The sequence below is a fragment of the Marinomonas polaris DSM 16579 genome (assembly GCF_900129155.1).
Lineage (GTDB): Bacteria > Pseudomonadota > Gammaproteobacteria > Pseudomonadales > Marinomonadaceae > Marinomonas > Marinomonas polaris.
The window spans coordinates 403,701-461,371 of sequence record NZ_FQVF01000002.1 but is presented as its reverse complement, the minus strand read 5'-3'; the positions used below and the strand labels follow the sequence as shown (position 1 = coordinate 461,371).

52 protein-coding genes and 2 tRNA genes (2 of these 54 cut by a window edge) are annotated in these 57,671 nt (G+C 41.7%); 21 read left to right on the top strand and 33 right to left on the bottom strand.

Annotated elements, in window-relative coordinates:
* Together BUA59_RS02015 and BUA59_RS02010 are read left to right on the top strand one after the other, a co-directional pair.
* Nucleotides 1–66: the 3' portion of a BatD family protein gene (locus BUA59_RS02015; protein ID WP_072838034.1), read on the top strand. 1,770 nt of this gene lie to the left of the window's left edge; 66 of the gene's 1,836 nt are visible here — the last part of the coding sequence; its start codon lies off the left edge, out of view; its stop codon occupies nucleotides 64–66.
* 27 nt (nucleotides 67–93) lie between these two features.
* Nucleotides 94–1,020, top strand: a complete 927-nt coding sequence (locus BUA59_RS02010; RefSeq protein WP_084122090.1) for a Dyp-type peroxidase — start codon at nucleotides 94–96, stop codon at nucleotides 1,018–1,020.
* Nucleotides 1,021–1,099: 79 nt separating this feature from the next.
* Here the strand turns inward: BUA59_RS02010 and BUA59_RS02005 are convergent, their stop codons facing one another.
* From BUA59_RS02005 to BUA59_RS01970, 8 genes are all read right to left on the bottom strand, one after another.
* Nucleotides 1,100–2,923 (bottom strand): SurA N-terminal domain-containing protein, encoded by a 1,824-nt coding sequence (locus BUA59_RS02005; RefSeq protein ID WP_072838032.1) that lies wholly within the window; start codon nucleotides 2,921–2,923, stop codon nucleotides 1,100–1,102.
* A gap of 76 nt (nucleotides 2,924–2,999) precedes the next feature.
* Nucleotides 3,000–3,076: transfer RNA gene (locus tag BUA59_RS02000), tRNA-Asp, on the bottom strand.
* A 7-nt stretch (nucleotides 3,077–3,083) separates the two neighbouring features.
* Complete coding sequence (locus BUA59_RS01995) at nucleotides 3,084–3,356, bottom strand: HU family DNA-binding protein (RefSeq protein ID WP_012069435.1); 273 nt, start codon at nucleotides 3,354–3,356, stop codon at nucleotides 3,084–3,086.
* Nucleotides 3,357–3,482: 126 nt separating this feature from the next.
* The gene (gene lon / locus BUA59_RS01990) at nucleotides 3,483–5,876 is read right to left on the bottom strand and encodes an endopeptidase La (RefSeq protein ID WP_072838031.1); all 2,394 of its coding nucleotides are present in this window, start codon (nucleotides 5,874–5,876) and stop codon (nucleotides 3,483–3,485) included.
* A gap of 214 nt (nucleotides 5,877–6,090) precedes the next feature.
* Complete coding sequence (gene clpX, locus BUA59_RS01985; protein WP_072838030.1) at nucleotides 6,091–7,371, bottom strand: ATP-dependent protease ATP-binding subunit ClpX; 1,281 nt, start codon at nucleotides 7,369–7,371, stop codon at nucleotides 6,091–6,093.
* A 16-nt stretch (nucleotides 7,372–7,387) separates the two neighbouring features.
* On the bottom strand, nucleotides 7,388–8,020 hold the full coding sequence (clpP, locus tag BUA59_RS01980) for an ATP-dependent Clp endopeptidase proteolytic subunit ClpP (protein ID WP_072838029.1): 633 nt from the start codon (nucleotides 8,018–8,020) through the stop codon (nucleotides 7,388–7,390).
* A gap of 74 nt (nucleotides 8,021–8,094) precedes the next feature.
* Nucleotides 8,095–9,420, bottom strand: coding sequence for a trigger factor (tig, locus tag BUA59_RS01975; protein ID WP_072838028.1), 1,326 nt, complete (start codon nucleotides 9,418–9,420; stop codon nucleotides 8,095–8,097).
* 119 nt (nucleotides 9,421–9,539) lie between these two features.
* A tRNA-Arg gene (locus BUA59_RS01970) sits at nucleotides 9,540–9,616 on the bottom strand.
* A 330-nt stretch (nucleotides 9,617–9,946) separates the two neighbouring features.
* Between BUA59_RS01970 and BUA59_RS01965 the strand changes: the two genes are divergently transcribed.
* Both BUA59_RS01965 and BUA59_RS01960 read left to right on the top strand, forming a co-directional pair.
* Nucleotides 9,947–10,807, top strand: coding sequence for a YihY family inner membrane protein (locus BUA59_RS01965; protein WP_072838088.1), 861 nt, complete (start codon nucleotides 9,947–9,949; stop codon nucleotides 10,805–10,807).
* Nucleotides 10,808–10,844: 37 nt separating this feature from the next.
* The gene (locus tag BUA59_RS01960; RefSeq protein ID WP_072838027.1) at nucleotides 10,845–11,396 is read left to right on the top strand and encodes a hypoxanthine-guanine phosphoribosyltransferase; all 552 of its coding nucleotides are present in this window, start codon (nucleotides 10,845–10,847) and stop codon (nucleotides 11,394–11,396) included.
* Nucleotides 11,397–11,459: 63 nt separating this feature from the next.
* Here the strand turns inward: BUA59_RS01960 and sthA are convergent, their stop codons facing one another.
* From sthA to BUA59_RS01915, 9 genes are all read right to left on the bottom strand, one after another.
* The gene (sthA, locus tag BUA59_RS01955) at nucleotides 11,460–12,854 is read right to left on the bottom strand and encodes a Si-specific NAD(P)(+) transhydrogenase (RefSeq protein ID WP_072838026.1); all 1,395 of its coding nucleotides are present in this window, start codon (nucleotides 12,852–12,854) and stop codon (nucleotides 11,460–11,462) included.
* Nucleotides 12,855–12,875: 21 nt separating this feature from the next.
* Nucleotides 12,876–13,109, bottom strand: coding sequence for a (Na+)-NQR maturation NqrM (gene nqrM / locus BUA59_RS01950; RefSeq protein WP_072838025.1), 234 nt, complete (start codon nucleotides 13,107–13,109; stop codon nucleotides 12,876–12,878).
* A 38-nt stretch (nucleotides 13,110–13,147) separates the two neighbouring features.
* Nucleotides 13,148–14,161 carry an FAD:protein FMN transferase gene (locus BUA59_RS01945; protein ID WP_072838024.1) on the bottom strand — a complete coding sequence of 338 codons (1,014 nt, stop codon included), beginning with the start codon at nucleotides 14,159–14,161 and terminating at the stop codon, nucleotides 13,148–13,150.
* 63 nt (nucleotides 14,162–14,224) lie between these two features.
* Nucleotides 14,225–15,451, bottom strand: coding sequence for an NADH:ubiquinone reductase (Na(+)-transporting) subunit F (nqrF, locus tag BUA59_RS01940; protein WP_072838023.1), 1,227 nt, complete (start codon nucleotides 15,449–15,451; stop codon nucleotides 14,225–14,227).
* Between the two features lie 42 nt (nucleotides 15,452–15,493).
* On the bottom strand, nucleotides 15,494–16,102 hold the full coding sequence (nqrE, locus tag BUA59_RS01935; RefSeq protein WP_072838022.1) for an NADH:ubiquinone reductase (Na(+)-transporting) subunit E: 609 nt from the start codon (nucleotides 16,100–16,102) through the stop codon (nucleotides 15,494–15,496).
* A complete protein-coding gene (locus BUA59_RS01930; protein ID WP_072838021.1) occupies nucleotides 16,103–16,765 on the bottom strand; it encodes an NADH:ubiquinone reductase (Na(+)-transporting) subunit D in 663 nt (220 codons plus the stop codon).
* Nucleotides 16,765–17,565, bottom strand: a complete 801-nt coding sequence (locus BUA59_RS01925; protein ID WP_072838020.1) for a Na(+)-translocating NADH-quinone reductase subunit C — start codon at nucleotides 17,563–17,565, stop codon at nucleotides 16,765–16,767. The genes BUA59_RS01930 and BUA59_RS01925 overlap by 1 nt, the downstream gene beginning before the upstream one ends.
* Nucleotides 17,558–18,754 carry an NADH:ubiquinone reductase (Na(+)-transporting) subunit B gene (locus BUA59_RS01920; protein ID WP_072838019.1) on the bottom strand — a complete coding sequence of 399 codons (1,197 nt, stop codon included), beginning with the start codon at nucleotides 18,752–18,754 and terminating at the stop codon, nucleotides 17,558–17,560. Before BUA59_RS01920 ends, BUA59_RS01925 begins: the two co-directional genes overlap by 8 nt.
* A 3-nt stretch (nucleotides 18,755–18,757) precedes the next feature.
* Nucleotides 18,758–20,095, bottom strand: a complete 1,338-nt coding sequence (locus BUA59_RS01915; RefSeq protein ID WP_072838018.1) for a Na(+)-translocating NADH-quinone reductase subunit A — start codon at nucleotides 20,093–20,095, stop codon at nucleotides 18,758–18,760.
* Between the two features lie 442 nt (nucleotides 20,096–20,537).
* Here BUA59_RS01915 and folX point away from each other — a divergent pair, with 442 nt between their 5' ends.
* From folX to BUA59_RS01900, 3 genes are read left to right on the top strand one after another with little or no spacing between them, the layout of a single operon-like run.
* A complete protein-coding gene (gene folX, locus BUA59_RS01910; protein WP_072838017.1) occupies nucleotides 20,538–20,906 on the top strand; it encodes a dihydroneopterin triphosphate 2'-epimerase in 369 nt (122 codons plus the stop codon).
* Between the two features lie 7 nt (nucleotides 20,907–20,913).
* Entirely contained in the window at nucleotides 20,914–24,327 is a 3,414-nt protein-coding gene (gene mfd / locus BUA59_RS01905) for a transcription-repair coupling factor (RefSeq protein WP_072838016.1), read from the top strand.
* Nucleotides 24,324–25,094, top strand: coding sequence for a CsiV family protein (locus tag BUA59_RS01900; protein WP_072838015.1), 771 nt, complete (start codon nucleotides 24,324–24,326; stop codon nucleotides 25,092–25,094). The genes mfd and BUA59_RS01900 overlap by 4 nt, the downstream gene beginning before the upstream one ends.
* Nucleotides 25,095–25,217: 123 nt before the next feature.
* Here the strand turns inward: BUA59_RS01900 and sohB are convergent, their stop codons facing one another.
* Nucleotides 25,218–26,261 carry a protease SohB gene (sohB, locus tag BUA59_RS01895; protein WP_100635490.1) on the bottom strand — a complete coding sequence of 348 codons (1,044 nt, stop codon included), beginning with the start codon at nucleotides 26,259–26,261 and terminating at the stop codon, nucleotides 25,218–25,220.
* A 176-nt stretch (nucleotides 26,262–26,437) separates the two neighbouring features.
* Between sohB and nhaB the strand changes: the two genes are divergently transcribed.
* Nucleotides 26,438–27,940, top strand: a complete 1,503-nt coding sequence (gene nhaB / locus BUA59_RS01890; protein WP_072838014.1) for a sodium/proton antiporter NhaB — start codon at nucleotides 26,438–26,440, stop codon at nucleotides 27,938–27,940.
* A gap of 94 nt (nucleotides 27,941–28,034) precedes the next feature.
* On the opposite strand, the gene dnaQ is transcribed toward nhaB, so the two are convergent.
* Genes dnaQ through BUA59_RS01875 form a run of 3 tightly spaced genes read right to left on the bottom strand, consistent with a single transcriptional unit; the run spans nucleotide 28,035 to nucleotide 29,925 of the window.
* The gene (dnaQ, locus tag BUA59_RS01885) at nucleotides 28,035–28,748 is read right to left on the bottom strand and encodes a DNA polymerase III subunit epsilon (RefSeq protein WP_072838013.1); all 714 of its coding nucleotides are present in this window, start codon (nucleotides 28,746–28,748) and stop codon (nucleotides 28,035–28,037) included.
* Nucleotides 28,745–29,188, bottom strand: coding sequence for a ribonuclease HI (gene rnhA / locus BUA59_RS01880; RefSeq protein WP_232617181.1), 444 nt, complete (start codon nucleotides 29,186–29,188; stop codon nucleotides 28,745–28,747). The genes dnaQ and rnhA overlap by 4 nt, the downstream gene beginning before the upstream one ends.
* Nucleotides 29,185–29,925, bottom strand: a complete 741-nt coding sequence (locus BUA59_RS01875; RefSeq protein ID WP_072838011.1) for a class I SAM-dependent methyltransferase — start codon at nucleotides 29,923–29,925, stop codon at nucleotides 29,185–29,187. Before BUA59_RS01875 ends, rnhA begins: the two co-directional genes overlap by 4 nt.
* Nucleotides 29,926–30,024: 99 nt before the next feature.
* Here BUA59_RS01875 and gloB point away from each other — a divergent pair, with 99 nt between their 5' ends.
* On the top strand, nucleotides 30,025–30,798 hold the full coding sequence (gloB, locus tag BUA59_RS01870; protein ID WP_072838010.1) for a hydroxyacylglutathione hydrolase: 774 nt from the start codon (nucleotides 30,025–30,027) through the stop codon (nucleotides 30,796–30,798).
* Between the two features lie 54 nt (nucleotides 30,799–30,852).
* Complete coding sequence (locus tag BUA59_RS01865) at nucleotides 30,853–32,499, top strand: lytic transglycosylase (RefSeq protein ID WP_072838009.1); 1,647 nt, start codon at nucleotides 30,853–30,855, stop codon at nucleotides 32,497–32,499.
* Between the two features lie 86 nt (nucleotides 32,500–32,585).
* Here BUA59_RS01865 and ppnP read toward each other — a convergent pair whose 3' ends face one another.
* From ppnP to BUA59_RS01845, 4 genes are all read right to left on the bottom strand, one after another.
* A complete protein-coding gene (ppnP, locus tag BUA59_RS01860) occupies nucleotides 32,586–32,876 on the bottom strand; it encodes a pyrimidine/purine nucleoside phosphorylase (RefSeq protein ID WP_072838008.1) in 291 nt (96 codons plus the stop codon).
* A 49-nt stretch (nucleotides 32,877–32,925) separates the two neighbouring features.
* Complete coding sequence (gene gcvA, locus BUA59_RS01855) at nucleotides 32,926–33,861, bottom strand: transcriptional regulator GcvA (protein ID WP_084122087.1); 936 nt, start codon at nucleotides 33,859–33,861, stop codon at nucleotides 32,926–32,928.
* 159 nt (nucleotides 33,862–34,020) lie between these two features.
* Nucleotides 34,021–35,367, bottom strand: a complete 1,347-nt coding sequence (locus tag BUA59_RS01850) for a DEAD/DEAH box helicase (protein WP_072838007.1) — start codon at nucleotides 35,365–35,367, stop codon at nucleotides 34,021–34,023.
* A gap of 86 nt (nucleotides 35,368–35,453) precedes the next feature.
* Nucleotides 35,454–35,999: a DUF1285 domain-containing protein gene (locus BUA59_RS01845; protein WP_072838006.1), complete on the bottom strand. Its 546-nt coding sequence runs from the start codon at nucleotides 35,997–35,999 to the stop codon at nucleotides 35,454–35,456.
* Nucleotides 36,000–36,162: 163 nt separating this feature from the next.
* Here BUA59_RS01845 and BUA59_RS01840 point away from each other — a divergent pair, with 163 nt between their 5' ends.
* On the top strand, nucleotides 36,163–37,122 hold the full coding sequence (locus tag BUA59_RS01840) for a methylenetetrahydrofolate reductase (protein WP_072838005.1): 960 nt from the start codon (nucleotides 36,163–36,165) through the stop codon (nucleotides 37,120–37,122).
* Nucleotides 37,123–37,140: 18 nt separating this feature from the next.
* Here BUA59_RS01840 and BUA59_RS01835 read toward each other — a convergent pair whose 3' ends face one another.
* Nucleotides 37,141–38,151: a glycosyltransferase family 9 protein gene (locus BUA59_RS01835; RefSeq protein WP_072838004.1), complete on the bottom strand. Its 1,011-nt coding sequence runs from the start codon at nucleotides 38,149–38,151 to the stop codon at nucleotides 37,141–37,143.
* Between the two features lie 107 nt (nucleotides 38,152–38,258).
* On the opposite strand from BUA59_RS01835, the gene BUA59_RS01830 reads away from it, so the two are divergent.
* Together BUA59_RS01830 and BUA59_RS01825 are read left to right on the top strand one after the other, a co-directional pair.
* Nucleotides 38,259–38,969, top strand: coding sequence for a 3-deoxy-D-manno-octulosonic acid kinase (locus BUA59_RS01830; protein ID WP_072838003.1), 711 nt, complete (start codon nucleotides 38,259–38,261; stop codon nucleotides 38,967–38,969).
* The gene (locus tag BUA59_RS01825; protein ID WP_072838002.1) at nucleotides 38,962–39,888 is read left to right on the top strand and encodes a lysophospholipid acyltransferase family protein; all 927 of its coding nucleotides are present in this window, start codon (nucleotides 38,962–38,964) and stop codon (nucleotides 39,886–39,888) included. The genes BUA59_RS01830 and BUA59_RS01825 overlap by 8 nt, the downstream gene beginning before the upstream one ends.
* An 87-nt stretch (nucleotides 39,889–39,975) precedes the next feature.
* Here the strand turns inward: BUA59_RS01825 and BUA59_RS01820 are convergent, their stop codons facing one another.
* From BUA59_RS01820 to BUA59_RS01795, 6 genes are all read right to left on the bottom strand, one after another.
* Nucleotides 39,976–40,959 (bottom strand): LLM class flavin-dependent oxidoreductase, encoded by a 984-nt coding sequence (locus tag BUA59_RS01820; RefSeq protein ID WP_232728795.1) that lies wholly within the window; start codon nucleotides 40,957–40,959, stop codon nucleotides 39,976–39,978.
* 211 nt (nucleotides 40,960–41,170) lie between these two features.
* Nucleotides 41,171–43,540 carry a fatty acid cis/trans isomerase gene (locus tag BUA59_RS01815; RefSeq protein ID WP_072838000.1) on the bottom strand — a complete coding sequence of 790 codons (2,370 nt, stop codon included), beginning with the start codon at nucleotides 43,538–43,540 and terminating at the stop codon, nucleotides 41,171–41,173.
* A gap of 211 nt (nucleotides 43,541–43,751) precedes the next feature.
* Nucleotides 43,752–44,351, bottom strand: a complete 600-nt coding sequence (locus BUA59_RS01810; protein ID WP_072837999.1) for a hypothetical protein — start codon at nucleotides 44,349–44,351, stop codon at nucleotides 43,752–43,754.
* 87 nt (nucleotides 44,352–44,438) lie between these two features.
* Entirely contained in the window at nucleotides 44,439–44,819 is a 381-nt protein-coding gene (locus BUA59_RS01805; RefSeq protein ID WP_072837998.1) for a YacL family protein, read from the bottom strand.
* Between the two features lie 11 nt (nucleotides 44,820–44,830).
* Nucleotides 44,831–45,859 carry a ribosome biogenesis GTPase YlqF gene (gene ylqF, locus BUA59_RS01800; RefSeq protein WP_072837997.1) on the bottom strand — a complete coding sequence of 343 codons (1,029 nt, stop codon included), beginning with the start codon at nucleotides 45,857–45,859 and terminating at the stop codon, nucleotides 44,831–44,833.
* Between the two features lie 279 nt (nucleotides 45,860–46,138).
* Nucleotides 46,139–46,738 carry an acyl carrier protein phosphodiesterase gene (locus BUA59_RS01795; protein WP_072837996.1) on the bottom strand — a complete coding sequence of 200 codons (600 nt, stop codon included), beginning with the start codon at nucleotides 46,736–46,738 and terminating at the stop codon, nucleotides 46,139–46,141.
* Nucleotides 46,739–46,927: 189 nt separating this feature from the next.
* On the opposite strand from BUA59_RS01795, the gene BUA59_RS01790 reads away from it, so the two are divergent.
* The 6 genes from BUA59_RS01790 (at nucleotide 46,928) to BUA59_RS01765 (ending at nucleotide 53,502) form a co-directional block, all read left to right on the top strand.
* Nucleotides 46,928–48,457, top strand: a complete 1,530-nt coding sequence (locus BUA59_RS01790; RefSeq protein WP_072837995.1) for an ABC transporter substrate-binding protein — start codon at nucleotides 46,928–46,930, stop codon at nucleotides 48,455–48,457.
* 75 nt (nucleotides 48,458–48,532) lie between these two features.
* Complete coding sequence (locus BUA59_RS01785; protein ID WP_072837994.1) at nucleotides 48,533–49,513, top strand: ABC transporter permease; 981 nt, start codon at nucleotides 48,533–48,535, stop codon at nucleotides 49,511–49,513.
* The gene (locus BUA59_RS01780; RefSeq protein WP_072837993.1) at nucleotides 49,510–50,448 is read left to right on the top strand and encodes an ABC transporter permease; all 939 of its coding nucleotides are present in this window, start codon (nucleotides 49,510–49,512) and stop codon (nucleotides 50,446–50,448) included. The genes BUA59_RS01785 and BUA59_RS01780 overlap by 4 nt, the downstream gene beginning before the upstream one ends.
* A 57-nt stretch (nucleotides 50,449–50,505) precedes the next feature.
* A complete protein-coding gene (locus BUA59_RS01775; RefSeq protein WP_012069392.1) occupies nucleotides 50,506–51,504 on the top strand; it encodes an ABC transporter ATP-binding protein in 999 nt (332 codons plus the stop codon).
* A complete protein-coding gene (locus BUA59_RS01770) occupies nucleotides 51,504–52,514 on the top strand; it encodes an ABC transporter ATP-binding protein (RefSeq protein ID WP_012069391.1) in 1,011 nt (336 codons plus the stop codon). Before BUA59_RS01775 ends, BUA59_RS01770 begins: the two co-directional genes overlap by 1 nt.
* A 52-nt stretch (nucleotides 52,515–52,566) precedes the next feature.
* Nucleotides 52,567–53,502, top strand: coding sequence for a LysR family transcriptional regulator (locus BUA59_RS01765; RefSeq protein ID WP_072837992.1), 936 nt, complete (start codon nucleotides 52,567–52,569; stop codon nucleotides 53,500–53,502).
* 61 nt (nucleotides 53,503–53,563) lie between these two features.
* Here the strand turns inward: BUA59_RS01765 and BUA59_RS01760 are convergent, their stop codons facing one another.
* A complete protein-coding gene (locus BUA59_RS01760; RefSeq protein WP_175550735.1) occupies nucleotides 53,564–55,876 on the bottom strand; it encodes a bifunctional diguanylate cyclase/phosphodiesterase in 2,313 nt (770 codons plus the stop codon).
* 198 nt (nucleotides 55,877–56,074) lie between these two features.
* Here BUA59_RS01760 and dbpA point away from each other — a divergent pair, with 198 nt between their 5' ends.
* A complete protein-coding gene (gene dbpA, locus BUA59_RS01755; protein ID WP_072837990.1) occupies nucleotides 56,075–57,457 on the top strand; it encodes an ATP-dependent RNA helicase DbpA in 1,383 nt (460 codons plus the stop codon).
* Nucleotides 57,454–57,671 carry the 5' portion of a VanZ family protein gene (locus BUA59_RS01750; protein WP_072837989.1) on the top strand. Its footprint extends 145 nt past the window's final position, so only the first 218 of its 363 coding nucleotides appear in the window; its start codon is at nucleotides 57,454–57,456; its stop codon lies beyond the right edge, outside the window. The genes dbpA and BUA59_RS01750 overlap by 4 nt, the downstream gene beginning before the upstream one ends.

Genomic DNA, 57,671 nt, shown 5'->3' with positions numbered 1-57,671 from the left:
TACACAAGCGGACAAGCTAAACCTTCGCAGGCTAGTCAGCTAAAAACACTTTATCCAAACTTTTAATGAATGCTATTGCAAAAAAGGACCAACATGATGACACCATTTCAAACAGGCATTATTGCCGAAGCCTCAAGTGACGCCCTTTTTATTACATTCAATGTAAATAGATCAGAAATCAACACCCTTAAAAACGCCTTAGCAGCCGCTCCTGCGCTTATTGAAGAACTCCAAGCACAATTCCCAGCAGCAGAGCTACACGCTGCTATAGGCCTTAGCGATCTAATTTGGGATAAACTAGACACTACGCGCCCACAACTTCTTGCCACTTTCCCTCATATCACCGGCAAAGATATTGAATTCACACCAACAGATGTTGATCTTGTTCTTCATATACGCTCATCTCGCCATGATTCAACATACCAGTTAGCTAGCGTTCTTTTTAAAGCCTTTGGAAATAGCGTCACGTTAGTCGACGAAGTCAGTTGCTTTAAGTATTTAGATAATCGTGATTTGACTGGTTTTGTGGATGGCACTGAAAACCCAGCTGGCGAACAACGCAAGGCAGTGGCTCTAGTCGGCGATGAAGACCCAAGGTTTGAACATGGCTCATACTTCAATTTAATGCGTTTCATTCATGACTTAGAAAAATGGGAAAAAGAAGATATAAAAACTCAAGAAGATATATTTGGACGAACTAAGCACACAAACCAAGAATACCCTTCAGCAGAAAAATCCGTTCACGCTCATACCAAGCGCACCTCACTAAAAGATGAAAATGGCAACTCGATGGAAATCTTGCGCCACAGCATGCCATTCGCCTCTTTAACGGAAAAAGGTCTTATGTTTGCTAGCTACAGCAAGACGCCAGTGATTTTTAATCTCATGCTGGAAAGCATGGTGAAAGGTGACGAGAACGGCAACACAGACCACCTAATGAAGTACACTCGCGCCACAACAGGACAAGCATTCTTTATACCTTCAAACCAATGGTTAATGTCTCTTTCTAACAGCAAGTAAAAAAATTCACCCATTAGAAATTTCAAGCAAATAAAAAAGCCACTCAAATTTGAGTGGCTTTTTTTGCAAAAACTGTTGTTTATCTTTCTATTTTTGCTTTATTTTTTAGGTAGTCTTGTTGACCTTGAGTGCTAAGAGTCGCTTGAGTCTGATTCAAGTAACGCTCATAAGCTAGCTTCTGATCATCAGGAACCGTCGCATTACCAGCATCAACCTTATTTAAGCGAATCAAAGCCAAATCACCATTAGACAAACCTTTTACTTCAATAACAGGCTTGCCATCTGGATGAGGCAAAGAGAAAGCCAATGATGTCATTTCATCTTGACCACGCTTAGCATCTTTTACAGAAGTCCACTTGGTATTGCTTGCACTCTTCGCTTTTTCAGCTTTAGCGCGCAGTGACTCTACCGCTTTGTTTTGCACCACGATAGAAGCAACCTGCTCTTTGGTTTCTTCATAAGACTGGAAAGCTTCTGGCTTGTGATCATTTAAATGCAGCACAACCACCTGATCATCGCTCAGCTCAACCAAGTTGCTGTTCTGACCATCTTCTAAAACAGGCGCGCCAAACGCAGCAGCAATAACTGCAGGATTACTAGTGACCTCATCAGAGCCGCCATCACGACCAAAATACGCACTTTGAAGTACATCAACACCGTATTCTTTTGCAATAGCGTCTAACTTATCACTCGCATAAGCCAAATCAGTAATATCTTCATGAGCCGTCAGCAAAGCATCTCTTGCTTTGTCTTCACGTAACTTTTGCTGCAACTCTTCTTTTTTGGAAGCAAAGCTTGGTACATCAGGTTTTGAAATATCATCCAGTTTGATTAGATGGTATCCATACTGACCTTTAACCGATTTAACTTCGCCTTTTTTCATAGAGAAAAGCGTATCGTCAAAAGCAGAACCCATAATGCCTTTTTCGACATAACCCAAATTACCGCCATCTTTATTCGAACCAATATCATCTGAATATTTAGCAGCCAAATCAGCAAACTTAGCACCTGCTTTAAGTTTAGCCTCTACTTCTTCAAGACGTTTTTTAGCTTCGTCATCGCTACGATCAGATGTTTCAATAAGGATATGTGACGCTGATCTTTCTTCTTGCGCCAAAACAGAAATAGAAGCCTGATAAGCATCTTGCAACTCAGCATCTGTAATTTTTACTTTACCGTAAAAATCAGAGCTCGAAATCACAACATAATTTACCTTAACTTGCTCTGGCGTTTTGAAGTTTTCTTTATTTGCTTCGTAATACGCTTTTAGCTCATCGTCTGACACACTAGTATTTTCTGACTCATCAGCCAAAGAAAAAGACACATAATCGTATGTTCTTTCTTGAGACTGTAGTTTAGAAACACTGTCTACTTGATAAGGCAAAACAAACTCTGAGCCAGCAATAGCATTACGAGGCTGCTGGATCAAAACATCTTGTTTAATACGCTCTTTAAAGGCCAACGGAGTGAAACCAAGAGAACGAATAAAGTTAAGATATTTATTTTGATCAAATTGACCATTCGTTTGGAACTGTTCAGCTTGCAGCAAATAAGTATTTACTTGAGCATCTGAAACCCCCAAACCCAAGCCTTTTGCCTGATTAGCTAATACAACACGCTGAACCAACTCATCTAAAGCACGACGCTGCAATAAGTTATCTTCCAGTAATGCAGGATTAACTTGCCCACCCATCATTGAAATTAATTGACGGCGTTGAGTTTCAGCACCTTGCAGCATTTGCGTACGGGTAATATCTACACCATCCACTTCTGCTACGGTATCTGACGAATTAAAGCTAGTAACCAAGGCGTCTACGCCAAATAGAGCAAAAGTCACAACGATAAAACCAACTATGATCTTTACCACAATGCCTTGTGACTTATCTCTGATATCCTGGAGCATTACTGCCTCCAAATGAGTTAATTAAATGACAAATAAAAAAGGTGTATTCCGCTTGGAATACACCTTTTGTGTCTAATGGCGGAACAGACGGGACTCGAACCCGCGACCCCCTGCGTGACAGGCAGGTATTCTAACCAACTGAACTACTGCTCCAAAAACATTAGTTTACAGCGTCTTTAAGACCTTTACCGGCTTTAAAGCCAGGAACCTTCGCTGCTTTAATTTGGATTTCCTCACCAGTTTGAGGATTACGGCCTGTACGCGCCGCACGTTCTTTAACTGCAAAAGTACCAAAACCAACTAGTGTAACCTGGTCACCTTTTGCCAAAGCAGCTTCAATTGCTTTCAAAGTAGCATCAAGTGCATTGCTAGCAGAAGCTTTAGATAAATCAGCAGACGCTGCAATAGCATCAATCAATTCAGATTTGTTCACGTTGTACCCCTTCAGTATTTTCTTGGTTCCTTAGTGTTTTTTCGGCGCAGTATAAATGACTACCGACAAGGCCGAGCCAGCAGTTATACAAGCCCAGCCTATCCCCTGTCAACACAGGTTATGCCTTTAATGATGACTTACAGTTTCTTGTTCATCAACAGTTTTTTCACTTGAAGGCAATGTTTCTACCTTTTTTGGTGAAGGAATGTACTCCAAAGCAATATCAAGCACTTCATCAATCCATTTGACAGGGATGACTTCAATGTCTGCCTTGATATTATCAGGAATTTCCTTTAGATCACGAGCATTTTCTTGAGGAATAATCACAGTTTTTATTCCTCCCCTGTGAGCCGCCAGAAGCTTCTCTTTCAGCCCACCTATGGGTAACACTTCCCCACGTAGCGTAATCTCACCAGTCATGGCCACAGAGGCCTTAACAGGTATCTTAGTTAACACAGATACGATGGCTGTACACATAGCAACACCAGCACTTGGACCATCCTTAGGCGTGGCACCTTCTGGAACATGCAAATGAAGGTCTGTTTTTTCATGGAAATCTTCATCAATACCAAGACCAGTTGCTCGACTTCTAACCACTGTCAAAGCCGCTTGAATGGATTCCTGCATAACATCACCAAGTGAACCAGTCTTAACATGACGACCTTTACCCGGTACACCAGCCGCCTCAATGGTCAATAATTCACCACCTACAGACGTCCAAGCCAAACCTGTCACCTGACCGATTTGATTTTTTTCTTCCGCTTTTCCATAACTAAATTTATGCACACCGGAAAAATCTTCCAAATTAGCACTTATTACTTCAACCGCTTTTGATTCTTTATTACTACTTAACGCCTGTTTTTTGACAACACGACGGCAAATTTTACTTAGCTCGCGCTCTAAACCACGAACACCAGCCTCTTTTGTGTAGTAACGAATCACATCCATCAAGGCATCATCTGTCACCTTAATTTCACTTTCTTTAAGGCCTGACAACTTGATTTGCTTAGGTAGTAAATAGCGTTTTGCGATATTCAACTTCTCATCTTCGGTGTAACCCGGAATCCGAATAACTTCCATACGATCCAGAAGTGGGCCAGGAATATTCATACTATTTGATGTACAAATAAACATCACATCAGATAGATCAAAATCAACTTCAAGGTAATGATCATTGAAAGTATGATTTTGTTCTGGATCAAGCACTTCCAAAAGCGCAGAAGCTGGATCACCACGTTGATCCATCCCCATCTTGTCAATTTCATCCAACAAAAACAGCGGATTCTTAACTTTCACTTTCGCCAATTTTTGCAACAACTTACCTGGCATAGAACCGATATAAGTACGACGATGTCCTCGTATCTCAGCTTCGTCACGAACACCACCAAGCGCCATACGTACGTACTGACGATTAACCGCTTTCGCAATCGATTGACCCAGCGAGGTTTTACCTACACCTGGAGGCCCAACCAAACAAAGTACAGGACCTTTTACTTTTTTCACTCGCTGCTGCACAGCAAGAAATTCTAGAATGCGCTCTTTGACATCCTGAAGACCATAATGATCTTGGTTCAACACTTTTTCAGCGTAAGCTAAATCATTACGAACTTTACTGCGTTTTTTCCAAGGTAAAGATGTTAGCCAATCGATATAGCCTCGAACCACTGCAGCCTCTGCTGACATAGGTGACATCATGCGCAGCTTTTTCAACTCACCTTCGGCTTTTTCTTTTGCCTCATCGGACATTCCAACTTCAGCAATTTTTTCTTGCAGCTGATCTAATTCATTACTGCCATCTTCCATATCTCCAAGCTCTTTCTGAATGGCCTTCATTTGCTCATTCAAATAGTACTCACGCTGACTTTTTTCCATTTGCTTTTTAACACGGCTTCGAATACTTTTTTCAAGATGAGCAATATCAAGCTCGCCATCCATCAGGCCAATCAAATATTCTCCACGACCCGTTAAAGAGTCTATTTCCAATACTTTTTGCTTATCTTCAAGCTTGAGGCTCATATGGCCCGTAATATTATCGATAAGCTTGGCAAGATCATCGATAGACTTTAAAGAAGCGACCACCTCTGCAGGAATACGTTTACTTCCCGCTACGTATTCGTCTAGCTGCTTAAGCAAAGCATTACGAATAACACCATGCTCTGTTTGATCCTCTTCTTGTAGATCAAGCTCAACGATGCGGCCTAAGACAAAACCATCCGCCTCTTCTATTTTTTCGAGACGAGCACGCTTGCTACCTTCAACAAGAACCTTAACTGTTCCATCAGGTAGCCGCAGCAATTGCATTACTTTCGCCGTCGTACCAATAGAATAAAGATCCTCTAAAACTGGATCATCTTTAGAGGCATCCTGCTGAGCAACAAGAAATACATGTTTATCATTTTCCATAGCAGACTCTAGCGCTGCTATGGATTTAGCGCGACCAACAAATAACGGCAACACCATATGGGGATACACGACCACATCACGAAGTGGCAACATTGGCAGTAGCAAAGAATCTGTCATATTTTTTTCCAATCCGGGCACATAAAGAAAAGCGCACTTTTATATTTCAACATTGATTAGGAAAGAGATAGGGGCGAAGCCCGAAATTACAAGCACTATCACCATTTGAATTTAGCCTACACAACACTTTAAAGCGAAATATCATAAAAAAAGCCGAATTCAAGCAATAAAACTTAAACTCGGCTTTTTTATTTAATCATCAAACTTTAAAGAATTATGCGTTTTTAGCCAACTCTTCTTTTTCCAACACCATCAAAGGTGCAGTCTCTCCACGAATTGAAGTGGCATCCATAACAACTTTTACCACATCATTACGAGTAGGAAGCTCATACATGCTATCCAATAGAGCTGACTCTAAAATACTACGCAAGCCACGAGCACCAGTTTTACGCTCCAAGGCCAATTTAGCAGCCTCACGCAAAGACTCAGGTGTAAATTCCAGCTCAACACCTTCTAACTCAAACAAATGCTGATACTGTTTAACAAGCGCATTTTTAGGCTGACTTAAGATCGTCATCAACGCCTCTTCATCCAATTCTGAAAGTGTCGCCACAACAGGCAAACGACCAACAAACTCTGGAATCAAACCGAATTTAACTAAATCTTCTGTCTCTACACGGTGAACCGCTTCAGAAAAGGATCTACCCTCTTCTTTACTTTTCACGGTTGCAGAAAAACCAATACTACTTTTTTCTGTTCTATCACTGATAACACGCTCTAAACCTGCGAACGCACCACCACAAATAAACAAAATATTGGATGTATCGACTTGCAAAAACTCTTGCTGAGGATGCTTACGACCACCTTGCGGAGGAACAGAAGCAACAGTACCTTCAATTAGTTTTAGCAAAGCCTGCTGAACACCTTCGCCAGACACATCACGTGTAATAGAAGGGTTATCAGACTTTCTTGAAATTTTGTCTATTTCATCTATATAAACAATACCACGCTGTGCTTTTTCTACATCGTAATCACAGTTCTGCAATAGCTTCTGAATGATGTTTTCAACATCTTCACCAACATATCCTGCTTCCGTCAATGTAGTCGCATCAGCAATAGTAAAAGGCACATCTAGAACACGAGCAAGAGTCTGTGCAAGAAGCGTTTTACCACTACCTGTTGGACCAATTAGCAAGATGTTACTCTTACCTAGTTCAATACTAGTGTCCGATTTTCCCTGATGACGCAAACGCTTATAATGATTATAAACTGCCACCGCCAAAACACGCTTAGCTTTGTCTTGGCCAATAACATAATCATCAAGCGCCGCACTTAGTTTAGATGGCGTTGGCAACTCATCTGCAGACTCACCATCCTCAGTAATCTGAGATAGCTCCTGCGTAATGATGTTATTGCAAAGATCGACACACTCATTACAAATATAGACTGAAGGCCCTGCAATAAGTTTTTTTACTTCGTCTTGGCTCTTTCCACAAAAAGAGCAATACAATAACCGATCGGAGTGGTCGCCACGGCTAAATTTATCATCCGACATTTATTCCACCCTTTTCTTAAACTATTCGTTTCTGCAAGATATCATCAATCAAACCGTAGTCTTTTGCTGTTTGTGGATTCATGAAGTTATCACGGTCCGTATCAATAGCAACTTGCTCAATTGGCTTACCAGTATGAAAAGAAATAATTTCATTCAATTTATGTTTGATACTTAAAATTTCACGTGTATGAATCTCAATATCAGAGGCTTGCCCCTGATAACCACCTAAAGGCTGATGAATCATAACGCGCGAATTTGGCAAACAATAACGTTTACCAGCAGCACCAGCTGTTAACAACAAAGCACCCATACTCGCTGCCTGACCAATACACATTGTACTAACATCTGGCTTAATGAATTGCATCGTATCATAAATAGACATGCCAGCAGTAACAGAGCCACCCGGAGAGTTAATATACAAATGAATGTCTTTATCCGGATTTTCTGACTCTAAAAACAATAACTGCGCTACAACCAAGTTGGCCATGTGATCTTCAACTTGACCAACCAAAAAGATCACTCGCTCCTTAAGTAAGCGCGAGTAAATATCAAATGACCTTTCTCCACGAGCGGTCTGCTCAATAACCATTGGGACAAGACCATTACTTGTGATTGCAACAGGACCGGTAGTCGGGTTCATCAAATTCATATCGCATTCCTTAAAACAAAAAAGTCGACATAGCAAACGCTATGTCGACCTTATTAAAAAAGATAAGACTTGTCTTATGCTTCTTCCCCAGCCTCTTCAGCTTGGGCATTTGGCTTGATAGCGTCTTCATATCCCAGAGTTACTTCAGTAACCTGAGCAGATTCTAACAGTTTATCAACAACTTGCTCTTCAAGTACAGCAGATTGAACTTGAGCTAGTTGTTCTTTGTTCTTTAAGTAGAAATCAATAACTTGTTGTGGCTCTTGGTAAGCTTGAGCCATGTCTTCTAAGAAAGAACGAACACGGTCGTTATCAACTTTCATGTCATCTTTCTTGATAACTTCAGAAATCAACAAACCTAGCTTAGCGCGTTTTTTCGCTTCTTCTTGGAACAATTCAGCAGGTAACTGAGATGCATCAAAACCTTGACCGCCAAACTGCTGAGCAGCTTGTTTGCGAAGTGCGTCAACTTCTTGATCAACAAGAGCTGAAGGAACTTCCACCTCATTGATTGAAGACAAACCTTCAAACAAAGCGTTTTTAAGTTTTGACTTAATTGCTTGATTTAGCTCACGCTCCATATTCTTACGCACTTCTGCACGTAAAGCAGCAACAGTCGCTTCTTCTAGACCAAACTTCTCAACAAAAGCATCATTTAGCTCTGGAAGGATTTGTTCAGCAACTTCAGAAACAGTAATTTTGAAAGTAGCTTCTTTACCTTTCAAGTTTTCAGCTTGGTAATCTTCTGGAAAAGTCACTGCAATAGAGCGCTCTTCGCCAGCTTTAGCACCTAGGATACCAGATTCAAAACCTGGGATCATAGTATTAGAACCCAAAACTAATTTATGACCTTCAGCAGCGCCGCCGTCGAAAGCCTCATCACCTAGATAACCAACAAAATCGATTGTTACTTGATCGCCGTCCGCAGATGCGCGCTCAACAGCAGACCATTCAGAATTTTGCTTACGCAAAGTTTCCAACATTACATCAACGTCTGCATCAGTTACTTCAGATACAACGCGATCAACTTTAATCGTAGCGTTATCAGCCAAGGTAACTTCTGGATAAACTTCTACTTTAACAACAAACTCAAGATCAGCGCCTTCGGCAAAGTTCTTAGGTTCAATTGAAGGCATGCCTGCAGGCTGAATAGATTCTTTTTGAATCGCTTCAACGTAAGCATCACGCATAATTTGTTCTACAGCATCAAGACGAATACCTTGACCGTAACGTTTTTTAACAACACTAACAGGCACTTTACCTTTACGAAAACCATCTATACGAATTGTTTTCGCTGTTTTAGCCACTTCAGAATTTACTTTTTCGTCAACACGAGCAGCTGGAACACTAATTGTTAGAACGCGCTCAATTGGAGACGTTGTCTCTACAGAAACTTGCATAAAACTTCCTCTCGGGAACCTGCTTTAATTTGTTGGCAATCTCGTTATTAACAAGACATCTATTCAATTACAGCCAACAAAACCTAAATAATAATTTAATTAAAGTAATGGACTGAAAATGGTGCTCCGTACTGGATTCGAACCAGTGACCTACCGCTTAGAAGGCGGTTGCTCTATCCAACTGAGCTAACGGAACAAAGATCATTACATTTCATTTGGTGGGCTATTATAGGGATGGAATAGCAATCGTCAACCAATAGACATAAAAAAGCCCAGTAAAACTGGGCTAAAAATGACTATTTGAAGCTATGGAACCGAGAATAGTTAAAATTCACTACTCCGCAGCACAAATATCACAAAAGGAACGAGATAAATAATACAAGCAGCCACCCTAAAAAACAAGGCACATGCGCCAAAAGGAGCCACGTTGCACCGTGTTTGTGCAATGTGCATTAAAAAGAAGTTTTTAATAAAATATTTAAGCCTATGTTATTGTAGTAGCCAACTTAAACAGAGCTTGATCACCATGCCAGAACGTCTAATTTATTTTTTTCTTGTCTTCAAACGTTATGGATACTTAACAATAACAAGATTCAAACATAGCAACCTTTCACAAAAAGCAGCACAACTAACTCTATCGAGCCTACTAGCCGCTGTCCCTATCATAACTATTATTGTTGGAATACTAAGCTTCACGCCAGCATTAGAAGCAATGCAAGCACAACTATTCCAACTCATTGAACAGCATCTAGCACCCGGCTCTAGTGACATAATGATGCCTTATTTAATTAAGTTTTCTGCGCAGACTAAAAATCTTCCAGCGGCAGGACTTGTTGCTCTTGTTTTAACCGCACTATTACTACTAAATAGCTTTGAAAGTAGCGTCCAATCCATCTGGGAAATCAAAAAGGCCAGAAAAATTAGAGAGCGGTTACTAATATACTGGGCCATACTAACCTTAGGCCCAATCATTTTTGCAACATCACTAAGCCTATACGGCACGCTTATATCAATGCAAATACAAGGTACACAAACAAATGCATGGTTTGACAATCTATTAGAACTTGGCGGCATTACATTGTATTTCTTAATGTTATTGACACTGAATTATTTAACACCAAATGCTGAAGTTTCATTAAAGTGGGCTTCAATATCTGCTCTTGCAGGTAGCATCGGCCTCTTCATCTTAAATACGATATTCAGCTCATTTGCACAATTTTTCAGCAGCTACCAAGTAGTTTATGGCGCGTTCGCAGCCATCCCTATCTTTCTTATCTGGCTGCAAAGCTCATGGTTAGTAGTGCTCGCATCGATTTGCCTTTGCGCCACACTGCACAACATAAAAAACACAACTCTGCAGAAAAACTTAGCATCCGGTCAGGATTAATGTAAAATCCCGCAAATTTTCCACAACAGGGCTTACCATGACGAATACAATCAACGACCTAAACAAAATTTTAGATGAGGCGGATTGCTTAGTTGACGAAGCAAAACTTAACGAAGCCCTTGATAAGATGGCAACACAAATAACGGCAGACCTAGCAGAAAAGCTCCCTCTTGTTCTTTGTGTTATGAATGGCGGATTAATTCCAACAGCCGCTTTGATAGAACGCTTAAACTTTCCATTAGAACTCGACTACATTCATGCCACTCGATACGGAATGGAAACAGAAGGTGCCTCACTTAATTGGCTAAGCTACCCACAAACGAGCCTTAAAAACAGACACATCCTAGTTGTAGACGATATTTTTGATCAAGGACACACCTTACAAGCGATTGCTAAATGGCTAGAAGACCAAGAAACAAGCGGCGTATACACTGCGACCGTTATTAATAAATTACACGACCGCAAAACAAACATGACTCCAGATTATGTCGGAACAGATGTTGCTGACAGGTTTTTATTCGGCTACGGAATGGATTACAAAGGCTTCTTCAGAAACCTAAAAGGCATCTACGCTATTAAAGACAGTTAATTCAACATCAAATGGCAGACAAAAAAATACCCACTTCAATGAAGTGGGTATTTTTATAACAAACTAAAACACTCGATTAAAACCATTGAGCGCCGCAACTCGATAGGCTTCTGCCATAGTTGGGTAGTTAAAAGTCGTATTCAAAAAATACTTCAAAGTATTCTGTTTACCTGGCTGCTTCATAATCGCTTGGCCAATGTGAACAATCTCTGACGCTTGGTCACCGAAACAGTGAATCCCCAGCAACTCTAGCGACTCACGGTGAAACAAAATCTTCAGCATCCCAACCGCCTCACCTGTAATTTGCGCGCGAGCTGTGTTCTTAAAGAAAGCGCGACCTACTTCGTAAGGCACTTTTTCAGCCGTCAATTCAGCCTCCGTTTTGCCCACTGAGCTTATTTCAGGAATTGTATAGATACCTGTCGGCACTTCACTAATGAACTCACCACCAGGAGAACCAAACATATTAGCTGCAGCAGCACGACCTTGATCATACGCCGCACTAGCTAAACTTGGCCAACCGATAACATCACCTGCAGCATAGACGTTCTCAACCTGCGTTTGATAGGTATCATTTACTGCTAATTGCCCGCGACTATTAACCTCTAAGTTAATTGACTCTAGACCCAAGTTATCGGTATTACCGGATCGACCATTACAGAACAACAAAGCATCTGCGCGTAATTTTTTACCTGACGCCATATGCATCACAACGCCACGCTCTGTTGTTTCAACAGAATCATACGTTTCATTATGACGAATCAAAACACCACCATCACGCAAGTGATAACTCAACGCATCTGTAATCTCATCATCAAGAAAGCTCAATAATTTTTTGGCTGGATTGATTAGTTCAACACGCACACCTAAACCACAAAAAATAGACGCATACTCACAACCAATTACACCCGCACCATAGATAATCAAAGAACGCGGAGTATGACTCAAACTTAAGATAGTATCGGAACAATAAATACGAGGATGCGAAAAATCGATATTGGCTGGACGGTATGGACGTGAACCCGTTGCAATTACGACTTTCTTTGCCTCTAAAAGTTCTGGCCCTTTCTCATAGGTATTTACTTCTATCGTATTCGCATCTTTGAACTTACCTCTACCAAAGTAAATATCAATTCGGTTACGAGCATAATATTCTGTACGCCCCATAACCTGCTTATCAATTACTCGATTCGCACGATCCAAAACTTTTGGAAATGAAAACCAACGAGGCTCACCGATATCACGGAACATTGGGTTAGTATTGAAGGCAATAATTTCCTTAACAGCGTGACGCAATGCCTTTGATGGAATGGTCCCTAAATGCGTACAACTTCCGCCTACTTGCGAACTCGCCTCAATAACAGCCACTCTTTTGCCAGCCTTCGCAGCACTCATTGCAGCACCTTCTCCGGCAGGACCCGTGCCTAACACCACCACATCATAATGTCTCGTCGTCATAATACCCTCTTCACTGTTCAATTATTTAGATGCGTCGTAAAACGTGTCATCAGAGACTGTTGCCGCCATACCTTTTTTCGTTTCTTTCTCGCACTTACCCTTGTCTCCACCACAAATATCGCAGGCAACTTCCATTCCTAAAGCGCTCATGCCACCACAAGAACCAGAAATAGGTTTTCTACCCATCAACACACCGACAGACATAGCAGTAACCAATAAAAGCATAAGGACAAATGCCAAAATAATCGTCAACATATGATTTCTCCTAAAAAATAAAAATATATAAAGTTCAATTACTCTAAATAAGATTTAAAAGCATCAGATGGATGCTCTTCAAAACCAAAATCTGTTTTCACCAACAAATAAGCCGCAATACCATTTTGTTGAGCAAACTCAAAACCCTTTTCAGGACCAAGCACAGTAATTGCTGTAGCAAGACCATCAGCCATTGTTGTCGTTTTATCTACTACAGTAACAGAAACTAGCCTGTGCGTAATTGGCCGCCCCGTAACAGGGTTAATAGTATGAGAGTAACGCACACCATTTTTTTCAAAATAATTTCTGTAATCTCCAGATGTAGCAACAGCAAAATCAGTCACAGATATAATACGCTCTGCAATATCATGCCCACCTGCAGGACTTTCGATCGCTATTTTCCAAGGAGTTCCATCGGGCTTTAAACCTTTGGATATTATTTCACCTCCCACTTCAACCAAATAGCTCTCTATCCCTCTATCTTGAAGCACTCGTGCCACTACATCAACGCCATACCCCTTAGCAATAGAGGACAAATCTACATAGATGTCTTTTTCTTTGGTCAAACGACGGCCATCAAGCTTTAAATAGTGATAACCCACTCGCGACTTCGCCTCATCAATCAATTCTTGACTAGGCACTTTATCTTCACGCTTCCCTGGTCCGAACCCCCATAGGTTAACCAAAGGCCCGATAGTAACATCGTATTCACCGCCACTCATTTCACTAATAAGCAACGCCTTATCGATAACATAAGCCATATCTTCACTAACATTAGCAGATTGGCCTTCAGGCAGCTTGTTAAAAAGCGAAAGCTCTGAATTAGGATCGTAAGTCGACATGAGTTTATTAACTCTAACCAGCGCAGCATCAACATCATCCTTCAAATCCGAAGAATTATTAACGTCTTTTGTAGTAAAAAACTTCACTGTATAGGTTGTGCCCATTGTAGGGCCAGAGAAACTAGCTAATTCAGGAGTGAAAACAGAAAGACGGTACACGACCGCAATAGCGATAAGCAGGAAGGCTGAAAATAGTATTTTTTTACGCATATAAGGTCTTTTTAGTCGCCAATAAAATAAAGACCCACCTAAAGGTGGGTCTTTATTCAGGTGCTAGCCACCGAAATCATCAAGTAGGATGTTTTCTTTTTCTACACCTAGATCTTCTAACATCTTAATTACAGATGCGTTCATCATTGGAGGTCCACACATGTAGAACTCACAATCTTCTGGAGCAGGATGGTCTTTTAGATAACTTTCATAAAGAACGTTATGAATAAAGCCAGTTTTACCTTCCCAGTTATCTTCAGGCTGAGGATCAGAAAGCGCCAAATGCCATTCGAAGTTGTCATTCTCTTCTTGAAGCTTATCGTATTCCTCAGAATAGAAGGCTTCACGTACGCTACGAGCACCGTACCAGAATGAAATCTTACGTTTCGAATTCAAACGCTTAAGCTGATCAAAGATATGTGAACGCATTGGCGCCATACCAGCACCACCACCAACAAACACCATTTCAGCATCAGTATCTTTGGCAAAGAACTCACCAAATGGACCGTATACTTTTATCTTATCGCCAGGCTTAAGACTGAACACATAAGAAGACATCTGACCTGGCGGTAAATCATCTTTACCTGGAGGCGGTGAAGCAATACGGATATTAAACTTCACAATGCCTTTTTCTTCAGGATAGTTCGCCATTGAGTAAGCACGAATAACGGTTTCATCTACCTTGGATACGAACTTCCAAAGGTTAAATTTATCCCAGTCACCACGGTACTCTTCTTCAATATCAAAATCTTTGTAATACACAGTATGCGCTGGCGCTTCAAGCTGAACATAACCACCCGCACGGAAATCAACGTTTTCGCCTTCAGGCAATTTTAACGTCAACTCTTTAATGAAGGTCGCTAAGTTAGGGTTTGACTCAACAGTACATTCCCACGCTTTAACACCAAACACTTCTTCAGGTACCTCTACATCCATATCTTGCTTCACAGAAACTTGACAAGATAAGCGATAACCTTCTTTTTCATCACGACGAGTAAAGTGAGACTGCTCAGTAGAAAGCATAGAGCCACCACCACTTGTCACCTTACATTTACACTGCGCACAAGTACCACCACCGCCACAAGCAGATGATAGAAAAATGCCACTGTTCGCCAAAGTTTGTAGCAACTTACCACCAGCAGGTGCAGTTACTTCCTTTTCACCATTGATGCGAATTGTAACGTCCCCAGTACTTACCAAGCGCGCACGAGCAGCAAGGATAATTGCCACTAACGCAAGCACGATAGCTGTGAACATCACCACACCTAGAATAATTTCTAAGTTGACCATGTTAGTTAAACCTTATTCTTGGTTGTCTAAATGGGCAGCCAATTAAAGCTGCACACCAGAAAATGACATAAAACCTAAGCTCATTAGACCAACAGTAATAAACGTGATACCAAGACCACGAAGACCTGCAGGAACATCTGAATACTTAAGCTTCTCCCGAATACCAGCTAGCGCAGCAATTGCTAACGCCCAACCAACACCAGCACCTACACCGTAAACAAGACTTTCACTAAAGTTATAGTCACGCTCAACCATGAACAAAGAAGCACCCATGATGGCACAGTTCACTGTGATAAGTGGTAAGAATACACCCAACGCGTTGTATAACGCAGGCATGTATTTATCTAAAGCCATTTCCAAAATTTGAACGACAGCAGCGATAACACCAATGTAGCTCAACAAACCTAGGAAGCTAAGATCAACACCAGGCAAGCCTGCCCACTCTAGTGCACCATCGATCAATAGATTCTGGTACAACAAGTTGTTAAGTGGAACAGTAATCGCCAACACAACAACAACGGCAATACCCAAACCTATCGCTGTTTCTACTTTTTTGGACAAAGCCAGAAAAGTACACATACCAAGGAAAAAAGCCAACGCCATGTTTTCAACGAAAACAGCCTTAACAAATAGACTTATTAAATGTTCCATTTATAGCGCCTCCTGAGAACGAGAATTCGCTGCGATCTTAAACTCAGGCTCTTCTACTTGCTCTTTCTTATAAGAGCGCAAAGCCCAAATAACCAAGCCAATAACAAAGAACGCACTTGGTGGAAGCAACATCAAACCATTAGGTTGGTACCAACCACCATTCTGTACAGTGGCAAAGATCTCAAAACCAAATAATTTACCGGCGCCTAGCAATTCACGGAAAAAAGCAACAACGATCAACATCGCGCTGTAGCCCAAACCGTTACCAATACCATCGACAAAGCTCATCACAGGACCATTCTTCATCGCAAACGCTTCTGCACGCCCCATTACGATACAGTTCGTAATAATAAGACCAACGAATACAGAAAGCTGCTTACTAATCTCAAAAGCAAACGCTTTCAAAATCTGATCCACCACAATTACCAACGAAGCAATGATAATCATCTGAACAATGATACGAATACTGTTTGGAATATGGTTACGAATAATCGCAATAAAGAAGCTCGAAAAAGCCGTTACTAAGGTCAAGGCTATTGCCATAACCAAACTAACCTTCAGACTACTTGTTACAGCCAATGCAGAACAAATACCCAAAATTTGCAAAGCAATTGGGTTATTAGCAAGAATTGGCCCAAAAAGGACTTTTTTCACATCAGACATTATTGAACTCCTTCGCTACGCAGTTGCGATAAGAATGGTCCAAAACCTTCTTGACCTAACCAGTATTGAACAAGATGAGTAACACCACGACTTGTTAGTGTTGCACCAGATAAACCATCTACTTTATAAGCAGCTTTAGGGTCTGAACTATCAACACCACCTTTTACAAGATGGATAACAGCTTCGCCTTGCTCATTGTAAATTTCTTTACCTTTCCACAACGCTTTCCAATTAGGATTGTCTACTTCACCACCCAATCCAGGTGTTTCGCCTTGGTCATAGAAACCAAAACCAATCACTGTATTAAAGTCATTTTTCAAAGCCATAAAACCATACATAGTTGACCATAAACCATAGCCATGTACAGGAAGAATGATTCGATCAATGCTATCACCAGACTTCACAAGATAAACAACTGAGAAGTTTGAGCGACGCTTAATTCCAGCTGGATCTTGTTCACCTTTAAGGGCAATAGATAGCTTAGGATCTTTCGCGGCAGACTTTTGGTCAAAGGTAGCAGCTTTAATACCTGCTGCTTGCAGCTCTTCCTGCGTTGCAAATTTACCAGTTTGTAAATTAACAACACGAGATTCAACCGATTCGAAAATCTCATCAACCGACTTACCGGATTCAAGCATGCCAGCTGCAGATAAAATATTACGTTTACGGTCTAAATCTTTATTGGTGTTCTGAATAGGCTTAAGGCCTACCGCTGCCGCTGCAACAAAAATAGAACAAACCAAACACAAAGATAAAGCAACTATAATGGTCTTTTTAATACTATCGTTACTACTAGCCATTGCGTGCAATCCTCCGTTTAATGTTCGCCTGAACAACAAAGTGATCAATAAATGGAGCAAACAAATTCGCGAATAGAATTGCTAACATCATACCCTCTGGGTATGCAGGGTTAACAACACGAATCAGTACAACCATCAAACCAATCAGAGCGCCATAGAACCACTTACCACGATTCGTCATTGATGCAGATACTGGATCAGTCGCCATGTACATCATACCGAAGGCAAAACCACCTAAAACAAGATGCCAGTACCAAGGTGTAGCGAACATAGGATTAGTGTCAGAACCAATTACGTTAAACAACGCAGAGGTTAGTACCATACCCAGCATAACGCCAGCGACGATTCGCCAAGCAGCAATTCGCATTACTAACAATGCACAACCACCAATTAGGATCGCTAAAGTAGAAGTCTCGCCCATTGAACCTTGAATAAAGCCAAAGAATGCATCAGACCAAGCAACAGTTAAACCAGCAACGCCATCAGCTGAAAGCTGACTTAGTGCTGTTGCACCAGAGAACCCATCAACCGCTGTCCAAACCGCATCACCAGACATAGAAGCTGGATAAGCAAAGAATAGGAAAGCACGACCAGCCAATGCAGGGTTCAGGAAGTTTTTACCTGTACCACCAAACACTTCTTTCGCCAACACAACACCAAAACTAATCCCTAAGGCAACTTGCCATAAAGGAACGGTTGCAGGTAATGACAACGCAAAAAGAATGGAAGTAACAAAGAAGCCTTCGTTTATCTCATGCTTACGCACAGAAGAAAACAATACTTCCCAAAAACCACCCACAACAAAGGTAACAAGATAAACAGGCAAAAAGTACATTGCACCGTAAATCATATTGCCCCAAATGCTTGAGGCATTATAGCTAGTCAGACTACCAATAATGGCATGACGCCAAGAGTCAGCAGGCGCTACTCCCATTGCTTCCATAGCAGTATTGGCTTGCAAACCAATGTTATACATACCAAAGAACATAGCTGGGAATGTACACATCCACACCAAAATCATGATGCGCTTCATATCCACAGCATCACGAACATGAGAGCCATTTTTGGTCACAGAACTTGGGCGGTAAAAAATAGTATCTACAGCTTCGTAAAGCGCGTACCACTTTTCGTATTTTCCACCTGAGTGAAACTCAGGTTCCATTTTATCGAGTACTTTTCTAAGCCCCATGAATTAACCCTCTTTCTCTATTAGAGTTAGGCAATCCCGAAGGATCGGGCCATATTCGAACTTACCTGAGCAACTGTAAGTACACAAAGCCAAATCTTCATCATCCAACTCAAGTGCACCAAGCTTTTGAGCTTGCTCCGTATCATTCACAACCAACGCACGTAGCAATTGTGTTGGCAAAATATCAAGCGGCATAACGCGCTCAAAATTACCAAGAGGCAACATGGTACGATCACTACCATTTGTCGTCGTTGTCATATCAAATGATTTCTTACCAGTAAGCTTAGACAAGAACACATTCATAATAGAATGTTTTTCTACACCAGCACGAAGATAATGCATCATTTGACGCTCACGACCTTCAAGCAATACAGATACTTGATTGTGGTAGCGCCCCAAGAAAGCAAAAGGCCCAAAAGCGTTACGACCAGAAAGAACAGAACCAGAGATAACTCGGTTATCACCTTCTGCTAATTCACCTGCCAACAGATCATCTAAGCTTGCACCAACTTGAGTACGAACTAAGCGAGGCTTTTTAACCTGTGGGCCAGCCACAGCGATAACCCGCTCAACACTAAGCTCACCAGTAACAAAAAGTTTGCCGATAGCAACAACATCTTGGTAATTAATAGACCAAACTGTTTTCTTGTCGCTGACTGGATCAAGGAAATGAATGTGCGTACCAGCTAGACCAGCAGGGTGCACACCAGAGAACTCTTCAACTGTCACATCAGACGTTGTAGGAATTTTCGCACCAGGCGCTTTACATAGAAAAACCTTACCTTCAGTCAAACGAGTTAACACGGTAAGACCATCTGCAAATGCTTCCGCCTGATCAGCAAGCACGACTTCAGGAGAAGCAGCCAACGGATTAGTATCAATTGCGGTAACAAAAATGGAATTCGGCACTGAAGCAATTTCAGGCACTTTCGAGAACGGACGCGTACGGAATGATGTCCACAATCCAGAATTCACCAGATTATCTACAACCTTACTACGTTCTAAAGATTTTAGTTCAGAGCCAGAATAAGCAGCGAAGGTTTCGGACTCATTACCTTCAACACTAATAACAAGCGACTGAAATACACGTCGTGCGCCACGGTTAATAGCAGCTACAGTTCCAGAAGCAGGAGAAGTATAGTTAACACCCTCCGTTTTCTTGTCTGTAAAGACAACCTGACCTTTTTTGACTTTGTCCCCTTCCTTGACAAGCATGGTGGGTTTCATTCCATGAAAGTCTGGACCAATCACAGCAACTGTTTTAGCAGCAGCAGCCGTCTCAATCACTTGATTGGGAGCACCTGAGATCGGTAGATCTAGGCCTTTTGTAATTTTATACATATGTTCTGCCCAACAATAAATTGAACACAAAAAGCGTAATGCGTAATGTTCACACCCCCCTCCGGGAAAACATGCATGAACGAACAACTAACCTTAAGGTAATTGTAAAACGCAAACTCACTTCACCAAAAAACCGACGTATTATAAAGATCATTCCCCCCATTGACCAGCTCATGAGGCGGTCTTTAAGCACCAACTTTTACTTAAAAGTACTACTTCATCCTTATTCCATGATGTAAAGCCGTAAAAAATACTTTTTTTTGTTATTTTATTACACGCTTCGACGCAACATTGCCAATCAACGCCAGTTAGATTAATTAAAATGGAGCAAGGCAATCCAAACAGTGCAATCCAACGTACTTTAGTTAGTTGCCATACATGATTGAAAACGACACAATATCGCCTAATAAATGAATAGGCTCAAAAACACGGAAGCACAACTATGATCAAACCAGAAGCTCAAATTCATATTAAAAATTTACGTCTAAGAACCTATATTGGATTCAATGAGTCTGAAAAACAAAACAAACAAGATGTTGTTATTAACGCTTGGATACATTACCCAGCCTCTCAAGCCTATGACACAGATAATGTTGAAAATGCGGTAAACTACCGAACTATCTGTAAAGAAATGATAGCCCACACCGAAAGCAATCGCTTTCTTTTACTCGAAAAGCTAACCGCAGACTTGCTGGAACTTTGCATGACGTCAAATAATGTTACCTTTGCAAAAGTTGAAGTTGCAAAACCACACGCATTACGTTTTGCAGACTCTGTATCCTTGACGCTATCCGCCACTAGAGAACAATAAGCCCAACATGTCAGAAACCGTATCAATAACACTAAAGCCAGGCTTCAAGAATTTAATTAGTGGCCTAGACGGCAGCAGAAAAGCATTACAACTGCTAGCAATAGCCTCTCAACATAAACAGCCAACTCTTTACATGGCCAATACTGTTGCCGAATTAAATGAGCTTGAAGATGAAATACAGTTTCTAAATCAAAACAAAAGAGAAATATTGAGATTTAGCGACTGGGAAACATTGCCATATGATGCCTTTTCACCGCACCAAGACATCATTTCTCAGCGTTTGGAAACACTGGCCAAACTTTCCGAAACGAAAAACCCGATCGTACTAACAACGGTTGCTTCTTGCCTAACACGACTTTGCCCAAAACAGCATCTTGATGCTCAACGTTTTCATTTAGAAGAAGGGCTGGAGCTACCTCTTGAACAGCTATCAAGAAAACTAACAAACGCGGGCTACTTAAACGTCGAAAATGTCCACGAACATGGCGAATACGCCATTCGTGGCGCCTTGATGGATGTCTACCCGATGGGCGCAGAAAACCCCATTAGGATTGACTGGTTTGACAATGAGATTGAGTCCATTCGATGGTTCGACCCTGAAACACAACGCAGCATAAGCAAAGTTTCAGAAATCAAAATGCTTCCAGCAAAAGAATTCCCAACCACATCACAGGGCATTCAGCAGTTTCGCCAAGCTTTTAGAGAACGCTTTGAGACAAACCCGCTTTCAAGCCCGATTTACCAAGATATTTCCAGCGGCCTGATTCCGGCAGGCATAGAATACTATTTACCTTTGTTCTTTGAACAAACCGCCAGTATATTTGATTATCTACCTGACAATACTCTCATCATTCGCTCAGACAACTTTAATGATCAGTTTGCCAGCATTCAACTTGATTTCCGTAGTCGCCACGAATCACTTAATTACAACATCGAGCGCCCTATTTTAAAGCCCGATGAAATTTGTCTACGAGAAGATGAGCTTTTTGCACAACTTAATCGATATACAAACATCATTTTTTCGACAGCGGGAGATCACCCAGCATATAAAGCCCTTGATGTTGTTAAAATTGATTCGAAAGCAGCGCGCCCCCTTGGCAAACTACAAGACTTCCTCGCAAAAACAACAGCTAGAGTTCTTATCGTCGCAGAGTCTGCGGGCCGCCGAGAAGCACTGCTTGATCTGCTAAAAAAATACGACATTAAACCTAAGCAAGTGGACGGCTGGGCAGCTTTCACCAAATCAACAAAGGCGCTCGCCATCACCGAAGGTAATATTGGTCGCGGTTTCATCATTAATGATGAGCTAGCCCTAATTCCTGAAAGTGAAATATTAGGCGAGCGCGTTTCTCAGCATCGTCGACGCAATAAACAAAGCAATATTAGTGAAGACGCGATCATCCGCAATCTCACCGAACTGAGATTAAATGCTCCTGTTGTCCACATCGATCACGGCGTCGGTCGCTACCTTGGACTAACTAATTTAGAAATAGATGGACAAGAGACAGAACTCCTAACGCTAGGCTATGCCAATGACGCAAAACTTTATGTCCCTGTTTCATCATTACAATTAATTTCTCGTTACACAGGCGCAGATGAAGATACCGCACCACTGCATAAACTTGGTACTGACAAATGGAGTGTCGCCAAACAAAAAGCAGCAGAAAAAGCTCGCGACACAGCGGCAGAACTACTAGAAATATACGCACAACGCGAGGCACGAGTTGGTTATGCTTTCGCTAAGCCAGATGATCAATACGAATTATTCTCTGCAGGCTTCCCGTTTGAAGAAACACCCGATCAGCAAATGGCAATCGATGCAGTCATGGCCGATATGTCGACTAAAAAGCCAATGGATCGCTTGGTCTGTGGCGATGTGGGATTTGGCAAAACAGAAGTCGCCATGCGAGCAGCCTTCCTAGCCGTTCAAGACGGAAAACAAGTGGCCGTTCTTGTCCCAACCACACTACTCGCTCAACAGCACTATGAAAATTTTTGCGACCGTTTTGCTGACTGGCCAGTAGAGATCGAACTATTATCTCGTTTTCGCTCAGGCAAACAATCCAATACATCAATCGATCGACTAGAGTCCGGCAAAGCAGACATTGTTGTTGGCACCCATAAACTCATCCAGAGTGATGTTAAGTTTGCTAATTTGGGACTGGTTATTATCGATGAAGAGCATCGTTTTGGCGTGAAGCAAAAAGAGCAATTTAAAGCCCTACGAGCAGAAGTTGATATATTAACCTTAACCGCCACACCAATTCCTCGAACACTAAACATGTCTTTGTCTGGTATTCGTGATTTATCAATTATTGCCACACCGCCAGCCAAACGCTTATCTGTAAAAACCTTTGTAAAACAAAAAGACGAGCATCAAATAAAAGAAGCTATTTTGCGCGAGCTGCATCGTGGCGGGCAGGTTTATTACCTACACAATGAAGTACAAACTATCCAAAAAGCGGCGGAAGAGTTGGAGGAATTAATCCCAGAAGCTCGCGTTATTGTTGGTCACGGTCAGATGCGCGAAAGAGAGCTGGAACAAGTCATGTCTGACTTTTACCACAAAAGAGCCAACGTGCTCGTCTGCTCTACCATTATAGAAACTGGCATCGACATACCAAACGCCAACACGATTATCATTGAGCGAGCCGATAAATTTGGTTTAGCACAACTACACCAATTGCGAGGCCGTGTTGGTCGATCTCACCATCAGGCTTATGCATATTTACTGACTCCAAATGATCGTAAAGTCACAGGCGATGCAGAAAAACGCCTTGAAGCCATCATGCTTGCTGACAAACTTGGCGCAGGATTCACGTTAGCAACTCACGATTTAGAAATCCGTGGCACCGGCGAACTATTAGGCGACGGTCAAAGTGGACACATTGAACACGTTGGTTTCTCGCTATTTATGGACATGCTAGACAGAGCAGTAAAATCCCTCAAAAATGGTGAGTCTCCCGATATAGATATTACGTCTTCTGCGCAAACCGAAGTAAACTTGCGAGTACCCGCACTCATTCCAGAAGATTATTTAGGTGATGTACATTCACGGTTGATTCTGTATAAACGTATTGCCAGCGCAAAAAGCAGCGACGAACTAAAAGATCTTCAAGTGGAAATGATTGACCGCTTTGGACTACTGCCTGACGCAACAAAAAACTTATTCCGTCAAACAGAACTAAAACTTAAAGCGGAAAGCCTTGGTATTAATAAAATTGAAGCCAATGCAAAAGAAGGTAAAATCTTCTTTAACAGCAAAACACCAGTCGACCCGATGAAGCTTATTCGACTCATCCAAACGAAACCCGATACCTACAAACTGGTTGGCTCTGATACGTTGAAATTTTTAGCTCCAATGAATAGCGCGGAAGAGCGCTTCCAACAAACGACAATGACTTTGGAATTATTACATTGAAATCCCTGATTGCTATTTTTCTATCCCTAAACCTACTCAGCACTCAAATTTTTGCTGCTGATGAGCAAATCAACCCCGATACAGCTAGAGCCTATGAAGGCTACATGGTGACATTCCAATGGCCAGACGCTCTAACTAGCGAGCAAGTAAATTACAAAAGCATTCTTTCGACAGACAACCTTATTCGCCTAACAGGTGATGAAAAAAGCACCGACAACAACAATGCGCAATCCACACCTTTCGGAAACGTCGAAGCAAGGTTAGGTAAAAACGTCACAATATTAGCCAACAAAAAATGGACTCTCATTTTCAGATACCCAGGAGACACCATCAGGAAATCCTTCTATAGTGAACAAGAGAAAGATGGCTACCCAGAACTAACTGGCAACATCGCCATTAAACTTGGGCGTTACTTAGAGTCAGACATCCAATATAAACACTATCTGTTTGACAGTTTCACTCAACCTGATCCCATTCAAAACAGCGAACATGATGGAAGCTCATCAATATTTTCACAGACAAAAAACCAACCTGATTTCAAAGAGTTCGAGCCTGCATTGGTATTGAAGCTAAATCAAAGTAATAAAACAGCCAGCAAAAAAGTAAACTATCTAGACCATCCCACGATTGGCACATTAATATATTTCGAGCCAATTGAGTTAGAAGACGCAATAGAGAAAATTGCTACACAATCAGTAGCACCCGAAACAGGGAAAAGCCTAACTTACGATTCTCTGCAAAGCACAAACGAACTAACAAACAGGTAGAACAGCAAACACAAAAAAAAGAGTGGCATGCATCGCATACCACTCTTTTTTCAATTCTTTTTTAAAAGCTTTCTTTTTTATGACACTCTTTTTTATGACAAAGTAGCTTTTCAAGATTACTAATTAATAACCACGAGACTGCGTTATTTTTCCAACCCAGGATACAGCCTTTTGTTCCAAAGCCGAAAAGAATGACAGACCAAGACGTTCAGCCATACCTTTTGGTTGCTTATAAGTCACTTGTATTACGTCTGCATTTTCATAATGAGAAACCAAATAAGCATCACTGGTCATCACCACATCAATCAACTTATTCTCTATGGCTTCAGACCCATACCAAGTGTCACCAGTAGCAATATCTTCGATATCCAATTGCGGGCGCTGGCTAGACACAAAGCGTTTAAACAAACCGTGTGTGTCTTCTAAATCTTGTTTAAATTTTTCACGTCCTTCATCGGTATTTACACCCAACATAGTTAAGGTGCGCTTATATTTCCCTGCGGTATGCAGCTCAACATCAATCAAACTCTTATCAAGCAATCTATGTACGTTAGGAACTTGCGCAACCACACCAATCGAACCAAGAATCGCAAACGGTGCTGCAATAATTTTATCGGCGACACACGCCATCATGTAACCACCACTGGCAGCAACTTTATCTACACAAATTGTTAATGGGATATTTGCTTCCCGAATACGCTGCAACTGAGAAGCAGCCAAACCATACCCATGCACTACACCGCCACCACTTTCCAGACGAACAACCACTTCATCCTGCGGTTTAGCAACGCTTAAAATTGCCGTAATTTCTTCTCGCATCGTTTCAACTGCAGAAGCTTTTATATCACCATCAAAATCCAAGACATAAAGACGCTTTTTAGCAACTTCCTCGGTTTCCTTAGGCGCTTTTTTCAACGCTTTTTTTTCTAACTTTTCTTTTTTCTTTTTTTCTTTTGCCAAACTCTTTAGAACTTTTTTATCCAACAATTGATGATCTAGCTCAGCTTTCATAGCATCATAGCTTTCATTTAACTTAGTAACAGACAAACTACCTGGCTGCGATTTGCGCTTTCCACTAGATAAAGCCGCTAAAAGAAAACCTATAACCAAGGCAACACTTACTAATTTTAATAAAAAACCCACGTAATCAGTTAAAAATTCCAACATCTCTTCCTCTAAATAATCATAACTTCTTGAGATAGTGGGGCTATTTTTATAAATAGCAATATCTATAACTCATTAATCACTATAGATACTGTTTTCTTTATCCCTTATTATCGTCTAACTTAAAAACATCGTAATACCTTGCCAACAAGTTAATGCTTTCCCGAAAGGAGCAATAAATGAAAACCTCTTTATCACATGCGCTTGGCAACAATTTCCTTGGGGCATCCCCCCTCTGGTACAAACAAGCAGTGATCGCATTTCTTATCATCAACCCTATTGCCGTGATTACGTTAGGACCTTTTATTACTGGTTGGTTGTTTATCATTGAATTCATATTCACCCTTGCTATGGCTCTGAAATGTTACCCCCTTCAACCAGGTGGGTTAATTGCTATTCAGGCAGTCCTACTAGGACTGACCAGCTCAGATGGTGTTTATCATGAAGTAAATAAAAATTTCGATGTGATTTTACTGCTTATGTTTATGGTCGCTGGCATATACTTTATGAAAGATATGCTGCTGTTTATTTTTAACAAGCTATTAGTCAGAGTAAAATCTAAAATAGTCATTTCATTAATTTTTAGTTTTTCTGCGGCCCTACTTTCCGCCTTTTTGGACGCTTTAACTGTCACTGCCGTTCTGATAAGTGTTGGAGTTGGGTTTTATTCGGTTTACCACAAAGCAGCTTCTGGCCAAAGTTCTAATAAAAACCACGACCATGCAAAAGACGACTCTATCCTGCCGATAAATACCGAAGATCTAAATGAGTTTCGCTCGTTTTTACGAGATTTGTTAATGCATGGCGCTGTAGGTACCGCTCTTGGTGGTGTATCGACACTGGTTGGCGAACCACAAAACTTATTAATCGCCAAAGTAGCAGGCTGGGATTTTATTGAGTTCTTTCTCTATGTCGCTCCTGTATCAATGCCCGTTTTAGCCTGTGGTTTATTAACCGTCGTAATACTAGAAAAAACAGCGTGGTTTGACTATGGCGCACAATTACCTGATACAGTACGAGACATTCTAAATAATTTCGAAAAAGAAGAGAGCCAAAAACAAACCAACAAACATAAAGCTAAATTAATCATTCAAGGCATTGTTGCTATTGTACTCATCTTATCTTTGGCATTCCATATTGCTGAAGTTGGTTTAGTTGGGCTTATGGTTATTGTTCTACTAACTGCGTTCAACGGCATTACTGATGAGCACCAAATAGGCCACGCATTTGAAGAAGCTCTACCTTTTACAGCATTACTAGTTGTGTTTTTCACCATTGTGTCTGTGATACATGAGCAACACCTATTCCAGCCAATTATTGATATTGTGCTGCATATGCCAACAGACTCTCAGCCCATTATGTTCTTTATTGCTAACGGTATTTTATCCGCAATCAGCGATAACGTATTTGTTGCAACCGTTTATATTAGTGAAGTAAAAGCAGCGCTTGATGCAGGCACCATTACCCGCGAACATTTTAATACGCTTGCAGTTGCTATCAACACGGGCACAAACCTGCCAAGTGTAGCAACACCAAATGGACAAGCTGCATTTTTATTCTTGCTAACTTCTGCGATCGCCCCTCTGTTGCGCCTGTCTTACGGCAAGATGGTTTGGATGGCCTTACCTTATACAGTTGTACTTAGCGTTGTCGGCGGGCTTTGTGTCACCTACTTCTTATAAGACACGACTACTCAATACACATAAAAATGCCCTCTTCTAGGAGGGCATTTTTTTGCTTATTACTTTATAAATTCGTCGTATTCATATTGCTAAACTAATGTTTAATCCGCCACAACGACTGACCTGATTTTTTATCAATCAAATCCAAGCGCTCCTCATGGACTTTTAGTTCATCTTCACTCGCCCTAATAACCTTCAATGCTGGACGATCTTTAGAGAATCGGCGGATTTCTTCAACCCCACCTTCCTCTTTGGACTCTGAATCAGAGTTATTAGCCAAGCCAAGGCTGGTCTGCCCACCCGTCATCAACAAATAAACGTCAGCAAGAATTTCTGAGTCTAAAAGAGCGCCGTGCAATTCACGGTGTGAGTTATCAATACCATAACGTCTACACAAAATATCTAGGTTATTCTTCTGCCCTGGATGCTTTTTACGGGCATAAACCAAACTATCAAAAACACCACAAACCTCTGCCGTTTTCGGATAACCGCCAATACGGGCAAACTCATGATCCATAAAGCCAATATCAAAAGGCGCGTTGTGAATAATTAGTTCGGCGCCTTTTATAAAATCGAAAAACTCTTGGGCAATTTCATGGAAACGTGGTTTATCTGCCAGAAACTCATTACTGATTCCGTGAACCCGAAAGGCTTCTTCTTCCACTTCTCTATCAGGATTGATGTAAACATGAAAATGTCGCTTAGTTAGCTTACGACCAATCATCTCCACGCAACCAATCTCAATAATACGATGGCCTTGCTTTGGATCAATACCCGTTGTTTCCGTATCAAGCACTACCTGTCTCATGATGCAGCCCTTAATTCATCAATACCTTTATTCGCCAATTGGTCAGCAATTTCGTTACCTTCTATGCCAGCGTGGCCTTTCACCCACTTCCAAGTGACTTCATGATGCTGACACTGCTCATCTAAAGCTTGCCAGAGGTCTTTATTTTTTACAGGCTGCTTAGATGCCGTCATCCAACCTTTTCGCTTCCAACCTGCTAACCACTCAGTAATCCCCTTCTGTACATAAGAGGAATCGGTATAAAGTGTTACTGAGCATTTTTCTTTCAACGCTCGAAGGCCTTCTATAGCCCCCATAAGCTCCATTCGATTGTTGGTTGTATCATGCTCCCCACCGCATAAGTGCTTCTCATGCTCTCCAAAAGTAAGCCAAGCTCCCCAACCACCGATGCCAGGATTACCCTTACAAGCACCATCTGTGTACATTATTACCTTCTTCACTCTTTCATCTCTTTTGCTGTTGGCTTTGATAATGGCGGCACTCTAACTCGAGCCCCTGACCAACGAGGTTTTAATGGAATAAAACGCCTTACTTGTTTGGTTGCAGTCATCACATACACACCACTAAATGGCAGCTTGAGAGGCCTAAACATTTTATCAATCCAGGCAAAGCGCGACCGCCACTTACTACTCTGAAGCGGCGGTTCATAAAAAACAAAACGTTTTGATTCTAATGTTAAGCCAGCTACTTTTAGCCAGTCTTCTAAACGCTGATGAGCAATAAAATGCCCACACCAAGGCGCTTTAACTTTCTTAGAAAATAGGCGACGACACCCCCACAAGCTCCAAGGGTTAAAGCCAATAATAACTAGCTTCCCACTTGGTAATAAAGTTCTTGCAGCCTCCCTTAGGTCGTCATGGGGTGTGGCAGAAATATCTAACGTATGATGAAAAACATGCACATCCACACCATCCGCCTCGAAAGGTAGCTCACTTGCTCTAGCGACAATAGTATTACCAGGAGCACCAAACTCTAAAACGGGCGCAATTAAAATACTTTCGCGTAAACGGTGATTCTTCAGAGAAAAATCTCTAAGAGGCGACTGACTCACTAAATAGTAACCTACTGCAGAATCAAGCTCAGAGGTTATCTCACTCAACTCTAATTGCAACAGGCTATCGCCTAGGTTACTTTTGTACCAATTTTGAAAAAATTGTCTTGATTGATCATCCAACATACAATGAATTCTCTATTTAAAACGGTATGACTGTGTCTTTTTATTATTTTTCTTGGCGCGTCATATAAAACACAATAACCCTTTAAAAGTAGACACTTTATGACTATCTTTCCGCTTCCCGCCTTTAATGACAATTATATCTGGATAATCCAAGATAAAGATAGTTCGGGTATTTGGGCTGTGGACCCAGGTAAAGCAGATGTTGTTTTGAACTACTGCCGCGAATACAAAAAGACCTTAACAGGCATTTTAATTACTCACCACCATAAAGATCACACAGGCGGAGTCGCTGAACTAAAACAGCGCTCAAATTGCCCTGTGCATGGACCTGAGCATCTTACAGAACTCGTCACTCATCCTGTCGATGATAATGACCAAGTTCAAATCTTTTCAAAAATATTTACTGTCATAGCAACACCAGGGCACACTCTTGATCATTTGTGTTATTTTTCAAAACAAGAAACGCCCATTTTGTTTAGCGGCGACACTCTATTTAGAGGTGGATGTGGTCGCATAATGGAAGGCACACCTGAACAAATGCTAACGGCTATGACAAAGATCTCAGACTTGCCAGATGATACGCTAATTTATGGCACTCACGAATACACTCTAGCCAACTATCGCTTTGCACTTTCTGTAGAGCCCAATAACAAAGACCTAATAGAAAGCAATAATACGTGTAAAAAACTACGCGCAGAAGAAAAGCCAACCTTGCCAACAAAACTCAGCTTAGAGAAAAAAACTAACCCATTCTTAAGAAGCCATATAGAGGCCATTAAAGTTCAAGCAGCACAACAACTTAACGAAATTCCAGCAGAGAATTCTATTGCTGCATTCAGCCAAGTGAGACGCGCCAAAGATAGTTTTAGTTGACCTATTGCGCTACAACCTTAAAATGTCGAAACTTTACTCAATTTTGTGACCTACATGATATATAAATTTTTATGGGTTTGCCTCGCCAGCCTAGCACTAAGTGCATGCCAAACCGCTTCGAAAATAGAAAGGAACAATACATCCTCAGACCTAATAGAATCGGCGGAAGATACTGATATTGTTGAAGCAGATACCGAACAATTAGGCTTCATTGACACAGTCCCACCAGTTGACTCTGCAACTGAAGACACAGCTCCCACAGAAGAGCCCCTTATAGCGACCAGCAAGCCAAAAGCACCAGAAGATATCTGGGAAAGAGTCCGCACAGGATTTCAATTAGACCTAGACATAGACAGACCACGACTGTCTTCTCAGTTACGCTGGTTTAGCTCTCACCCTTCGTACCTCGACAGAGTATCAAAACGCGGTGAACGCTACTTATATTACATTGTCGACGAGCTAGAAAAAGCAGGAATACCAACTGAAATCGCGTTATTACCCATCGTCGAAAGTGGCTTTGATCCTTTTGGTTACAGCCATGGCCGCGCCTCTGGCCCTTGGCAGTTCATCCCCTCTACTGGACAAATGTATGGACTAGACCAAACATGGTGGTATGACGGTCGCCGAGACATTATTGGCTCAACACAAGCAGCTATTGCTTACTTAACTCGACTGCATAAAATGTTCGATGGCGATTGGCTTCACGCGCTGGCATCTTATAACTCTGGAGAAGGGACAGTACTAAGAGCCATCAGAAAAAACAAAAAAGCTGGCAAACCGACGGATTTTTGGTCTTTAGATCTCCCTAAAGAAACTCGAGCTTACGTTCCGAAGTTGATTGCCCTAGCAAAAATCATCAAAAATCCTGAAAAATATAATTACTCAACCTACTTCATTCCTAACAAACCATATTTCGATGTCGTCAATATCGGCGGACAACTCGATCTAGCCCAAGCAGCGGAAATGGCTAATGTGAGCATTGATGAAGTCTATTTACTAAACCCAGGCTTCAACCAGTGGGCAACTTCACCAGATGGGCCGCACAGATTACTTATGCCCGTCTCTAAAGCAAAACAATTTAGAACAAAACTAGCAGAGATTCCTAGCAAAGAACGAGTTACTTGGGTTCGTTACACAGTAAAAGCTGGCGACAACTTACTTCTTGTTGCAAAACAGCACAACACCACAGTCAATGTCCTACAGGACGTAAATAAAATATCCTCGACCATGATTCGTGTTGGACAAGAGTTAATGATCCCAGTTGCTGGCAATGATATAGAAAGCTACACACTAAGCTCTCATCAGCGCTTATTAGCCAAACAATCTCATGCACCAAACCGTAACCGTATAAAAATAAACTACACAGTTAATTCTGGCGACAGTTTATGGTTAATCTCAAATAAATACGGTACGGACAGTAAGACATTAGCCCGATGGAACAATATGGGACTTGCAGACCCGCTGATTCCAGGCAAGAAGCTGGTTGTATGGTTAGAACCTAAGCAGTCAGAAAACAGCACCCGAAGCGTAATGAAAAAAGTGGTCTACACTATTCGCTCTGGTGAGTCTCTAGCTGTCGTTGCTAATAAATTCAATGTATCAGTGAATGATATTCGAGATTGGAATCCAAAGGTTGGTGGTAAGAAATACGTTCAACCTGGAGATAAAGTCACCCTACTCGTCAACGTAGTCGGCGGATAAATAATTAGATTAGATCCAACAAAAAAGGGCTGAAAATTCAGCCCTTTTTTTTATAACTCGCATATCACAATTTTAAGACTGCAATATCACTCGTAACGACAAAGGTAAGCAGTCATTTCAGCTACTTTCAATTGGAAAGTCTGGTTCGCTTCAACAATGAAAGTATCGCCTTTAACGAAGGTTTTCCAATCATCTTCTGTAGGCAACTTAACAGTTAAAGCACCAGACACAACCGTCATATACTCTCGCTGACTCGTGCCAAACTCGTACTCACCAACCGCCATAACACCAACGGTTGATGTCCCTTCCGCATTATTCAATGCAATAGATTTCACTTGATCATTAAAATAGCTATTTACCGTTAACGCTGTACTCATATACAAGTTCTCATTTATGTTTGTAACAATTTTTTAGCTCAAAATACATCTAGGTATTTTTATTGCCAACCATTTCTTCAATTATCCATTCTTTAAAGGCAGACATTGCAGAGGTTACAGAACGGCGCTTTTCATAAACCAAGTAAAAAGACCGATTGGTGATCAAATGCTGATTGAACAAAACCTTCAACGTACCAGCTTCTATCTCAGGCATAATAAGCTCTGGATCGGTTAATGAAATACCCAAGCCTTGAGCGGCCGCCCCCGCAGTAAGTGAGCCACTAGAAAACATCAAACCACGACGGAATAACTTAGGATCAAGATCATGTTGCTGCAACCAGTCATGCCACTCATCTTTTCGCTTAGTAACATGTAATAACGGGTAAAAACGCATATCTTCAGGCTTAACAATAGGCTGCTCTGGCTTAATCAAACGAGGATTACATACTGGAGCAAGTCGGGCAGGACGCAAATAATATGCTTCAACATCATCCCAATCTCCGCTACCAAAATATACGGCCATATCTATATCATTAGCTGAAAAATCAATTAAACCCGTTGAAGAGCTGATTTCGATCTGAATATCAGGATAGCGCTCTTGGAAACGCTCCATTCTTGGCATTAGCCAGCGAGTCAGGAAAGCTGGAGCAACGGCCAAACGAAGCGAACCTGATTTTTGTTTGCTCTTAAGCTCTGAAGTCGCATTTTCTAATTGCTCAAAAATACTTTTTATTGGCTTTAGATAAGACTCCCCAGCTTCCGTTAAGATCACTTTACGTTTAGTACGGCGAAACAATTCAAGGCCTAGAAAGCTTTCCAGACCTTTGATTTGATGACTAATCGCAGAAGGTGTTACAGACAATTCCTTGGCTGCTTTATTGAAGCTGCCATGACGAGCGGCAGACTCAAAACACTTTAATGAATTTAATGGGGGTAAACGATTAATAAGCTCATCTCCAATAGATAAGAAAGTAAATGAAGGCACATTCCTTCAAAGTCACGACTCACCTTACAATTTTTTTGAAAGACTGAGACTTAATAAAAGACCAATTTGTACCTTACTTAATCAATATCGTGAATATAGCTCACCTGTCAATTAATAAAATCTAACTCTTTGGATAAATTAACAAAAAACTAGCTGCTACTACTCATCTTCATCGCCAACATTATCTGGCGTAACAAAACGCTTAGGAGGTAATTTAAACGCATCAAAGCCATCTTGTTGATTGTCATGGAAACGTGCTTTGCCTGCCGGCTTTTTATTTGTCTTCTTAGGCGCCTTAGTTGGTACTTTCGTGCTGCCTTTTTTAGTTTCTTGACGAGCAGGTTTAGGAGGAAGCAGACCTTTAAACTTCGGTTCAAGCCCTTCAATAGATTCTGTTGTAAATGTCTTTTGTAAAAATACCTCTATCGCTTTGAAGTTCACCCAGTCTTTCGGGCCAACCAAAGAATAAGCATCACCTTTAAAACCAGCGCGGCCAGTACGACCCGTTCGATGCACAAATTCTTCCGCTTGCTTTGGTAAATCAAAGTTAAAAACATGAGACACGCTAGCAATATCCAAACCACGAGAAGCAACATCTGTACTTACCAATACATCAAACAGCCCTTTCGCGAAGCTTTCCATGGTTTTATTACGAGCGCTTTGAGACAAGTTACCGTTCAAAGCTTGAGTGCTTAATCCCCAACCCGCAATGATCTCAGATAAACGCACCGTATCGCTTTTCGTTGCAGTAAAGACAATGGCTTGTTTAATGGTTTGCCCCACTAATAAGTGTTTCAGCAGGGCTTCTTTATGATCCAGATGATCACAAAGCAAAACATGCTGAGAAATATCTGTGTGCTCATCAAAACCTTGACCAATAGCGACTCGCGAAGGCTCTCGCAATAGCTCTCCAGCGATTTCGCTGATTTCGGTATTATCAAGCGTCGCTGAAAAGAATAAAGTTTGACGCTGACGATGGCTTGCTGCCGAGTTAATAGCTCGCATGGCATCAGCAAAGCCTAAATCCAACATACGATCAGCTTCATCCAAAATAAGCAGCTCAAGCCCTTCAAGAAAAACATGACGCTGCTTTAAGTGGTCAACTAAACGACCCGGTGTTGCCACAATAAAATGTGGATCTTTTTGCAAAGATTTATGTTGATCGTTAAAGTTCTCGCCGCCTTGAATAAGAATTGAGGTAAAACGGCTAGCCGCCAACAAAAGACGCAGTTGACCAAAAACCTGTTTTGCCAATTCGCGAGTTGGCACCAAAATCACTACTCGCGGATCACGCTTAGACAAGGCTTTTTTCTTGTAAACTCGATGCAACGCAGGCAAAAGATAGGCAAGTGTTTTTCCCGAACCTGTTTTTGACGACGCTAACAAGTCTCTACCAGCCATTGCTTCTGGAATAGCACGAGCTTGAATCTCAGTTGCCTCATCAAACCCCAAGTGGCCAATGGACTTTAAAATGCGATTATCAAAACCAAATTCTTCGAATAACAAACAAATACCCCTTCAAAACTAAAATACTACGCAAACAAAGCGTCACGTCTAATTTGCGCATTATAACCTAGACAGGCTCAAATTCGTTATGCATCTTGCATTAAAAGATAGCTTTTACCGGCACTTATTATCCCCATACCAATGCCTTTCGGTGCCTCGACCTGCTCAAGGCTTTCGGCAATACCATAAAACACATTTCGTCCTACCAAAGCCTTCATACCATAACGCATTGAAACATAAGGCCGCTCTTCTTCCTTATACCAGTCCATCCAAAGATCGCAATCAACACCAAGCACCAGAACATCATCAGTTAACGTTGCAAATTCTATCGCTCTACCACGTTCTGTCTCTATCCATTGCCAACGAGTAATAAGAAAAGGAGCATCTTCAACTTGAATTCTAACTTTCTCAACAGGCGTCACTAAAAAATGCTCGCCATTTTCAAACCACAATATTCGGCTAAACATGGCCACCATTGCAGAGCGTTTAATCTTACCGCCTTCATGAAACCACTCACCGTTCGCTTTAATCACCATATCCATATCACCACAAAATGGCGGTTTCCAATTATGGACTGGTGGCAGGCTAGAAGACGTCACCTCATAAAGGCCTTTTAATTCTATATTTGACATAATTTATCTCACTATAAGATTAGCGCCTCTCACTTCATCAATAATATTATTCACCTTCAACACAAAGCCTTGAATACATTTCACTGTTAGAATAACACCAACTAACAAACATCCCGAGACGCAGACCGACATTATCTGCCTCGTCTAATTAGAGTGTGACATTATGAAATCGGAATTAGCAACAAAGTTTCAAGATCCTAGTCGAGGCGTTTACTTCATTGGTACAACACCACCAAAATCCTCTCTTGAAGAAGCACAGCTAGAACAAGTAAGCCAAAAACTGCTTGAGCGCCTTGATAATATCGACGTCGATGGTTTAATCGTTTATGACATTCAAGACGAAACTAGCCGAATTGACAAGCCACGCCCTTTTCCTTTCATGGAAACTCACGACCCACGAGCTTGGTCAAAGCGCCTTCATCAGCAATCAGGCAAGCCGGTAATTACCTACAAATCTGTTTCATCCCGTAGCTCAGAGGAGTTTTCAGGCTGGCTAACTGAGGCGTGGGAACAGTACGGTATTCGTGATTTAGTATTGGTTGGCTCACCTTCTTCAAATGGTGATATCAAGCTACCATTGCCGCAAGCTTATGAAACCCTAAAAGCATCACCTCATGATTTTAATCTTGGCGGCGTGACCATTGCAGAACGTCATGCAAAAAAAGGCGACGAGCATTTACGCCTGTTAAAAAAATCTGAATCAGGTTGTGAGTTCTTTATTTCACAAGCCGTTTACAACCACCAAGCGACCGCTGACTTAATCAGCCGCTACGCGAGAACTTGCAAAGAAAAGGGCGAAACACCTAAGCGCATTATTTTAACATTCACACCATGTGGCAGTGCAAAAACACTTGAGTTCATGGAGTGGTTGGGGATTTCCGTGCCGGATGCAACAAAGCACCGCATTTTAGATGCTAAAGCACCACTAGAAGAGTCCATTAAAATCTGCCGTAATGCGTTAGAACAAATTATTGAAACCGCGCTACCTCTTGGCGTTCCGCTTGGTTTAAACATCGAAAGTTTAACTAACCGAAAAGAAGAAATTGACGCCTCTATCCAGCTTTACAATCTGTTAAAGGCGACGCTAGATCTTAAGCTTGCTGAGCAGTCTTTGTCTAAATAGTCATTCTAAATAGACTCGCTAAATAAGCGTATCCAGCATAGCTAAAACCGATTCAACACGGATGTGCTGCATGGCCTTAGGGTCATGCACACGTGTTGACCAAGGCAGCTCTGCGACAGGCTTTTGATACTCCTTCACAACTAGCTCCTCGTACACACTCTGCACTTTATCTAAATCACGATATGGCCCTGTTCTCTGCGGATTCGAATGAGCGTACAAACCAAGAACAGGCGTGCCAACTAGAGTTGCCATATGAGCAGGCCCAGTATCAGGACTAATTACCAGCGACGCCCCCTTTAAAACAGCCAACATTACATTCAGCTGGGTCTTCCCCACCAGATTAATAACCTGCTCAGCTCGGTTTGCAATAATTTGCTTTGCAAAAGCCACCTCTCTATCTGAAGGGCCACCAGTGATAACAGGACATATACCCTTCACTAACAATCGTTCAATGATCGCCTGATAACCCTCAACCGTCCAGTTACGATCCTCCTTGGAAGCCGATGGGTTAATAACCACATAATGATCCGGCAGACCAAGATCTGGTTCTGGCAAGATTAACTCACAAGGCAATGTAGGCTCTGAAACCCCCAACACACTGGCAATAGATAAAAAAGAATCGAGAACGTGCTCACCTTTAGGCTCAGGCGCGTACTCATTAACAAACCAATGTTGTTTTTCACGAGAATGAGACAAAGCAAAACCAATGCGTCTTTTTGCTTTAATCAGACGAGAAACTACACTCGCCCTAAAAGACCACTGAAAATGCAGCAACACATCAAACTTTTGATTACTTAATAGAGAACGCAGCGCCAACAATCCAGAAAAACCGCTTTTTTTATCATATACAACCACTTGCACACCATCGAGCAAACGCACTAAATTTGCCTCTAACGGAGAAGTTATCCAAGTCACTTGGATAGATGGATAACGCTTCATAATAGACTGCACTACTGCCATTGCGTGACACACGTCACCCAATGCTGATAATCGAACCACGGCCAAATGTTGAATATTCTCTTGTTGCATGTCTTCCTCTAGGGCTGCTTAAACTCAGCAAGTATTATAGAATAGACACCCTTGAATGTGTCCAAATTTGTAGACATTACAAAGAACACCTTGATAAAGCGAGTAACATGCCACAAACCATCAACATATCACCTGATACGACACTATTAAAAAGCGACCAAACATTACCGCTATCAGCAGCTTGGTTTGACCCAGAATTCTGGCAGTCACAACAAGCATTGCACGGCACCGGAAATGGCCGTGGTGCTGTCTGGTTTATCAATAGTCAATTTGGACAGTTTGTCATTCGACGTTATCGTCGAGGTGGACTTATCGCAAAATTTAATAAAAGCCGATTTCTATTCACTGGATTAGAAAAAACACGCCCTTGGCTTGAACTTAGCTTACTAGAAAAAATGAATAATCTATCTCTTCCTGTCCCCCGACCTATTGGCGGCGCTCTCACGGTTAAATACGGTTTCTATCAAGCTGAACTATTGACCGAGACAATCAAAGACGCACAGGATTTATTTGATATTATCAAAAGTCATCGATCACCTGAGATTGACTGGAATGAAATAGGCACTGTAATAAAACGTTTTCATAACAACGGCATTTATCACTCCGACCTAAATTGCCATAACATTATGATAGATAATCAGCACAAAGTTTGGGTCATTGATTTTGACAAATGCGAACAAAAAGAGCCTCACCAAGACTGGATGCGGTCTAACATTGACCGCCTTAAACGCTCGATAACTAAAGAGTCCAATAAATATTCAAACTTTCATGTATCTGAAGAGCAGTGGCAGGCTTTTTTGGAGGGTTACCATGGCTAAACAAAGTACATTAAATAAAAGTATCTTCAAATTTATGGGACCGAAACATTGGCTAAGCTGGTTCGCTATGGGAATCGCCTATGTGTTAAGTTTTTTACCTTGGTCGTTACAACAAGTTCTAGGCAAGTATCTTGGCCGTACACTACACGCTATTGCCAAAAGACGTCGACATATATGCGATGTAAACTTAAAAATTTGTTACCCAGAAATGAGTGATACTGAACGAAAGAACCTCACAAAGGCACACTTTGAAAGCATGGGAAAAGGCACAATTGAAACATTTTCTTCTTGGTTTCAAAGCCAGAAAAAGTTTCAGTCACGAATCACTTTTGAAGGACAAGATATAGTTGATAAAGTATTAGCTAAAGGGCGAGGCTGCATCCTTATTAGTGGCCATTTCTCCTCCCTCGACTTTTGCGGAAGCCAAATGCCGCGCTTTATAGATGCTCATCCCATTTATAAATTACAAACCAACCCGGTGATGAACTGGGTAATGGAGCGTCAACGTAAAGCGATTTTCTCCAAAACCATCGAACGCACCAATATGCGAGAAGTTTTGAAATCGCTAAAGCAAAACAAAGCTGTCTGGTACGCTGTCGATCAAGATTATGGACGGAAAAACTCTGTCTTCGCTCCTTTTTACGGCCACCAATGCGCAACTATTGCTCACATTGGACGCATCGCAAATATGACCAATGCGCCAGTTGTGCTTTACGACTATGGCAGAACAAAAAACGGCTACCTCCTAAAATTAACAGAAGTCGAAAACTATCCAAGCCAAGATGATGTTGAAAATGCGACTAGAATTAATGAATTAATGGAAAAGGTTATAGAGCCTAAAAAAGAACAATATTATTGGACGCATCGTCGATTTAAAACGCAACCAATACATGGTGACCCTTCACCTTACGATAAATAAAAAAGAACCCCCAATATTGGCAGTCCAACTATTGGGGGTCACTTCAAACTATCAGTAGCTCTTTTTTAAGAAGATAACATTTTCTGATTACAGGCTATCTCTTACCTCAGCCATCAAACGCAATGACTTCAGCCTTGCTTCAGAATCATGGATAGGCATAGAAATAATCAACTCATCCACTTTTGTCAAATCAATAAAGCTAGATAATTGAAAGGCAACAGACTCTTTTGAACCCACGACAGCATATTGCAACATATGCTCAACCATGTGCTTCTCGCTCGGAGACCAGATCCCATCCATACTATCAACAGGCCTCGCAAAAGGAAGATTGCGACTACGACGTAAATTCACAAATTGTTGCTGAGCAGAGGTAAATAAATATTTCGCCTCTTCATCTGTATCAGCAACAACAGCCATTACACCAGCCATTGTGTGTGGTTTGGAGAGTTGTTCCGAGGCTTTGAAATTACGACGATAAACAGTAAGCGCTTGAATTAATTGATCAGGAGCAAAATGAGAGGCAAAGGAATATGGCAAACCAAATTCAGCTGCAACTTGAGAGCTATATAAACTAGACCCCAACATCCATAAAGGAATATTAGTATTGCGACCAGGAACAGCCATAACACCCTGATTACCACCACCAAGCAGACGCTGCAACTCTAAGATATCATCCGGGTAACTATCCACAGAAGCATCCATATTACGTCGTAATGCCCTTGCCGTTTGCATATCGGTCCCTGGCGCTCTACCTAACCCCAAGTCAATACGACCAGGATAGAGTTCTGCTAAAGTACCAAACTGCTCAGCGATAACTAAAGGTGAATGATTCGGTAGCATTACACCACCAGAACCAATCCGAATTTTGGATGTAGCAGCACCAAGATGAGATAACACAACAGAAGTTGCAGAACTCGCAACTCCAGCCATCCCATGATGTTCTGCCAACCAAAAACGCGCGTAATTAAGCTCTTCTGCTGCAACAACCATTCGACGACTCATCGCCAATGAGTCCGCAACCGAACAGCCTTCAGCAATAGGAGCAAGATCAAGTATCGAAAGTGGAACCATAACATTCATCCAATAAAACTAATATACCCTCTATTTAAGACTCATCGACGCCAGTTACAAGCACTCAATCATGCACTAAATGCAGAAGCGTCCATCATGTCATTTATAAAGGTAATTAGCTTATTGATACCTTTGTACTATTTAGCACGAGTATAATACTCGTGCTAAAACCACTATCCATTTCCAAAACCACTATCCATTTACAAAGCTGCTATCTATTCTCTAAACGATTATAATCAAGAATCCCACTTTCTCTTGGGCGATCCAGCTTATTTAGGTTTCCAATCGCATCGCTAACAAACCAAAAATTAGGGTGAGTTCTTCGTATCCCAAAGCTATCTAAAAGAGCCGAATAATCTTCTTTTGTCTTAAGACTCCCGACTTGATCGGCCCAATCTATCAACTCACTTTCTTCGACCTGCATCAGCACATTAGGGTAATCACCCAAGACCCCCTTCACCAAAGTCACACCATCTTCGTCTGGCAAACGCGCAGCTTCTTCATCCAATAAACTGGAAATATTTGCGTGGGCTTTATTATGAATCAAACTAATGACTTCCAGCGGCACACCTTGCTGAGTCACTAATATGGTTGCAACATTCGGCAAATAAACCAACCCGCCTCCGCGCACCGCTTGAAGCTTATACAAGGCCTTACGCTGCTTAGCAGTTAACTTGCTTTGCTCCAAATCATAGCCATGATCTAGTACAGCAGTTAACTTCTCTCGAAGTTTTTCATATAACTCAGACTGATGATCATCCGTCACATAATCAATCTGGGTTTGACGATTAACTTTTATATAGTCACTAAAAATATAATCTTTAATTGTTTGATTCGCATCTCGATACCAATACTTTCGGACTGTCTCTCGATCTTCTTTAGGGAGTAAAAGCAAAAAATTCATCTCCCCTTCCATTCTTAAAAAGTCCATGTATAAACGGGTTACCAGCTGATGGCCAACATTACCGTACACATCAAACCCTGCCACCAGTAAATAATGAATACGCTCCAATAATGGATAATCAATCACCCAAGCAGTTTTGGGATGTTGCCCCACCATCCCCTTCACTACCGACGCATTATCAAAATGGCGAAAAATAGTTAACGCAGCATTATCATTATTGCCATCACCATCCCAAATTAAACTTAAATCCAAAGGAACCTTGCCACCAACTCCAACTTCTTTTTCAATTAACGCCGCTTTCGCCGACAAATATGACTTTTGCTGATCAGAAAAGGTAACCCAAGAGGCCGGTGATAAAGTATTACTAGACCCTATAGCAGGTAAATCCAAATTCTGAGCTTGATCCTCTAAGTAATCAGCTGAGCCTTTGTTATAAATTAATTCTGGATCAATAAAGTACACCCAAAATTGCTCATTAATCACATTAACAGCAACCTGTCCACGACAAACCGGACCTTTAATAAATGACATAATCGTTTTTTGCGAATGGTCTAGTAAGAAACGGTAACGCCCGTGAGCTGGTATCTCACGGAATGCCTTAAAAGGATTCGTTGCGACCTCAGGAGCATATCCAGGATCTCTCGTTACTTCATAATCATCAGTATAAAAATAAGACTGCCAGCGAGCATATCTCGCTTCATTCAACTGCATAGGAATATGATTTTTTTGAACTTTGACTTCAGGGTCAGCCCAGAGTCGATAATAAACACGATCTACACCTGGTGGGTCATAAGGGCGACGCGTAGCAATACGATCAATAGGCTCACCTGGCGGCGTTTTAGAGCGAACTAACTGGAAGCGAATCTCTTTACCGTCATCAAACTCTCTATCACCCAAGTAAAGACTATATAAATAAAGGTGTTCGTAGATATAACGAGAAACCAACTGCCCTTTTAGGTCATCTCCATTTAATCGCGATTCCCACAAAGCCACTTGCTGCTGTAGCTTAACAGGTAAAGGCTTAGCTTCTGGCATCTTGCCACCTTTCGCCAACCAACGCGTCAATACATCATACTCATCGGCACTAAGGGCAGGAAGACCATAAGGCATACCCCAATTAGGATAATCCTGCTCAAATTGCTGATACTCTTCAATGCTAACGCACTGTTGATCTCGAGCAAGTGAGAAATCATAGCTGTCCGGTAAAACAGGCTGAGTGAAATCACCTTGCGTTTTACGCAGCGCAATCGCTCGGTACAATAAACTGCCCTGCAGATTAGCCGAAGGTGACTGCTCTCGCTCATTTAAAACGGGATGAAAGCCTTTCGATCGCCATTCATCAGTGCTTTTAGCATCAATAAACAAACGTGTTGGGGAAGAAGCTAAAAGACGAGTACCATCATAAACAAGCTCTTTTGATCCTCCTCGCTCAATACCATCAGAAGCGGTAAACTTCAATTGACAAGGCGCATCATAACAAGCGTGACAAGAAACACAGCGACTGTCTAAAATAGGTCTTACTTGCTCATTATAAAACGCACTATCTTCATCACTAACGTCACTAACACGATTCGCTGGATCTTGCGTCCCAAAAACGTTATCAAATTGATGTGTCGCATAAGCCGCGCAGCCAGAAATCAGCAATAGCGAACAAAAAAGGGTCAGCCACCGAGACATAAAAAGGTTCCTCATTTTCCATTTCATCTTATTCGCAAAGCACTTTATGCTTATAATTCTGCAAGATCACTGCCAGACAGAAGCAGACTTAATAAAACAATTCTACCTTTACAAAATAAATAATTTCATAAAGGCATTAATATAAATAAAAAAACGCCCAATAAGGCGTTTTTTTATTAAAGCGTAAAAAAAGCTAAGGCTCAATTCACTATTATTCGTCGTCTACAACCCCATCATCCGGATAATCATCAGACAACTCATAAGCATCATCACCCATGTCATCATTTGCTAGTAGCAAAGCATCTTCATAAGCGCCACCAAACTCAATACGGGTAATATCATACAAATCATATTCGAACGTATCATCAAACCAACGCGCATCTGAACCAATTTCTTCTAACTCATAAGTAACGGCGTCAGCACGAACAACACGACCGATTTCACAGCTATCCGGTTCAATCTCTTCACGATGAAGTGTGACCAAACCGAACTCTTCACTTATATCAATTAACAATACAGCTAAATCGTCAAGCACCACTTCAGGGTCAACAACTTCTTCACCACGAAGCGCTAGTACTTTTTTCTGGAAATCATTAAAGGGAGCCGGATGAGCGAAGTCACTAATGTCCTCTAAAAAGAGAATTTGATAACCATTAAGACGAACACTATCATCCACCAATTGGAGCAAAACCATTTCTTCGTTGGCATCCACAACAAAACCGTCAGTCCAGCCATCTGGTCCATCCAATTCTTCACGAAAAATGCGAACAACATTATTTCGAGTGCGGGCTTTTTCCAATTCGATGAGCATATCGGCTCCCTAAAAAAACGTAAAAAATAAACAAGCGCTAGTTTAAACCCAGCCAGCGCAAGGAACAACCATCATAACACGTTAGAATCACAGCAACACTTCGTGCCAATTTTCGATCATATTAATTAGATCTTCTAAGCCACATTCTGCTTGAATACCATCTGTCGAGGTCTGATAAAAGCTTTCCTGAGTATCAAACATCGCTTTTATTTCTTCTTCTGCTGAGTCGAGATCTACTTGTCGAGATACAGACACGCCCTCTTCGCTCAAAACAACATCAAAAGGACCATGTTTGAACTCCGTGGTTTCTTTCTCAGTTTCTGCCAAACGAGCCGCCATTAGTACTCGCTGAATACTTTCCAAATCCCGCACGTATTCAGAGACCCATTCGCCAATTGCAGCAAACTCGTACCCTGTATAAATGCGATAAACATTTTCGTCCTGATCAAAGGCAATTTCATAATCCATGACCGTGAACCTCACTGCTTGTCATCTGTGTTCTCATCTTGCTGAATAGTTTGAGCTTGTTCTGTTGATTCTACTTGTTCTGTCGCTTGAGCATTACGATAAGCACGGTTAATTGCTTGCTGGCGTTGCGGAACAGCGGCTGCCAATCGAGCTTGTCTTTCTGCTTCTTTTTTCGCTTTTGCCTCTTCAACCAAATGCTCTTCATGGGCAATCATGTCTGGCGTTTCCATGACGTAAGGCCCAATTGCACCAGTTCTTACATCATTTAAAAATACTTCTGCCGCTTTATGCATGTCGACCTTACCGCCCGCTCGCAATGCACCTCGCTTAGAACCAATCACTTTTAGCACTTCATAAGGATCTGGCGAAAGTTCTTTCAATTTGTAACGAGTTGTAAGCGATTCCAAATAATCGGCGATAAAAAACTTCAAACCCACCAAGGCAACATCTTCATAATCAATAGCAGTAGCACGAACGGCACCCGTAACAGCCAAGCGATAACTGGCATCAGGGTTTTCAATTTTCGGCCACAAAATGCCAGGGGTGTCTAATATCTGAAAGCCATTTGTTACTTTCAATTTTTGCTGTGACTTAGTAACAGCAGGCTCATCACCGACTTTTGCCACTCGACGACCCAACAACGCATTCATTAAGCTGGACTTCCCAACGTTAGGAATACCCGCAATCATGGCTCTAATCGGTTTTTCAGCGCTACCTCGATGAGGAACCATCTGTCCCACCCATTGGCTTATTTTGGCAACATCCGCTTTGTCTAACGTAGAAAAAGGGTGAGCTAAAATAGACTCGTTACCACGCCAATGCTCTAACCATAAGTCTAGTCTAGCTTTGTCAGCTAAGTCTTTTTTATTCAAAAGACGAAGCACAGGTACTTCTCCACGCAAGGTATTAAGCATGGGGTTCTGGCTGGAATCGGGGATACGGGCATCCAATACCTCGATAACGATATCTACTTGCGTCATGACTTCTTCGATTTCTCGACGCGCTTTATTCATGTGCCCTGGATACCACTGAACGCTCAACCTAACTCCCCTATTCTAACCAAGTCTTTTTCGGTGGCGGATTCTACCACAAGTTACCGCAAGAGAGAGATAAAATACTGTGCACCTAACTCTCGTATGTTTATTGAGAGCTTTTATTAAAGTGATCTAATCTGACCTAAGTCAAGGTGACTAATCAGAAAATATCTATACTCGTCCATTCCAGATAAACGAAGGCGAGGAATCTGCACCGAGCTAAATTCGTTTATTTGGTTGTTCTCTCGATCGGGCCTGCTATGAAACGCATAGCGCAAAGGTCCATTAGCCGAGGCTGTGTGTGGCCTCGGCTTTTTTCATTTCTTGTTTCACGTAGTCTAATAAATCTGGATATAAGGCTAAAAAAGGCGCTTCGGCCTGATTAATCACATTGGGTAAATCATCAACAAAACCCTGCAAATGTTCACCATGCTTCCAACGGCGCATAATAGATTGTATCGCTCTATCCACACCATCTAGCGTCCCCAAATTAGATAACCAATTTTCATATTCCAATGAGCTAATCATGTTTTTCAAACGCTCTGGACTGCGATGCTTATCTTTTACTAAACCAGCCACAGCCTGCTCACAAAACATGTCCAACGAAACAGGACTAAATAGTGTCCAGTTCTGTATTAACCAATAGTCCATGGCAATGTCTTGTATAATGCCAGCAAATCGTCGACGCCCTTTTCGCTCCATACCACGAAACAATACGCTTGCCTCATGCTGATCCACCATGACATCTACTTTTTGGTGCAAACGCCAACCTACTAGTAAATCTGCATCCAAATGACTTGCGTCAACTGGAAAGTCGCCAAGCAAATTACCAACCCAAGAAGTATTCGTAATCGCTGCAATGTGAAGATGCGCAAAATAATTCATATCCACCTATATTGTTAAGCTGATTATTTAAATAAAACATAATTCAACTTTAATTGTGCTTAAAATCATTAGTCTTGCTGTCTTTTTACTCATTTATTTGTAAAAATGCTGGGTCGTCCGAATGGTCAAGATTTATAAACGCAAAAAATCTTACCCTACAAGTCACACTCAACAATGAGACCTGAAATAATGAAGAAAAAGGTTATTATAGTCTGCTGTTTGGCTCTACTCTTCTGGAATAAGGCAACAGCAACGACACTAAGAATGGCCTTTGATGCAGACCCAATATCATTAGACCCACATGAGCAACTGTCGGAAGGTACACTACAGTTTTCTCATCTTGTTTTTGATCCTTTATTACGCTGGAAACAAAATGGCCAGTTTGAGCATCGCTTAGCGACTAAGTGGGAGCGAATTGACAACTTAACTATGCGTTTTCACCTTCGCCACAACGTCACTTTTCGCACAGGTAACCCGTTCACGGCAAAAGACGTGATCTACACCATTGAGCGACTCAAAAAGTCCCCTGATTTTCGTGCAATGTTTGACACTATAAAATCCGCATCCATGGTCGATGAATACACAGTTGATGTCCACTCAACCTACACCAATCCATTACTACTCAACATAATGACGTATGTTTTTCCAATGGATAAAGCCTTCTACCAAAACCAAGACCAAATCATTAAGTATGGTGAAACATTCGCATCTCGGAATGTATCTGGAACAGGACCTTTTATTCTGACGGAACGAGAGTTAGGCAGTCGTATGGAACTAAAACGCAACCCCAACTATTGGGATACAAATTCCGATGGCAACATCGACAAAGTCATACTCACACCAATTCGTGCCGACTCGACAAGATTAGCCGCCCTTCTATCTGGCGACGTAGACTTTATTTTCCCTGTCTCACCAATTGATATTGAACGGACAAAAAAAATCAAAGGCATTCAGTTGGTTACGCTACACAGTACGCGTATTTTATTACTTCACATGAATCAGCAACGACGCAAAGAATTCCAAGACATCAGAGTTAGAAAAGCCATTAACTTAGCGGTTAATCAATCACTAATCGTCGACAAAATTTTAAAAGGCTATGCCATACCAGCTGGCCAATTAAGCCCCGACCGTTTTCTCGGGCATATCAATAACTTAGAACCTGAGTATGATTTAACAACAGCACTAGAACTCATGAAGGAAGCGGGATACGAAAAAGGCTTCCGCATCAGCATGATGGCGCCAAACAATCGTTATATGAATGACGAAAAGGTTGCTCAAGCCATTACCGCAATGCTGTCTAGAATCAACATCACAGTCGATTTAAAAACCCTACCTAAAGCTCAATATTTTAAAGAGTTCGATAATCGCAGTGCAGATATGATGATGCTAGGTTGGCAGTCAGATACAATGGATTCAAACAATTTATTTGAGTTTATTATCGCTTGCCCCGATGCCAAAACCGGAATGGGCGCTTATAATGCTAGCGAATATTGTCGATCCTATATTGACGATGATATCCGTCAGGCAAATCGGGAGATGAACCCTGAAAGGCGCCTGCGTCTTATGCAACAGATAGAACGAACCTTATATAATGACGCGGCAATTGTGCCATTATATTGGCAATCTCTGACTTGGGCAGCCAAAGATAACGTCAAAATACAAGATATAGTTAACGATCAAAATTATCCCCATATAGGAGATCTATTCATTGAAGAATAGTGAATACACCAGTCTCTCAACGGGCTTTCATCAAGAGAACATCATGTCAATGACGAGTGGGGATCTAATCGCCCCATGCTGATTTTCCTACTCCGACGCGTCATGCAAGCGTGCTTTGTTATGATCATCATTAGTCTTATCAGCTTCGCTATACAAGATAAGCTAGGTGATCCAGTTCAGCAAATGGTTGGCATGTCAGTATCTCAGGACGAACGCAATCAAATTCGTAACGAACTAGGACTAAATGATGGTTTTTTCCTTCAGTATTGGCGCTTTGCAGAAGGCGCAATCCATGGTGACTTAGGTACCTCGTACTACTATAAAGAGCCCGCTCTTGACGTAATTCTTGAAAAACTTCCTGCCACTTTAGAATTAGCTTTTTGCTCTATTTTACTGGTTATTCTTGTTGCGACACCTTGTGGTGTTTTAGCCGCAATAAAACCCAAACACATACTTTCTCGCTTACTAATGATCATCAGCTCCATCGGTCTCTCTGTCCCTATTTTTATTGTTGCTATTCTAATGGTGTACATATTTTCCATCGAATTGAATATGGCACCCAGTTTTGGGCGAGGCCAGACGGTAGAAATATTCGGCTTATGGGAAAGTGGGCTTTTTACAAAAGATGGTTTAAAACATTTACTTCTTCCTAGTTTGACGCTGGCAATTGCTTTGATGCCTATTTTTGTTCGCTTAATACGTGCAGAAATGATGGAAGTCTTGCAGTCCGAATATATACGCTTCGCTTGGTCAAAAGGCCTATCTGCACGACGCATCTATTTTAAGCATGCATTAAAAAATACTATGTTACCCGTCATAACAGTGGGAGGGATCCAAGCAGGAACCTTAGTGGCTTACACCATTTTGACCGAAACCATTTTTCAGTGGCCAGGCATGGGATTTTTGTTTATGGACGCGGTTAGCCGAGTCGATACTCCACTTGTTTCTGCGTACTTAATTGTCGTTGGTGGTATCTTTGTTATTACCAATACCTTTGTAGATTTGATCTATGGATTGGTTAACCCGACGGTACGCTTAGCGAGTCATGGACTATGAAGTACATTAAAAAAGACCTTCTCCATCCCACTTCAGGCAATCGTTGGGGCCATATTGTGTCAGGTTTTGTGGGCGACAAACTCGCAATGCTGGCCCTAATCATATTTCTATTCTATTGCCTAGTCGCCCTACTCGCGCCTTTGGTAGCACCTTTCGATATCGTCGATCCTGCATTTATGGATTTGATGAATGCGGAGATTGCACCTAGCTGGATTAGTGGTGACAATCGTTTTCTATTAGGCACGGATGCACAAGGTCGAGATTTACTGTCAGTTATTTTATATGGCACACGACTATCTCTTACCATAGGTATCTGTGCTGTTTTAATACAGGTCACACTAGGTATTTGCATCGGTTTAATGGCTGGTTATTTAGGCGGTCGTATTGATAACTTTTTAATGCGCTGCGCAGACATTCAATTGTCTTTCTCAAATATGATGGTCGCGATTGTTTTCCTAGCGATCTTCCAATCCTTATTTGGTATGGCTCGATATCAGCAACTCGCAATGGTCATTCTTATTCTAGTCATTGGTTTAACAGAATGGCCGCTCTTTGCTCGAACCATTCGCGCATCAGTGCTGGCAGAAAAGCAAAAAGAATATGTCGATGCCGCTAGAATTATGGGCATTAGTTCAAAACGCATCATGTTTCGCCATATTTTACCGAACACACTTTCACCAATCTTGGTTATTTTCACTGTTCAAATTGCAAACGCTATTGTTGCCGAAGCAGCCTTGTCCTTTTTAGGTCTCGGCATGCCAGCGACAGAGCCGTCTCTTGGCTCGCTCATCTCAGCAGGGTTTGCCTATATGTTTTCAGGCTCTTGGTGGATTTGTGTCATCCCAAGCGTCACACTGATTATTTTAATTTTAGCCATGAATTTACTTGGCGATTGGCTGCGCGATCATCTAAATCCAAGGACGTATAAAGATTAGTATGAGACTTTTATTAACACAGTATTGGCAAGCACAGCAGTCGTGCAAAGGTCTCGCATGAATTTACTAAGCGTCAGCCACCTACACGTCAACTTTCACATGAAAGAACAAGAACTCGCAGCCCTTATTGACGTCAGTTTTACTTTAAATCGTGGTGAACGAATTGCTATTGTTGGTGAATCTGGTGCCGGAAAATCGGTTCTAGGATTCTCTATTGTAAATCTCATTGGCAAGCCAGGTTATATAAAATCTGGCTCGATCAAGTTAGAAAACAAAGAAATTACCAAGATGAATTTGCGTCAGCTGCAAGAAGTTCGTGGCAAACGCATCGCCATGATTTTCCAAGACCCGATGATGACACTAAATCCTGTGCTGACTATCGGCGATCAGTTGGTCGAAACCATCCGCAGCCATACTAAAATTTCTTATAAAGATGCCCGTAACATTGCCATTGAAAAGTTACATCATGTGCAAATTGCATCGCCAGAAAAACGCTTCGACCAGTATCCACATGAATTGTCTGGCGGCATGAGACAAAGGGTTATCATCGCTTCCGTCTTGTTGCTCAATCCAGACATTATTATTGCGGACGAACCCACTACCGCTCTGGATGTAACGATCCAAGCGGAGATACTGCAACTTCTACTGGCCATCTGCCGAGACAATGGTGTTGCTCTTGTGCTAATTAGTCATGACCTTGGTGTAGTTTCTAAAGTCGCCGAACGCACCTTAGTCATGTATGCCGGTCATGTTGTCGAAGAAGGCCCTACACTAGAGATCATCAACGATCCTCAGCATCCTTATACTCAAGGATTACTGAATGCCTTACCACAAATGACACTGCCGGGCCAGCGCCTAAACCAAATCCGAGGCAGCATGCCCTCGCTCGCGGAGCGGCCATCAGGTTGCGCATTCCATCCACGCTGCCCTTACGCCACACAAAAATGCCGACAAGAACAACCCCGCTTTATTTACAGTGGTGTGTCTAGCGTTGCCTGCTTTTTGGTCGAAGATATGCTTAATGAGTTCGCTGATAAAGATAAGGAGGCAAGCTAATGGCAACTCCTCTTATTCAAATTAGCGGCTTAGAAAAAGCGTTTACGTCAAATGAAAGTTGGCTTAGCCAATGGCGATTCCGTCACGGCAAACTTACAAGACATAAAGACAGCATTCATGCGCTCAATGGCGTTAACCTTACAATAAACCAAGGCGAGACATTGTGTGTTGTGGGTGAAACTGGCTGTGGAAAATCCACCCTAGCACGCGCCATTATGGGACTTACAACACCAAGTGCGGGTGAAATACATTACCTTGATCAACGTATCGATCAATTAAATAACCGTCAGCGCATGTTTTTCCGACGTCGCATGCAAATGGTTTTCCAAAACCCTTATGCGTCTCTAAATCCTCGAATGACGGTTTATCAAACATTAAGTGAGCCAATTTCCTTCCATAACCCACAGTTTTCGCAATCTCAAGTGGATGAGAAAATTGATGAGCTTTTAGAGTCTGTCGGTATTTCTGCTTCGAGTTCAGACCGTTACCCTCATGAATTCTCAGGTGGTCAACGTCAACGAATCAGTTTAGCTCGCGCTCTGTCGGTTGAACCCGACTTTATTGTCGCTGATGAGCCGTTATCAGCATTGGATGTATCAGTACAAGCACAAGTACTGAACCTAATGATGGACAAACAAGAAGAACGCAACCTTAGCTATCTTTTCATTACTCATGACTTAGCGGTTGTCGAACATTTTGCTACCAGAGTAGCGGTAATGTATTTGGGACGAATCTGTGAACTTGCGCCTACAGGAACATTATTTAGCGCTCCAAAACATCCTTATACCCAAGCCTTGTTATCCGCTATCCCAAGACTAGACAGTAATACCGCGCAACCGATTCGATTAATAGGTGAAGTCCCAACACCAACAGAAAAACCAATTGGCTGTGTTTTTCAGGCGCGCTGCCCTTATGCAAATCAGCGCTGCTATGAAGCGTCTCCCGCTATGACACTGCAAAGTGATGGCAGTAGTGTGGCTTGTCACGCTATTGAGGAGGGTCGACTATGATCCCTCTCTTGTTTATAACGGATTTTACAGCTTCTGCTCGTCAGGAGGCCCCATGGAAATAAGATGGCTTGAGGACTTTATTGCCCTAGCGAAGACACGTCACTTTTCACGTGCTGCAGACGAGCAAAATGTCACGCAACCGACTTTTAGTCGACGCATAAAATTACTTGAAGAAGAAATGCGCGTTACTTTAATAGACCGCAACACCCTGCCTTTATCTTTAACGCCCGCAGGTGAGGTATTTCTTCAAAGTGCTGAATTAATTACTAGGCAGCTTAGAGACGCCAAAGAGCGGTGCCAAGAAATTCGCAAACAAGAAGAATCACAAATACGTTTCGTGACCACGCAAACTCTGTTTCTCAGCTTTTATAAAGAAGTCATCGAGCCGTTTTGTCAAAGCATCGATATGGATCTAGATATCAATATGAAATCTAGCTCTTGGCTAGGTATAGACTTTGTTAACTCTCTGATGGATCAGCAATGCGACATAATGCTTTGCTATTGGCATCCTGCTATTAACTTCATTCGCGCCCTTGATGATGAGCAATATGAGCATCTTGTGATTGCTGAAGAAACCCTAATTCCATGTAGCGCAACCAACGCCACAGGCGAACCTAAGTTCACGCTCCCAGGCGCTAAACGTAAACCATTACCCTATATTGGCTATTACGAGAATTCGTTCTTACAGCCAGTTATTCATCACCATCTGCAAAGACAAAGAGAGATTCCGCAACTGCAAACGATCTCTGAGAACTATCACTCAGTCAGTATTAAAGCCATGGTGAAAGAAGGTTATGGTATTGGCTGGATTCCAAAACGCTTAATGTTAGACACATTAAACTATGGAAAAGTCGCTTTAGCAGGTGAGGAAAATTGGAATATCCCGCTTGAAATACGCATGTATCGATCTAAGTTCAATCAAAACCCAAATCTAACCCAATTTTGGGAAGCCCTTAAAGACAAGATAGCTCGTAACAGCCCTCTTTAACGCGATAAACTTTCCGTCTCATAAATGGTGAAAAAGGAGAAAGTTCTTAAATTTTAACGAATCAATCCTCAGAGCTCTGTTCATTAAGCGCCACTATCATGGGGTCACTCCCCATGGAGTTTGCCCCTAACGCCTTACTGAATAAGTAACCTTGACCAATATCACAGCCAAAATCTTGCAACATTATTAGCTGATGGATATCAGTAATACCTTCTGCGATCACTTTAAGCCCTAAATCATGGCTCAAACTAATTATCGCATGAGTCAACGCTGCGTGTTTTTTGTCCTCGATAATATTACGAATAAAAACTTGATCTATTTTAACATAATGAAACGGCAAATCTTTCAAGTAACTTAAACTAGAATAACCTGTACCAAAATCATCAATGGCCAGCCTCATTCCAAGACGACTAAGTTGACGCAAAAGCTCGGCACACCTTTCCGCATCTTCGATCAAGATTGATTCAGTCACTTCAATTTCTAAAAGACTCGGATCGATCTGATATTTATCCAGTAGCGCCAATAGCTTAGGTAAAAAATCGATTCTTTTAAGCTGAGCAGCAGAGCAGTTAATAGCGATAGGCGGCACGGTAATACCTTGCGCTTGCCATTCTAATATATGACGAAAAGCTTGTTCGAAGACCCAATCCCCAAGAGGTAAAATAATGCCCGTTTGCTCAGCAATAGGAACAAATTCTGCGGGCGAAACCATCCCAAGCTCCTCATCATTCCAACGTAACAAGGCCTCCATACCTACGCAACGCTCTGTCGTAAGGTCTACTTTAGGCTGAAAGTGAAGCTCTAAATTCCCGTTCTGCAACGCTAGACGTAGCCGGGTTTCAATTCGTACATTGCGCGCAAACCGACGCCCCATATCGCCATCGTAAAAATGATAGGTAGCACGCCCCGCTGTTTTAGCTTGGTACACGGCCATATCGGCATTTTTAATCAAAGTGACTGCATCCTTACCAAACTCAGGATACAAAGCGACACCAATAGAGCAGCCAATATCAAGCGTTAGCCCTTCTAAAAAATAGCTCTGACTCACTTTTTGTATCCAATCTTTCGCTAAGACGTCTAGCGCAGGCATATCCTGACCATCAGACTGCACAACCAGCACTAGAAAAGCATCGCCCCCCAAGTAACCAATAACGGCGTCATCAGGTAAAATAGACGCTAATCGCTTAGACACTTTTACCAGTAATTTATCCCCCAATTCATGACCAAAAGCATCATTAATGGTTTTAAAGTGGTCCAAATCCAAAATAAACGCAGCTAACTGCTTCTCTTCTTTCTGACAGGTTACGATTAATTCATTTAGTTCGAGCTGTATTTGATAACGACTTAACAACCCGGTCAGCTCGTCAATCTCGATACGCTTATTGATTGAATCAAGCATAGAGAAATAAGTTAAGGACAATTTACGTGAATAATAGGCTAAAAATAGCGCCAAAAAACCAAATACAAATAAGGGAACAGTAACTAAAAACCAATGTATTCGAGTAATAATGTTTTCATTATAACGGGTATCAATTCGCCATTTACGTCCAGCAATAGAAAGATAGTGAGTATCAAAACTTACACCTTCCCATGATGAAGGTTCAGCCGTGTCGACAAACCAAAGCTCTCTATCTGAAGAAACATCGGCAAGTCGGTAATAGAGATCGTGGTTAACCAAGGAGTTAACCTCTTTAAACAGGCTATCTACTCTAAAAAATGCACCGACTATTCCATGAAAACCAATATCGTCTGTTAACTTATAAGAACGCGCATCAACAGATAAGTAAATTGGCTTTCTTATAATGAAGGTATCGGCAGCCGTACTCAGACTAGCATCAGAAAAAGGCGAAAGTGTCGGCTCGGACAAAGTGACAGAAGAGGAATTACGAGCCTGAATAACCGAACTAAGATTCCGGTATTGCGAAGATAAAATGTCATAACCATAAGTAAATTTATCTGGATACCCTAACGCCAAGGGCATGTATTCTGACCTATTACCATCGGGATAAATTCTAAAATTATAATTACCTAACAAAATACGTTTCTGCATTTCGTATTCGTTTTTTTTACTTGCAGGTACGTACTGAGCAAAATATAAATTAATGCCTTGAGTAGTGATAACTCTCTGAGCAAAACGCGAAAAATAGCCAGCAGACACCTCTCCTTTGCTAGACTCGATAAGAGCAGCAGCGGAAGATACTTCCGTTATATATTGCGTCAAACTATCATTTAATTTTTCAGTAAAGAGCTCCCCTACAGCTTTTTGATCACTGTAAACATGCTTACGCTCTTCCAAATAAATAGCAAGGCTCGTAGCCATTCCACATAAAAAAACAAAACAAAAAACGACGTAATGCATCTTTTCATTTTTCACATGGTTTCTTAAAGAAATCATTGTTTACCCATCGATGTTTTCCCAACAAAAAGGCCGCTATAAATCACTGCATCCATAACAACAACCCACTTTACCTAAAAACAATATAAGCGGCACGGAATAAATGGTTAAGAAAAGTATTCATGACGATTTTCTGGTATCCTGCCTCTATTATTGACTCAACTAGACAGGCCTTTTGTGACCACATTTCAACACGCTCTAAACAACCTTCTTCCAACTAAGCTAACCACTTTGCTTTCGGATATGGGGTTCACCACCTTCACCCCAATCCAAGAACAAAGTTTGCCACCTATGATTGAAGGCAAAGACATCCTTGCGCAGGCACAAACTGGTAGTGGTAAAACCCTAGCTTTTTCAATTGCTCTTTTACTCAAAATTAATCCGCGCTTTTTTGGCGTCCAAGCTCTCGTAATGTGTCCCACTCGTGAATTAGCAGATCAAGTCTCAAAAGAAATTCGTAAAGTGGCACGCTATCAAGACAACATTAAAGTACTGAGTTTATGTGGCGGTATGCCATTTGGTCCGCAGATAGGCTCTTTGGAACATGGTGCTCATATCGTTGTGGGTACGCCTGGCCGTCTAATGGAGCACCTTCGCAAAGGCACGCTTAAACTCAATGCACTAAACACGCTAGTATTAGATGAAGCTGACCGCATGTTGGATATGGGCTTCGTCGATAGCATCCGTGAAGTAGTTGACCTAACGCCAAGCAACCGCCAAACACTGCTTTTTTCAGCTACCTATGGCGATGGTATAGAAGCGATCAGCAAGGAATTTCAGAACACGCCAATTAGCATCAAGGTAGAAGCACAAGAAGATCTTAAACCTAATATAGAACAGTTTTTTGTTCGTAGCGAAAATAAAGACAAATGCGAAACCTTATTGGCGACATTGCAACATTTTGAACCTCGTCAAGCGATTGTATTTTGTAATACAAAAGCAGAATCACAAGTGGTCGCAGACTGGTTAGCTGAACACAAAGTTGCCGCTCAAGCCATTCATGGGGATCTAGAACAAAGACAACGCGATCAAGTACTCGTGCGTTTCAGCAACCAAAGTAGTTGTGTATTAGTGGCTACCGATGTGGCGGCTCGCGGAATTGATGTAAAAGAAATTGACCTTATTGTGAACTATGACACCACACGCGACACCGATGTACACACGCACCGTATTGGCCGAACTGGCCGCGCGGGTGCCGCAGGTATTGCTGTTAACCTTGTGACATCAAAAGACGATTACAAAGTTCGTGATATTGAATCACGCTTTAATATCACCGCGAATTTTATTGAACTTGAAGCGATTGATCCTCACTACCGCTTAATTCCGCAAAAAACCACCATCTCTTTTGATGCAGGACGTAAAAACAAGCTTCGCCCAGGCGACATACTTGGTGCATTAACCGCTGGCCTTGGATTGGATAAATCACAAGTTGGCAAAATCGATATTTTTGATTTTCATGCTTACGTCTCAGTCGACAACGAAGTCGCTAAAACCGTTGTCAAAGAGTTCGAAAACAAGAAGATCAAAGGCAAAAACATTCGAGCGCGCATTTTACGATGATCAAAAGGCTCAACTCACCGGCAGCGCAAGCTGTCGGTTTTGTTTTAGGCGCACTAATCATCTGCCTAGCCACATTAACTCCTGCAGATATCCTTCCGTCAGTGCCTGGCACTGATAAAACGCATCATGTTATTGGCTTCGGTGGTTGGGCGCTTCTATGCGCGTTTGGCCCAATGAAACGCTTTCTCTTGCTGTCTATGTTTATCATATTTTT

What these genes read in the sequence shown, in the direction of transcription:
- BUA59_RS01830 (WP_072838003.1), top strand. Translation starts at nt 38,259, where the DNA reads ATGCCACAAACCATCAACATATCACCTGATACGACACTATTAAAAAGC.
- BUA59_RS01765 (WP_072837992.1), top strand. Translation starts at nt 52,567, where the DNA reads ATGGAAATAAGATGGCTTGAGGACTTTATTGCCCTAGCGAAGACACGT.
- dnaQ (WP_072838013.1), bottom strand. Translation starts at nt 28,748, where the DNA reads ATGAGACAGGTAGTGCTTGATACGGAAACAACGGGTATTGATCCAAAG.
- BUA59_RS01915 (WP_072838018.1), bottom strand. Translation starts at nt 20,095, where the DNA reads ATGTATAAAATTACAAAAGGCCTAGATCTACCGATCTCAGGTGCTCCC.
- nqrF (WP_072838023.1), bottom strand. Translation starts at nt 15,451, where the DNA reads ATGGTCAACTTAGAAATTATTCTAGGTGTGGTGATGTTCACAGCTATC.
- sohB (WP_100635490.1), bottom strand. Translation starts at nt 26,261, where the DNA reads ATGTTGGAATTTTTAACTGATTACGTGGGTTTTTTATTAAAATTAGTA.
- BUA59_RS01845 (WP_072838006.1), bottom strand. Translation starts at nt 35,999, where the DNA reads ATGTCAAATATAGAATTAAAAGGCCTTTATGAGGTGACGTCTTCTAGC.
- BUA59_RS01810 (WP_072837999.1), bottom strand. Translation starts at nt 44,351, where the DNA reads ATGCTCATCGAATTGGAAAAAGCCCGCACTCGAAATAATGTTGTTCGC.
- sthA (WP_072838026.1), bottom strand. Translation starts at nt 12,854, where the DNA reads ATGACGACGAGACATTATGATGTGGTGGTGTTAGGCACGGGTCCTGCC.
- BUA59_RS01770 (WP_012069391.1), top strand. Translation starts at nt 51,504, where the DNA reads ATGGCAACTCCTCTTATTCAAATTAGCGGCTTAGAAAAAGCGTTTACG.
- BUA59_RS01965 (WP_072838088.1), top strand. Translation starts at nt 9,947, where the DNA reads ATGCCAGAACGTCTAATTTATTTTTTTCTTGTCTTCAAACGTTATGGA.
- BUA59_RS01775 (WP_012069392.1), top strand. Translation starts at nt 50,506, where the DNA reads ATGAATTTACTAAGCGTCAGCCACCTACACGTCAACTTTCACATGAAA.
- clpP (WP_072838029.1), bottom strand. Translation starts at nt 8,020, where the DNA reads ATGAATTTGATGAACCCGACTACCGGTCCTGTTGCAATCACAAGTAAT.
- nqrM (WP_072838025.1), bottom strand. Translation starts at nt 13,109, where the DNA reads ATGTTGACGATTATTTTGGCATTTGTCCTTATGCTTTTATTGGTTACT.
- BUA59_RS01780 (WP_072837993.1), top strand. Translation starts at nt 49,510, where the DNA reads ATGAAGTACATTAAAAAAGACCTTCTCCATCCCACTTCAGGCAATCGT.
- BUA59_RS01790 (WP_072837995.1), top strand. Translation starts at nt 46,928, where the DNA reads ATGAAGAAAAAGGTTATTATAGTCTGCTGTTTGGCTCTACTCTTCTGG.
- BUA59_RS01785 (WP_072837994.1), top strand. Translation starts at nt 48,533, where the DNA reads ATGCTGATTTTCCTACTCCGACGCGTCATGCAAGCGTGCTTTGTTATG.
- BUA59_RS01805 (WP_072837998.1), bottom strand. Translation starts at nt 44,819, where the DNA reads ATGGATTATGAAATTGCCTTTGATCAGGACGAAAATGTTTATCGCATT.
- nhaB (WP_072838014.1), top strand. Translation starts at nt 26,438, where the DNA reads ATGAAAACCTCTTTATCACATGCGCTTGGCAACAATTTCCTTGGGGCA.
- lon (WP_072838031.1), bottom strand. Translation starts at nt 5,876, where the DNA reads ATGACAGATTCTTTGCTACTGCCAATGTTGCCACTTCGTGATGTGGTC.
- BUA59_RS01825 (WP_072838002.1), top strand. Translation starts at nt 38,962, where the DNA reads ATGGCTAAACAAAGTACATTAAATAAAAGTATCTTCAAATTTATGGGA.
- BUA59_RS01945 (WP_072838024.1), bottom strand. Translation starts at nt 14,161, where the DNA reads ATGCGTAAAAAAATACTATTTTCAGCCTTCCTGCTTATCGCTATTGCG.
- folX (WP_072838017.1), top strand. Translation starts at nt 20,538, where the DNA reads ATGATCAAACCAGAAGCTCAAATTCATATTAAAAATTTACGTCTAAGA.
- BUA59_RS01820 (WP_232728795.1), bottom strand. Translation starts at nt 40,959, where the DNA reads ATGGTTCCACTTTCGATACTTGATCTTGCTCCTATTGCTGAAGGCTGT.
- BUA59_RS01875 (WP_072838011.1), bottom strand. Translation starts at nt 29,925, where the DNA reads ATGTTGGATGATCAATCAAGACAATTTTTTCAAAATTGGTACAAAAGT.
- BUA59_RS01840 (WP_072838005.1), top strand. Translation starts at nt 36,163, where the DNA reads ATGAAATCGGAATTAGCAACAAAGTTTCAAGATCCTAGTCGAGGCGTT.
- BUA59_RS01815 (WP_072838000.1), bottom strand. Translation starts at nt 43,540, where the DNA reads ATGTCTCGGTGGCTGACCCTTTTTTGTTCGCTATTGCTGATTTCTGGC.
- BUA59_RS01930 (WP_072838021.1), bottom strand. Translation starts at nt 16,765, where the DNA reads ATGTCTGATGTGAAAAAAGTCCTTTTTGGGCCAATTCTTGCTAATAAC.
- BUA59_RS01795 (WP_072837996.1), bottom strand. Translation starts at nt 46,738, where the DNA reads ATGAATTATTTTGCGCATCTTCACATTGCAGCGATTACGAATACTTCT.
- tig (WP_072838028.1), bottom strand. Translation starts at nt 9,420, where the DNA reads ATGCAAGTTTCTGTAGAGACAACGTCTCCAATTGAGCGCGTTCTAACA.
- BUA59_RS01960 (WP_072838027.1), top strand. Translation starts at nt 10,845, where the DNA reads ATGACGAATACAATCAACGACCTAAACAAAATTTTAGATGAGGCGGAT.
- BUA59_RS01925 (WP_072838020.1), bottom strand. Translation starts at nt 17,565, where the DNA reads ATGGCTAGTAGTAACGATAGTATTAAAAAGACCATTATAGTTGCTTTA.
- BUA59_RS01865 (WP_072838009.1), top strand. Translation starts at nt 30,853, where the DNA reads ATGATATATAAATTTTTATGGGTTTGCCTCGCCAGCCTAGCACTAAGT.
- clpX (WP_072838030.1), bottom strand. Translation starts at nt 7,371, where the DNA reads ATGTCGGATGATAAATTTAGCCGTGGCGACCACTCCGATCGGTTATTG.
- BUA59_RS02010 (WP_084122090.1), top strand. Translation starts at nt 94, where the DNA reads ATGATGACACCATTTCAAACAGGCATTATTGCCGAAGCCTCAAGTGAC.
- mfd (WP_072838016.1), top strand. Translation starts at nt 20,914, where the DNA reads ATGTCAGAAACCGTATCAATAACACTAAAGCCAGGCTTCAAGAATTTA.
- BUA59_RS02005 (WP_072838032.1), bottom strand. Translation starts at nt 2,923, where the DNA reads ATGCTCCAGGATATCAGAGATAAGTCACAAGGCATTGTGGTAAAGATC.
- BUA59_RS01920 (WP_072838019.1), bottom strand. Translation starts at nt 18,754, where the DNA reads ATGGGGCTTAGAAAAGTACTCGATAAAATGGAACCTGAGTTTCACTCA.
- gloB (WP_072838010.1), top strand. Translation starts at nt 30,025, where the DNA reads ATGACTATCTTTCCGCTTCCCGCCTTTAATGACAATTATATCTGGATA.
- ppnP (WP_072838008.1), bottom strand. Translation starts at nt 32,876, where the DNA reads ATGAGTACAGCGTTAACGGTAAATAGCTATTTTAATGATCAAGTGAAA.
- BUA59_RS01835 (WP_072838004.1), bottom strand. Translation starts at nt 38,151, where the DNA reads ATGCAACAAGAGAATATTCAACATTTGGCCGTGGTTCGATTATCAGCA.
- nqrE (WP_072838022.1), bottom strand. Translation starts at nt 16,102, where the DNA reads ATGGAACATTTAATAAGTCTATTTGTTAAGGCTGTTTTCGTTGAAAAC.